We start from the raw sequence: 56,570 nt of genomic DNA, 5'->3' as shown, positions 1-56,570 counted from the left end.
CTTAAAACGCTATTTTGCCCGAAGCCGGGAGCGCGTCAGCCGCCGCGCAGCGCGCGCAGCCAGCCCAGCCCGGCGGACGTCCCCGCGCGCGGCCGGTACTCGCAGCCGATCCAGCCCTCGTAGCCCAGCGCATCGAGCAGCTCGAACAGGTAGGGATAGTGGACCTCGCCCAGGTCGGGCTCGTGCCGGTGCGGCACGCCGGCGACCTGGACGTGACCGATCCGGGCGAAGTGGCGGCGGATCCTGGTCGCCAGGTCGCCTTCGACGACCTGGCAGTGATACAGGTCCATCTGCACCTTCAGGTTGGGCGCACCGATGCGCTCGACGATCGCATGCGCCTCGGCCTGGAGGTTCAGCAGGTAGCCGGGGAAGTCGCGCGGATTGATCGGCTCGATCAGCGCCTCCAGGCCATGGTCGCCGAGCCGCTGCGCGGCCCAGGCCAGGTTGTCGACGTAGGCCTCGAGGTGCGCGACCCGCTCTGCGCCCCGCCCGACGATTCCCGCCATCAGGTGGATGCGCGGGCAGTCGAGTGCCGTCGCGTACTCGATCGCCAGGTCCACCCCCCGCCGGAACTCCTCGCGCCGGCCGGGCAGCGCGGCCACGCCCCGCTCGCCCGCGGCCCAGTCGCCGGCCGGCGCGTTGATCAGCACCAGCCTCAGGCCGTGCCGGTCGAGCTCGTCGCGGATCTCGGCGGCGCCATGGACGTAGGGGAACTGGCACTCCACCGCCTCGAATCCATCGGCGGCGCAGGCGCCGAACCGCTCCAGGAAGGGGTGCTCGTTGTACATCATCGTCAGGTTGGCGGCGAAGCGGGGCATGGCTCGGACCGGTCGTTCGGGGGCTGGGAGTGCGCGAGGCGGCGCGGCGCGGGGCTCGCCAGGCGGATGATGCACGATCGTTCCCGCTCCCGGGGCCGGTGTAGCATCGACCCTACCCTCGGGAAGCCGACCGGAAAGGCACGCGACATGAACCGGCACACCGGAATCGACGACCTCGTGCGCGGCGTCCCCCGGCGCGCCTTCCTTCGGCTCGCCTGCGCCGCCGGGCTCGCGCTTGCCGCAGCGGGCCCGCTCGCCGCGCAGACTCCCGCCGCGCAGACTCCCACTGCGCAGACGCCCGCCGCGCAGGCGCCGGGCGGGGCGCTGCCGATCTTCGATGCGCACATTCACTACAGCCACGACGCCTGGGACGTGGTCCCGACTGCCGCGGTGATCGCGCTGATGCGCCAGGCCGGGCTGCGCCGGGCGCTGGTCTCCAGTTCCGACGACGAAGGCACGCAGCGGCTGCTGGCGGCCGCCCCGGACCTGGTCATCCCCAGCCTGCGTCCCTACCGGCGCCGCGGCGAGCTCCAGACCTGGATGCACGACCCGGACGTCGCCCGGCACGTCGAGGACCGCCTCGCCAGGCATCGCTACGCCGCGATCGGCGAGTTCCACCTCTACGGGGCCGACGCCGACCTGCCGGTGCCCAGGCGCCTCGTGCAGCTGGCCCGCGATAACAGGCTCGTGCTGCATGCGCACTCCGACGCCGATGCCGTGGAACGTATCTTCCGGCAGGATCCCGGCGCCCGGGTGCTGTGGGCGCATGCCGGCTTCGACCGGCCAGAGAACGTGCGCGCGCTGCTCCAGAGGCACCGCACGCTCTGGGCCGACCTCGCCTTCCGCAGCGAGCATGGCGCGGGCGGCAGGGTCGATCCGGCCTGGCGCGAGCTCTTCGCAGCCTTCCCCGACCGGTTCATGGTGGGCACCGACACCTTCACTCCGGAGCGGCTTCACTACATCCCGGAGCACGCCGCCTGGAGCCGCGCCTGGCTGGCCGACCTGCCCGCGGCGCTGGCCGAACGCATCGCGTGGCGCAACGCCGAGGCGCTGCTGTTGCCGGCATGGGAAGCGAACCGGGCCCGCGGCGACACGCCGACGGCCGATCCCTGCGCGCAGTTGCCCGCCGGCAGCGAGCGGATCGATTCCGACGGCGCGGCGATCGTCTGGCACACCGAGCCTGCGCAGGTGACGGTGGGCAGTCCTTTCGCGATCGTCGCCGCCGTGTGTCCGCTGGGCCAGGCCAAGGGCGCCGAGGTGCGCTCGCTGGCGATCGACGCGACGATGCCGGAGCACCGGCACGGCATGAACTACGTCCCGCAGGTCCGCCGGATGCCGGACGGCCGCTGGCGCGCCGAGGGGCTGCTGTTCCATATGCCCGGCCGCTGGGCGATCGTGTTCGAGGCACAGGTCGACGGCCACCGCGAACTCCTGTCCCGGCTGCTGATGGTGCGCTGATGCGCACTTCGGCGACCCGCGGGGCGCGCAGCCTCGCCTGCGCGCTCGCCCTCTCCTGCGGACTGGCCATGGGCGGTGCGCTCGCCGCGGGTGACCCGGCCGCCACCCTCACCGCCGAGCAGCTCCAGCGGGTGCTCTCGCTGGGCCCCTGGCCGCCGGCCGCGGCCTGCGATCCGACCAGCTGGCTTTCCTGCGACCCGCAGGCGATCGAACTGGGCCGGCGGCTGTTCTTCGACAAGGGGCTTTCGCGCGACGGGCGCCTGGCCTGCGCCAGCTGCCACGACCCCGCCCGCGGCTTCACTGACGGGCGCCCCCGGGCCCAGGGCCTCGCGGCCCACGACCGGAACACCCAGGGCCTGCTCGACGTGGCCGACCGGCGCTGGTTCGGCTGGGACGGCGGCGCCGACAGCCTGTGGGCGGCGGCGATCCGGCCGCTGCTGTCGCCGACGGAAATGGGCGCCGACGCCGCTCTGGTCGCCCGGCGCCTGCGCGCGGACCCGGCGCTCCGTGCGGACCTGGCGCTCGGTGCGAGCCCGGTGCTCGGTGCGGGCCCGGCGCTCGGTGCGGGCCCGGGCCTCGCTGCGGAACGGGGCCTCGCGCCCGGCAGCACGACGGAAGACGAGCGCCTGCTGGTGCGGGCGGGCAAGGCGCTCGCCGCCTGGATGGAGACGCTGCGCTCGCCGCGCACCCCCTTCGACGACTTCCGGGACGCGCTGGCGCGCGGCGACGCCCCGGCGGCGGCCCGCTACCCCGCCGCCGCGCTGCGCGGGCTGAAGATCTTCGTCGGCAAGGGCAACTGCTGGATGTGCCACCTCGGCCCGGGCTTCACCAACGACGAGTTCCATGACGTGGGCATGCCCTTCCTGGCCGCGCCGGGCCGGGTGGACCCCGGCAGGCACGCCGGGCTGCGCCGGCTGCGCAGCGACCCCTACAACCTGCTGGGCCGCTGGGTCGACCGCCGCTCCGGAGACGGCGGCGGCGGCGATCCGGCGCTGAAGACCCGTACCGTCCGCCAGGAGCACCGCAACTGGGGCGAATGGCGCACGCCCACGCTGCGCGGCCTGTCGGCAACCGCGCCCTACATGCACGACGGCCGCCTCGCCAGCCTGCGCGACGTGCTCCGGCACTACTCGGAGCTCGACGAGGATCGCCTGCATGTCGACGGCGAGGCGATCCTGCGCCCGCTGCGCCTGAGCGAGGCCGAGACCGACGACCTGCTGGCCTTCCTGCACAGCCTCGAGGCCGGGCCCGCGCGCCAGGCCGCGACAGGCGACAGGGCCTTTCCCGCCACGTCCGGGCCCGAACGCAGCGGGAAAAGCCCCGAGCGGCCGCGCACCCGACGCTGGTAGCATGGGCCGCCGATGAACGCCTCCCTCCCTCCCCCCCTTCGCCCCTGCGTCCGCCGCGGGGTGCGCGCCGCATGAGCGCGGGTCCTTCCGCTGCGCGGAACGCCGCGCACGGACGGACCGACGGCTGGCGCGCCTGGGTCGGCCCCGTTGCCGTCGTGCTCGCCTTCCTCGCCGGGCTCGCCACCGACGCGCTGAGCGCCGAGCGCCAGGTCAATCTGCTCGCCGCGCCGATGCTCGGGCTGATCGCCTGGAACCTCGCGGTTTACCTGGCGCTGCTGGCCCGCCGCATCGCCGCGGCATCCGGACGGAGCGCCGCGGCCCCCGGGCCGATCGAACGGGCGATGCTGCGCGCGGGCCGCCTCGCCGGTCCCTCGCCGCTGCCCTTGTCGGCGCCAGCGCCGGCGGACCTCGCGCGCGCCTCGGCGGCGCTGCATGCCGCCTCCGCGGCGCTGGCCGCGGGAATGCTCGCGGGCCTCTACCTGCGCGGCCTCGCCTTCGAGTACCGGGCCGGCTGGGAGAGCACTTTCCTGGATGCTTCGGGTGTGCACCTGCTGCTCGGCCTGGTGCTCGGTCCCGCAAGCGCGCTGTCCGGCATCGCACTGCCCGACGCGCAGGCGCTCGGGTCGCTGCGCTTCGGAGCAGGCCCGGGCGAAAGCGCTGCGCGCTGGATCCACCTCTACGCGATCACCGTGGCGCTGCTGGTGATCCTGCCCCGGATCCTGCTTGCGTTGCGCAGCGCGAGACTGGCCCGCCGGCTCGAAGCCATGGCGCCGCAAGCGCGCGCAGTCCACGCGCCCGGCGGCGGCCCGGGCCGCACCCCCGGCGATGACGCCCCCCTGCCCAGGGTGCCGGCGGATGCCGACGGTTCGATCCGCGTCCAGGCGATGCCCTACAGCTTCGCGCCGCCCGAGGCCAGCCGGCGTGGCCTCGAAACGCTGCTCGCGCGCGAGCTCGGACCCGCGGTCACACTGGAGCTGTCGCCCTCGACCTCGCCGGAGCTGGCCGAGACCGAAGGCCTTGGCCGCCTGCTGGATCCGCGCGCCCGCCTGCTGATCGCGCTGTTCCAGATGAGCGCCACACCCGAGCCGCAAACGCACGCCGCCTTCGCCGCCGAACTGAAGCGCCGGCTCGCCCCCGGCGCCGAGCTGCGGGTACTGGTCGACGAGACCGCCTTCCTCGAGCGCTTCGGCAACTCCCCGCAGCGGGCCGCGGAGCGCCGCGCCGCCTGGCGCGCGGTCTTCGAGGATCTCGGCGTCGCGCCCCGCTTCGCCGCGCTCGGCCAACGGCAGGAGACCGCACGATGAGCCAGGATCCCGCGCAGGCGCCGTCGCGCGGCGCACCGGACGCCACCCAGGTCTCGCTGAGCCTGGTCTCGCACACCAACGCAGGCAAGACCACGCTCGCGCGCACCCTGCTCGGCCGCGAGATCGGCGAGGTGCGCGACGCCGCCCACGTGACCGACCTCGCCGAGGGGCACGTGCTGATCGACAGCGCCGAAGGCGACCGGCTCTCGCTCTGGGACACCCCCGGCTTCGGCGACAGCCACCGCCTGGCGCGCCGGCTGGAGCAGTCCGCCAATCCGGTGATCTGGATGCTCGCGCAGGTCTGGGACCGCTTCCGCGACCGCCCCCTGTGGTCCAGCCAGCAGGCGATCCGCAACGTGCGCGACCGCGCCGACGTGGTGCTCTACCTGGTCAACGCGGCCGAGGATCCGGCCGATGCGGCCTACGTCGACCCCGAGCTGCGCATCCTCGACTGGATGGGCAAGCCGGTCATCGCGCTGCTCAACCAGACCGGCGCGCCCCGCCCGCCCGCCGAGGAAGCCGCCGAGATCGCACGCTGGGAGGCCCGGCTGCGTGGCACGCGCACGGTGCGCAAGGTGCTTGCGCTGGACGCCTTCGCGCGCTGCTGGGTGCAGGAAATCGCGCTGCTCGAGGCGGTCGAGGATGTACTGCCGGCGGACAAGCGCCCTGGATTCTCGCGCCTGCTCGGCGCCTGGCAGGCGCGGCGCGAGCGGACTTTCGCGGCGTCGATCCACGAGCTGGCCAGGCGCATTGCGCGGGCGGCGGCCGACGCGCAGGACCTCCCGCCCGGACGGCTGCGCGACACGCTGCGCGAACTCGGCAGTTCGCTGCGCCCTGGCCGCGCGCCCGACGACGGCGAACGGGTCGACACCGCGCGCCGCGCGGCGATGCGGGCGCTCGCCGAGCGGCTGGACGCCGACATCCGCGCCAGCACCGACCGCCTGATCGAATTGCACGGCTTGCAGGGCCGCGCGGCTCAGGTCGTCCTCGAGCGCCTGGCGGAGCACTACGCGGTCGAGACACCGGTGGACGAAGGGCGGGCAGCGATCCTCGGCGGCCTGGTCGCGGGATCGCTGGCCGGGCTGAAGGCGGACATCGCCACCGGCGGCCTCACGCTGGGCGGCGGCCTGCTCGCTGGCGGCCTGCTCGGCGCGCTCGGCGCGGCCGGCCTGGCGCGCGGCTACAACCTGGTGCGCGGCAAGGACGTGGCCTCGGTGACCTGGTCCGACGAGGTGCTGGACGGACTTGCATCGTCAGCGCTGCTGGGCTACCTGGCCGTGGCGCACTACGGCCGCGGACGCGGCGACTGGAGCGCATCCGAGCACCCGCCGCACTGGGAGGCCGTGGTCAGGGAGGCGCTCGAACCGCAGCGTGGCGCCCTGAAGGCGCTCTGGGCGGGCCGGGCACAGCGCCCGTCCAGCACGGAATTCGAGCCCGCGCTGGAGCGCCTGCTGGCCACCGCTGCCCGGCAGGCGCTGGCCCGTCTCTACCCGGGCTTTCGTCCCTGAGCCCTCGGCGCGGCAGGAATCGCCCCCGCCCGCCCGGTCCGCGCGGTCCGCGCGCTCTGCCCGGGCGGCGTGCGCTAAGGTTGACCCCAGGCACATCGCACACGGGGAGTCCGCCATGCCGATCGAGCGCACCGTCACCGCACGAGGGAAGGACGTAGGAGGCCTGGAAGTACACAGGCTGTTGCCGCACAAGGACCTGCGCGCCGTCGGGCCCTTCGTGTTCCTCGACCACATGGGGCCGGCGGTGTTCGCGCCCGGCACGGGCCTGGACGTGCGACCGCACCCGCACATCGGCCTGGCAACGGTCACCTGGCTGTTCGAGGGCGCGCTGCTGCACCGGGACAGCCTGGGCAGCCGGCAGGTGATCCGGCCCGGCGACCTCAACTGGATGACCGCCGGCTGCGGCATCGTGCATTCCGAGCGCACGCCTGCGCCGGAACGCGAGGCCGGCCACCGCCTGCACGGAATCCAGTCCTGGGTGGCGCTGCCGATCGCCCACGAAGAAACTGCCCCGTCCTTCGAGCACTGGCCTGCCGACAGCCTGCCGCGCCTGCGCAGCGGCGACGCGACGGTGACGGTGATCGCGGGCGAGGCCTTCGGCCGGCGCTCGCCGGCGGGGGTGTTCGGGCCCACGCTGTACTGCGCGCTGGAACTGCCCGCGGGTGGACGGCTCACCCTGCCCCCGGAACACGAGGAGCGGGCGCTCTACGCGGTCACGGGCGGGCTCGAGGTGGACGGCGTGCCACTGCCGGAGCGCACGCTCGGGCTGCTGTCGCCGGGCCGCGAATGCATCGTGGATGCCCCGGACGGGGCCCTCGCGATGCTGCTCGGCGGGGCGCCGCTGGACGCGCCGCGCGCGCTGTCATGGAACTTCGTGTCCAGCCGGCGGGAGCGCATCGGCCAGGCCGAGCGGGACTGGAGCGCGCAGCGGCTCGGCAGGATCCCGGGCGAAACCGACTGGATCCCGCTGCCCTGAGAGCCTGCGGGCGCGGCAGGGGCGGCCCGGCCGGAGCCGGGCCGCCCCGCGGGCTCAACCGATGAGCTCGCGCGAGATGATCTCGCGCTGGATCTCGGAAGCGCCGCCGAAGATGGTGAAGGCGCGCGTGTTCAGGTACTTGGCGGTGACCGGGCGGGCCAGATCGTCCAGCACCGGGTCGGCGCCCTCCGCGTAGAGCGGGCGCGTCGTTTCCCAGGCGAGCGCATCCGGACCGAGCACCCGCACGCCCAGCCGCGTCAGCGCCTGTTCGATCTCGCTCCAGCGCAGCTTCATCAGCGACGACACCGCGCCGGGGTTCTGCCCGGTCTGCAGCGAGGACATCACGCGCAGTTCGGTCATTTCGAGGGCGTCGATGTCGATCTCCACCGTCGAGAAGGCCAGCGCGAGATCCGGGTCGTCCAGCACGCTGCCCTCGCCGCCGGGCGTCTCCTGGGCGAGCCGCTGCAGCCACTCGAAGGTGGAGCGCAGGTCGCCCGAAGTGATCGAGCCGCCGCGCTCGAACTCGAGCAGGTACTTGGCGATGGTCCAGCCCTCGCCCTCCTCGCCGACGCGCTGCGAGACCGGCACGCGCACGTCGTCGAAGAACACCTGGTTGACCTCGTGGTCGCCGCCGATCGTGCGGATCGGGCGGATCGTGATTCCCGGCGTCTTCATGTCGACCAGCAGGAAGCTGATTCCCTTGTGCTTCGGCGTATCCTCGCCGCCGGTGCGCACCAGCGCGAACATCATGTTCGCGTGATGAGCGTGGGTGGTCCAGATCTTGGTGCCGTTGACGACGTAATGGTCGCCGTCGCGCACCGCGCGCGTCGCCAGCGAAGCCAGGTCCGAGCCCGAGCCCGGCTCGGAGTAGCCCTGGCACCAGTAATCGTCGCCGGCCAGGATGCGCGGCAGGTAGTACGACTTCTGCTCGGGCGAACCGAACTTCATGATCACCGGGCCGGCCATCTTCAGGCCCATCGGCGACAGGGAGGGAGCGCCCGCGCGGGCCAGCTCGGTGGCGAAGATCCAGCGCTGCACGAGGCTCCAGCCGGTGCCGCCAAACGCGCTGGGCCAGGCGGGCGCGGACCAGCCCTTGTCGTTCAGGATGCGGTTCCACACCCGGCCGATCTCGGGCTCGGAGAAGACCGAAGTGGTGAGGTGGGTGGCGCGGCTCATCTCCGGCGACAGCTTCTCGCCCAGGAAGGCGCGCACTTCGTCGCGGAAGGCCAGTTCATCGGGGCCGAAGGAAAGCTTCATCTCAGTTCTCCGATCCGGCGGCCAGCGGCCGGCGCATCTGTGCATGGCGGCGCAGATGCCACTCCGCGGGTCCGAACATGGCGTCGAGCGCCATCTGGCGGCGCATGTACACGCCGATGGTGAGTTCGTCGGTGACGCCCATGCCGCCGTGCAGCTGGACCGCCTCCTCGGCGACGCGGCGCGCGCCGAGCCCGACCTTGGCGCGCGCCGCAGCGGCAGCGCGGGAGCGCGACTGCGCGTCGCCGGTGCGCTCCGCGTCCTGCAGCGCCAGCACCGCGCCAAGCGTGATCGAGCGCGCCTCCTCGGCATGGATCGACATGTCGGCCATCCGATGGCGCAGCACCTGGTTGGCCGACAGCGGACGGCCGAACTGGTTGCGCTGTTTCGTGTAGTCGACGGTGGCCTTCACCAGCGTATCCATCGCGCCGACCGACTCCGCGCAGGCGGCGACCAGCGCATGGTCGAGCACCCGCTGGAAGGACTCGAGGCTGGCGCCCGGCAGCCGGGCCGAGTCGTCAACGCGCACCCCGCGCAGCGCAAGCGAGCAGGCGCCCGCACCGTCGACCGAGGGGAAGTCGCGGGTGGCGACGCCCGCAGCGCCGCGCTCGACCAGGAAGAAGGCGATTTCGCCTTCACTGGTGCGCGCCGACACGATCCAGGCCTGCGCCGCCGGCCCCGAGGGCACCATGCTCTTGTCGCCCTCGAGCAGCCAGCCGCCGCCGTCGCGGGTTGCGCTGGTCGCGGTGCGCGAGACGTCATGGCCGGTGCCGCGCTCGATCGTCGCCGGCACCACCACCGCCTCGCCGGAGGCCAGCGCGCCGAGCCAGCGCTCGCGCTGCGCGTCGCTGCCGGCATCGGCCAGCAGCCCGCCGGCCATCACTGCGGCGGGCAGGAAGGGCTCGACCACCGGGCCGGCGCCGAGCGCCTCGGCCAGCACGCAGGTCTCGGCCACGCCCTGGCCCAGGCCACCGTCGCGCTCGGGAAGCGTCATCGCCAGCCAGCCCATGTCGGCCATCTCGCGCCAGCGCTCGCCCGCGGGAGGCTGCGCCTCGCCGGCATGGGCGGGGCGGCCGCGCTCGGCCACCCAGCGCACCGCGCTCTCGCGCAGCATCTGCTGCTCGCTCGTCAACTGAAGATTCATCCGGGTATCACCTCGTCAGAGGATGGGGCCGGCGCGCGTCGCCGCGACCGGCCGATGGACTGATGCGGGCGCGCTCAGGCGGCCGACATCACATGGATCGTGCGGGTGGCGACCAGTTCCCTGGTTTTCGCGGAGTAGTCGGCCATGTGCGGCGCCTTCGCATGCGCCGCCAGCGCGGCAGCGTCGCGCCATTTCTCGACGACCACGAAACTGTCTTCGCCGATGCGGGCCTGCCAGCTGCCCATGCCCTCGGCGTCGACGACGGGGACGTACTCGATGCAGCCGTCCTCGGCGCGCACCGCCGGGATGTTGGCTCGGAACGCCTCGAGCACCTCTCCCCGGCGGCCCGGCTTGGCCGTGATGACCGCGATGACATGGATCATGGGACGCTCCTGCGCGTTGGCAGCGGCCCCGCGGCCGCACGAGGAAGCGAGGATACCGGATGCGCGGTGCCGCGGCGCCGGCGCAGGCGCCCCGCCCGGCTGGACCGCAGCCCCGGGTCGGGCCGGCCGTTCCGGATTTCCGCGGGCGCCCGGGGAGCCCGCGTCACGGCGGTTACACTCGAAACCATCGCGCGCGGCGGGCTGGTCCCGCCGCGCCAGGGCAAGGCGCCGGGAGAGCGCCACGCCTCGGAAAGAACCACGGAGACACGCAATGACGAAGCATCGGACGGGCGCCGGCCCGGCGACGCACGCCGGCCGGCTGCAGGGTTCGGTGGCGCTGGTCACGGGCGCGAGCCGCGGCATCGGCCGCGCGATCGCCGAGGCCTTCGCGGCCGAGGGCGCCAAGCTCTGCCTGGTCGCCACCGACGCCGCGCGGCTGCGCGAGGTGGCGCAAGGACTGGCGGGCACGCCCGAGCCTGCGCTCTGCCTGCAGGCCGACGTCACCGACCGCAGCGCCTGCTTCGACGTCGTGGCCGAAGCGCAGGCGCACTTCGGCCACCTGGACGTGCTGGTCAACAACGCGGGCGTCTACCTGGGCAAGTCCTTCCTCGAGCACTCGCCGGAGGAGTTCCAGCGGCTGCTCGACGTCAACCTCTTCGGCGTCATCCACCTGACCCAGGCCGCCCTGCCCGGCATGCTCGCGCGCGGCTACGGCCGCGTCGTCAACATCGCCTCCACCGCGGGGCGCTGGGGCTCGCGCGGACAGAGCGGCTACAACGTCAGCAAGCACGCAGTGGTGGGCCTGACGCGCTGCATTGCGCTCGAGACCGCATCGAAGGGCGTCACCGTCAACGCGATCTGCCCGGGCATCGTCGGCACCGACATGGCCGACAGCCTCAAGCGGGGCCAGGCGGCGGTGATGGGCGTCGACCCCGACGCCGCGCTGGCGGCGACGATCGCCGCGCGCGTGCCGATCGGGCGGGTGCTGGAGCCGCGCGAGATCGCCGACCTTGCGGTGCACCTCGCGTCGCGCGCCGCGGGCGGAATGACCGGCCAGTCGATCCTGGTCGACGGCGGCATGCTGATGGTCTGAGGAATGAGCCGCAAGACGAGCCCAGAATTGACAACGAAGGAGATCCGGATGCTGCATCCCCATGCCCGCGCACTGCTGGAGCTGATCGAGAGCATCGGCGCGCCGCCCACCCACGAGCTCACGCCGCAGGAAGCGCGCAAGATCTACCGCGAGCGCCGCTTCGCGACGCAGCCCGCTTCGCCCGAGGTGGCCGAGACCCGCGAGCTGCAGGCCGAGGGCCCGCACGGCACGATCCCCATGCGGCTGATCCGGCCCAGGGGCGCGGCGAAGGACGCGGTACTCCCGGTCCTGGTCTACTTCCATGGCGGCGGCTGGGTCATCGGCGACCTCGACACCCACGACACGCTGTGCCGCGAGCTCGCCAACCTGTCGGGCTGCGCAGTGATGTCGACCGACTATCGGATGGGACCGGAGCATCGCTTCCCGGCGGCGGTGGACGACTGCGTCGCCGCCGCCTACTGGGTGCGCAGGAACGCCGGCGCGCTGGGCATCGACGCCGACCGGCTCGCCGTCGGCGGCGACAGCGCGGGCGGCAACCTCGCCGCGGTGGTCGCGATCGCCGCGCGCGACGCTGGCGACCTGCCGATCGCCTTCCAGTTGCTGATCTACCCCGCCACCGACGCGCACTGCGGCACCGATTCCTACCACCGCAACGGCGCCGGCTACCTGCTCACGAAAGAGACGATGGCCTATTTCTACAGCCACTACATCGCCGACGCTGCGCACAAGGATGACTGGCGCGCCTCGCCGCTGCGCCGCGAGGACCTGGCGGGGCTGCCGCCGGCGCTCGTGATCACCGCGGGCTACGACCCGCTGCGCGACGAGGGACTGCACTACGCGCAGCGCCTGAGCGAAGCCGGCAACCGCGCCACGCACGTCAGCTTCGAGCGCCAGATCCACGGGTTTGTCACGATGGGCAAGGTGATCGACGAGGCCAACGCCGCAGTGCTGCTGTGCGCAAGCACGCTGCGCAGGGAGCTCAGCCCCTGAGCCTCTGGCGGGCGGGTCAGCGCGGGGCGACGGCACCCCGCCTTCCCTGCCCGGCGGCTGAGAGCGAGTTTTCCCTAGGTTTCATTGAACTGGGAGCCCCGAGATGCGTGCAATGGTCAGCGCCCCCCAGCCCGAGGCGGTCGAAGCCGGCCTCGACATCCTCGCCTCCGGCGGCAACGTGGTCGATGCGGCGATCGGCGCCGCGCTGGTGCAGACCGCGGTCGATCCGCAGATGTGCGGCATCGCAGGCTTCGGCTCGATGCACCTGCACCTGCCCGACCGGGGCGTGCACGAGCTGATCGACTTCCACGGCCGCGCGCCGCTGGCCACGCGGCCGGACATGTGGTCCGACCGGATCGTCGGTGAGTGCGACGACGGCTTCGGCTTCATGCTGCGCGGCCAGGTCAGCGAGCTCGGCTACCAGTCGATGACCACGCCGCTCACGATCAAGGCCTTCGACCAGGCGCTGTCGCGCTTCGGCAGCCGCCCACTCTCGCAACTCATCGAGCCGGCGATCGCCTACTGCGAGGAAGGCTTCCCGGTGCGCCCGCACGTGCATCGCTTCTGGACCGAACCGGCGATGAGCGGCCGCATCGAGCGGGTGCGGGTGCTGAAGGACTTCCCCGCCACCGCGAAGATCTACACCAGGCCCGACGGGTCGATCCACAAGATCGGCGAGATCCTGCGCAACCCCGACATGGGGCGCACCTACCGGCGGATCGCGGAACACGGCGTCGACGACTTCTACGAGGGCAAGATCGGCCACCGGATCGCGGCGGACATGGCGGCGCACGGCGGACTGATCATCCTCGAGGACCTGGCGCGCTGCGCCACCGAGACCGCGCAGCCGCTGTGGACCACCTATCGGGGCCACCGGGTGGCGACCAACCCGCTGCCCGGCGGCGGCCTGCTGATCGTGATGATGCTCAACATCCTCGAGCACTTCGACCTGGCCGCGATGGGCCACGACTCGCCGGAGTACATCGCCGCGGTGTCGGAGGCGATGAAGATCGCCACCGTCGCGAAGGACACCCGGATGGGCGACCCGCGCTTCGTCGACGTGCCCGTGGCAGAGTTCACCTCGAAGGAATGGGCCGCGAGGATGGCGGACCGTATCCGGCGCGGCGAGAAGACCTCGGTGCCGCGGATCAATCCGGGCGGCAAGGAGAGCCGTGAAACCACCCACATCTGCGTGGCCGACGCCAGCGGCGCCTGCGTGACGATGACTCATTCGCTGGGGTCGAGCTCCGGCGTGGTCACCGAGGGTCTCGGCTTCATGTACAACAACTGCATGATGGTCTTCGACCCGCGTCCGGGCCGGCCGGGCTCGCTGGCGCCGGGCAAGGCACGCTTCTCGGCGATGTCCCCGACCATCGTGTTCCGCGGCGACGCGCCTTTCTTCCTGGTCGGCGCGCCGGGCGGCACCACCATCACGATGGGCAACCTGCAGGCGATCCTGAACGCGGTCGACTTCGGGATGGACGCCCAGCAGGCAGTGAGCGCGCCGCGCTTCTGCGCGACCTCCGACACCATCGAGCTCACCAACCGCATCCTGCGCTCCACGCAGCGGGCGCTGGAGGCACGCGGCTACCCGGTGGTGCGCCACGCGTTCAGCCACATGGCGCCGCTGGTGCACGCGATCCGGATCGTCGACGGCCGCCTCGACGGCGGTGCGGACCCGGCCGGAGACGGGATGGCGGCCGGCTTCTGAACCGGCGGCCGGGCATTCCGCCCGGTGCGAGGCTGCGGGCGCATGGCCTGCGCCCGCAGCATCTGCGGCGGGTTCCCCGAAGCGGCGGCGCCTTCGCCCGCCTGCGGGGACCCGCCGCGGCCAGGCTCAGGCGAGCTTGGCCATGCTGCCGGTCTCTTCTGCCAGCAGGTAGTAGAAGGTGACCCGCTCCTTCGACCGGTCGCCCTTCATCCGCTCGACGACCTTCCTGATGCCGGCGTCCGCCGCGGCAGCGTCCAGGCCCAGCTTCTTCGCGGCGAAACCGTCGCGCACCCGTGCGAGCTCGTCCGGATCCGAGGAAGACACCAGGGAGGAGTCGCGGTTGCGCAGCGCGATGCCGCAGTACTTGACGATGGATTCGACCGCTTTCGCGTCGACGCTGGCGGTGTACTTCGCGATGTCTGCCGAGTAGTCGCTCATGGTTCCTCCGTTGGCGGGTCAATTCCCTCCGCGAGTTTAGCCCCGCGGACCCTCGAGCTTCCAGCCCTCGGCGGCGGCCAGGCGGTGCGGAAGTTCCTGCGCGAGGAAATCGAACACGGTTCGCACCGCCCGGTTGCCGCGGATCTCCCGATGGACCGCGAGCCAGCAGGGCATCGGCGGGATGCGCAGCTTCGCCAGCACCGGCACCACCCCGGGCCAGTCGGCCACGCAGTAGCGCGCGACGAAGCCGATTCCCGCGCCCTCGGCGAGCAGGCGGCCGTAAGCGACGTGGTCGTCGGTGCGCAGCGCAAACTGCTCGCGCGCCACCGGCAGGCCCAGCGAGGCGAAGGCGCGCAGGATCAGCTCGTCGGTGTCATAGCCGATCAGCCGGTGGCCGAGCAGGTCGGCAGGCTCGCGCGGAACGCCGGCCCGCGCAAGGTAGCTCTGGTGGGCGAAGGCCCCGACAGCGACGTCGCCGATGCGACGCGCGACCAGCGAGCCCTGCACCGGACGGGCCATGCGCACCGCGATGTCCGCCTCGCGGCGCAGCAGGTTGTCAACGCGATTGGACGCCACCAGCTCGAGCGCGATCGCCGGCTCCGCGGCCTGGAGCGCGGCCAGCACAGGGGGCAGCAGATGCACTGCGGCGACCTGGCTGGTGGTGATCCGCACCGTCCCGGCGGCCTCCTGCCGGCGCCCGGCGATGCTGCTCTCGATCGCGCGGGCGCCCTCCTCCATCCGGCGCGCCGCCGCTGCGATCGCGAGCGCCGCCGCGGTCGGCACCACGCCGCGGCCGGTGCGCTCGAACAGCGGCGTGCCCAGTTGCGCCTCGAGATCGGCGAGGTGTCGGCTGAGCGTCGGCTGCCGGGCACCGGTGCGGCGCGCCGCCGCGGTGACGCTGCCGGCGTCCAGCACCGCCAGGAAGCTGCGCACCAGCTGCCAGTCGAAGCCCGGCGGGATCACTGCCGCCGCCCGCGTGCCGCAGCCCGTGCTCCGCGCCCTTGGCGCCGCTGCAGTTCCTGCGCATGACCCGTCATTTCCACGTGCCAGACCCTACTCCGTGCTTCATACGAAAGTGTATGGCTGGAATCCGAATCCAGGCAATTCCCAGATTGGACGAAAACGCTCAGAGTCCGGTCATCGAGAATCAACCACGATGGAGAGACTCCGATGAACGACCGCCCAATCTCCAGCCCCAGCTCGAGCAGCAACTGCGCCTCCGCCCCCACCGTCCTGATTCTCGGTGCCAACGGCCGGCTCGGCACGGCCGCGGTGCAGGCCTTCGCCAACGCGGGCTGGCGGGTGCTGGCCCAGGCCCGACGGCTGCCATCCATGCTGCCCACCGGCGCGCGCGCGCTGGTTGCCGACATCCGCGAGACTGGATCGATCGCGGCACAGGCCGCCGGAGCCCGCGCGGTGCTGTACGCGGTGAATCCGGTCTACACGCGCTGGCAGCAGGACGCGCTGCCCTTCGCGCGGGCCGGGATGGACATCGCCCAGGCACTGGACGCCACCTTCCTGATGCCCGGCAACGTCTACAACTTCGGCGAGAGCATGCCAGCGCTGCTTGCGGAGTCCACGCCGCAGCGCCCGTCCACCCGCAAGGGGCGGATCCGGGCTGCAATGGAGGCGGAGCTCGAGTTGCGCGCAGCTCGGGGGCTGCGCGGCGTGCTGCTGCGGGCGGGCGACTTCTTCGGCGCCGCCGAGGGTACCTGGCTGGACCTCGCGATCGCCAAGTCGATCGGAGCGGGACGCCTGGTCTACCCGGGTCCGCTCGGGCAGCCCCATGCCTGGGCCTATCTTCCCGACCTGGCGCGCGCCTTCGTCGCGCTGGCGGAGCGCGACGACCTGCCCCGCTTCACGCGGCTGCACTTCCCCGGCCACACGCTGACCGGGTCACAGCTGCTGGAAGGGATCGGGCGTGCGGCGCGCGCGGCGGGACTGGCGCCCGCAGGAGAATTCAGGGTGAAGGGAATGCCCTGGGGCCTGATCCGCCTGATCGGCCTGGCGCTGCCGATGTGGCGGGAAATTGCCGAAATGTCCTACCTGTGGCGGGTGCCGCACGCGCTGGACGGCACCGCGCTGCGCGAGGCCGTGGGCGAACTTCCCGGCACCCCGCTCGACGAAGCCCTGTCGCAGGCGCTGCTGGCGCTTCCCGAGCCGAGGGCGCGAGTCCAGCGCAGCGCCCCGCCGGCCGCGGCGCAGGTGCGCGGCCGGCGGGGCGCTGCGGCGGATCTCAGTTGACGCGCTGCGCCAGCTCGCCCGTCCGGTAACGCTCGACCATCACCGCCAGCGGCACGCCCTTGATCCTGCTGCCCTGCCCCGCGCAGCCGAACTGCTGGTAGCGCTGCAGGCAGATGGCCTTGGCGGCCTCGCGGGCGGGCTTCAGGTATTCGCGCGGGTCGAACTTGGAGGGGTTCTCGGCGAAGAAGCGGCGGATGGCAGCCGTCATCGCCAGGCGGATGTCGGTGTCGATGTTGATCTTGCGCACACCGTACTTGATCGCTTCCTGGATTTCCTCGACCGGCACGCCGTAGGTCTCCTTCATGTCGCCGCCGTACTTGCGGATCTCCTCGAGGAGGTCCTGCGGCACCGAGGACGAGCCGTGCATCACCAGGTGGGTGTTCGGGATGCGGGCGTTGATCTCCTTGATGCGGGAGATGGCGAGGATGTCGCCGGTGGGCTTGCGCGAGAACTTGTAGGCGCCGTGGCTGGTGCCGATGGCGATCGCCAGTGCGTCCACCTGGGTCTGCTTGACGAAGTCGGCGGCCTGCTCCGGATCGGTCAGCAGCTGGTCGCGGGTCATGGTGGCGTCCGTGCCGTGACCGTCCTCCTTGTCGCCCTTCATCGTCTCGAGCGAACCCAGGCAGCCCAGCTCGCCCTCGACGGTGACGCCCACCGCGTGGGCCATGTCGACCACCGTGCGGGTGACGTCGACGTTGTACTCGTAGCTGGCGATGGTCTTGCCGTCTTCCTCGAGCGACCCGTCCATCATCACCGACGAGAAGCCGAGGTCGATCGCGCCGCGGCACACCGCGGGCGACTGCCCATGGTCCTGGTGCATCACCACGGGCACCTTGGGATAGGCCTCGACTGCCGCCTGGATCAGGTGCTTGAGGAAGTCCTCGCCAGCATACTTCCGGGCGCCGGCGGACGCCTGCATGATCACCGGCGCGTCGAGCTCGGCGGCGGCCGACATGATCGCCTGCACCTGCTCGAGGTTGTTCACGTTGAAGGCCGGGATCCCGTAGCGGTTCTCGGCGGCGTGGTCCAGCAACTGGCGCATGGAAACGAGGGGCATCGTTCGACTCCTGGATGGTGGAAACTTGGCCCATCCGGCCGGTCGCTCACCGGCACCGGCCCCCCCGATGGCGACCTCCCGGCCGCAGGCAGGCGCATGGGATCGGTGGCTGGCGCGCAGATGGCGTCTCGATCGGATCGGCGAAGCTCCCGGAAGCGAATTATGCGCCAGTCGGCTGCCCGGGCGCAGTGACATATCGCGCCTGGCGCCCGACTGCGCTTACGATGCCCGACCCCGGGTCGCGGCTCGCCCGGCGCCACGAGGCGGGGCCATGCCGGCCCGCTGCGCGGCTACCAGGCGGTGTCGGACCGGCCGGAAGCCCCGCGCGCGCGCTCCGGGTCTGCGTCGTCGTCGCAGAAGGCGTCATGCAGCGCGCCGATCACGGCCGCAGCGGCCGGGCTGCAGAGGGCGTAGCGCGACTCCTGCCCGCGGCGCCGCGCGGCAACCAGGCCCTGAGCCTGCAGCATCCGGAGGTGGCGTCCCAGATACGGCTGGGCGATGCCGGTGAGATCGCCGAGCGCGGCAACGCTGAGCTCGCCGGGAACCAGCTCGCAGAGGATGCGAAGCCGGTGCTCATGCGACAGGACCTTCAGCAGCGCCACCGCGCGCGCAGTGGGCTCGTCGGCCAGCGAGAAGGGCGTCTGCTCCGCGAGAGCGCGGCTCTGGTCTTTGATGGCCATGGTCGGGCGAGGATAGGCGACAGGCTGGGACGCGTCAAAGGCCTGGCGCCCGGCCGGGGGCCGTGGCGTTTCGAAGACCGGCAGATCGCAGGCTGCCGCCCTGCGGCGGAGCAGCTGCGGCGCGCGCCGTTGCGCTCCGGCACCGCTGCGGTGCCGGAAGGCGCGGCCGCCCTCAGCCGTGCTCGCCGACGCGCAGGATCTTCATCGTGTTGGTCCCGCCGGCCATGCCGATCGGCTCGCCGGTCGTGATGATTACCAGGTCGCCGCGCGCGACGACGCCGGCATCGACCAGCTTCTGCTCCGCCTCCAGCAGCAACGCCTCGCGATCGAGCGAACGGTAGGCGAACAGGATCGGGTGCACCTCCCGGTACAGGCTCATCCGCCGTCGCGTGCCCTCCTCCGGCGTCAGCGCGTAGATCGGCACGCCCGAGTCGATCCTGGACATCCACAACGCGGTGGATCCGGACTGCGTCAGCGCGACGATCGCCTTGATCTTCATGTGATGCGCGATGAACAGCGCGCTCATCGCAAGCGACTGGTCGATGCGCGTGAAGGTGCGGTTCAGGAACTCGCTGGCCATCGGCACCGACTGCGACTGGTCCGCCTCCAGGCAGACGCGCGCCATTGCCTCGACGGTCTCGACCGGGTAGCGGCCGGCCGCGGTCTCCCCGGACAGCATCACGGCATCGGTGCCATCGAGCACCGCGTTGGCCACGTCCGACACCTCGGCCCGCGTGGGCACCGGCGAACCGATCATCGACTCCATCATCTGGGTGGCGGTGATGGTCAGCCGGTTCAGCTCCCGCGCCATGCGGATCATCCGCTTCTGCAGCGCGGGCACCGCAGCGTCGCCGACCTCGACCGCGAGGTCGCCGCGCGCGACCATGATCCCATCGGAGGCCTTGAGGATCTCGTCGAGGTTGCCGATCGCCTCGTAGCGCTCGATCTTGGCGATCACCAGCATGCGCCCGCCCGCCGCGCGCATCAGCTCGCGGGCCATGTACATGTCGCTCGCATTGCGCGGGAAGGAGACCGCGAGGAAGTCCGCCTCCAGCGCCACCGCGTGCCGGATGTCCTCGAGGTCCTTGGCAGTGAGCGCCGGCGCCGACAGCCCGCCCCCCTGCCGGTTGATGCCCTTGCGGTCCGAGAGCACCCCGCCGGCCAGCACCGTGGCTTCGATCGTCCGCGCGCCCACGCGCACGACGCGCATGGTGATGCGTCCGTCGTCGAGCAGCAGCGTGTCGCCGGGCTTCACGTCGTGCACCAGCTCGGCGTAGTCGAGCCCGACGCGGCCCTGGTCGCCCACCGCGAGGCTCGTGTCGAAGACGAAGGGATCGCCCGCGGCAAGCTCGATCCTGCCGTGCTCGAAGCGGCCGATGCGGATCTTCGGGCCCTGCAGGTCGGCCAGAACGCCGATGTCGCGCCCCAGCCGCGCTGCGATCTCGCGCACCTGGCGCGCCGCCTGTGCGTGCTGCTCGGCGCTGCCGTGCGAGAAATTGAGCCGCACGACGTTGACGCCGGCGACGATCATCCGCTCGAGTACCGCGGGGTCCGCGCTCGCGGGCCCGAGAGTGGCGACGATCTTGGTGGCGCGGGGTGAGAACATCGGGGCGGGCTCCAGGGTCTTGATCAGCCCCTAGCGTAGCGCAGCCGAAGCCGCGCCAACCCCTGCCCCGCTACCGGGCGCCCCCGCCCGGCACCGCCCGGCAACGCCCGGCAACGCCCGGCGCGCGGCCCACCACACCACCCGCCACGCCGCCCGCCAGGCCCGGCACCTGCGTCAGCCGGCCGCGCGCGCCTCGAGCGCCGCCACCGCGGGCAGCACATGGCCTTCGAGGAACTCGAGGAAGGCGCCGCCGCCGGTGGAGATGTATTCGACCTGGTCGGTGATGCCGAACTTGGCGATCGCCGCGAGGGTGTCGCCGCCGCCGGCAATGGAGAAACCGGGCGAATGCGCGATCGCCGCCGCCAGCGCGCGCGTGCCGCCCGCGAACTGCTCGTACTCGAACACCCCGACGGGGCCATTCCAGACGATGGTGCCGGCCTCGGCGATCACCGCGGAGAACATGGCCGCGGTCTTGGGGCCGATGTCGAGGATCATGTCGTCGGGGCCCACGTCCTCTGCCGCCACCTTGTTGCCGCGCGCATGCGCGGAAAGCTCGTTGGCCACGACGACGTCGACCGGCAGCGGCACCGAGGCGCCCCGCGCCGCCATCGCATCCATGATCGCGCGGGCCTCGGCGAGCAGGTCGGGTTCGGCGAGCGAGCGGCCGATCGGCCGGCCGCTGGCAGCCAGGAAGGTGTTGGCGATGCCGCCGCCGACGATCAGCTGGTCGACCTTGTCCGACAGGCTCTTCAGGATGGTGAGCTTGGTGGAGACCTTGGAGCCCGCCACGATGGCCACCAGCGGCCGCCGCGGATTGCCCAGCGCGCGGCCCAGCGCGTCGAGCTCGGCCGCCAGCAGCGGGCCCGCGCAGGCCACCGGAGCGTATTTCGCGATGCCGTGCGTGGTGGCCTCTGCGCGGTGGGCCGTGCCGAAGGCGTCGTTCACGTAGACGTCGCAGAGCGCGGCCATCTTCTTCGAAAGCGCCTCGTCGTTCTTCTTCTCGCCCTTGTTGCAGCGGCAGTTCTCGAGCAGCACCACCTCGCCCGGGCCGACGGAGAAGCCGCCGTCGACCCAGTCGCGCACCAGCGGCACCTTGCGGCCGAGCAGCTCGGCCAGCCGCGCCGCGATCGGCGCCAGCGAGTCCTCGGGGCGCAGCTCGCCCTCGGTGGGCCGGCCCAGGTGCGAAGTGACCATCACGGCCGCACCGGCCTTCAGGCAGTGTTCGATCGCCGGGATCGACGCGCGGATGCGCGTGTCGTCGGTGATCGCGAGCTTGTCGTCCTGCGGGACGTTGAGGTCCGCGCGGATGAAGACGCGCTTTCCTGCGATTTCGAGGTCGGTGAGCCGCTTGAACTGCATGCCGCCTCCGCTTACTTCGCTACCATCAGGGCCGTGGTGGTGTCCAGCATGCGGTTGCTGAAGCCCCACTCGTTGTCGTACCAGCTCGACACCTTGACCAGCCGGCCCGAAACCTTGGTCAGCGTGGAGTCGTAGTTGGACGAAGCCGGGTTGTGGTTGAAGTCCACCGACACCAGCGGCGCATCGCTGTACTCGAGCACGCCCTTGAGCGCGCCTTCCGAGGCTTCCTTCATGATGGCGTTGATCTCCTCGACCGAGGTGTCGCGCGCAGCGATGAAGGACAGGTCGACGATCGAGACGTTGATCGTGGGCACGCGCATCGCGTAGCCGTCCAGGCGGCCGTTGAGCTCGGGCAGCACCAGGCCGACCGCGGCGGCTGCGCCGGTCTTGGTGGGAATCATCGACATCGTGGCCGAGCGCGCGCGGCGCAGGTCCTCGTGGTAGACGTCGGTGAGCACCTGGTCGTTGGTGTAGGCGTGGATGGTGGTCATCAGGCCGTTGACCACGCCGATGCGGTCGTGCAGCGGCTTGACCAGCGGCGCCAGGCAGTTGGTGGTGCACGAGGCGTTGGAGATCACGGTGTCGGAGGCCTTCAGCACCGAGTGATTGACGCCGTAGACCACGGTGGCGTCGACGTCCTTGCCGCCGGGTGCCGAGATGATGACCTTCTTCGCGCCACCCTTCAGGTGCGCCGAGGCCTTCTCCTTGCTGGTGAAGAAGCCGGTGCACTCGAGCACCACGTCCACGCCCAGCTCGCCCCACGGCAGCTCGGCCGGGTTGCGGTTGGCCAGCACCCGGATGCGGTCGCCGTTGACGACGATGCTGTCGCCGTCGACCTTGACCGTGCCGGGGAACTTGCCGTGCGCGGTGTCGTACTGCGTGAGATGGGCGTTGGTGCTGGCGTCGCCGAGGTCGTTGATCGCCACGATCTCGATCGGATGCTTCTTGCCGCCTTCGTAGTGGGCACGCAGGATGTTGCGGCCGATGCGGCCGTAACCGTTGATGGCTACACGGATGGTCATGGCGATGGTCCCTGGGTCGAATGAAGGATCGGTCGATGCCGCGGGGACCGTCCCCGCAGCGGTGGTCTGGTTCAGTCCCTGCCGGCGATCACCGAGCGAACGGTGTCGGCGAGCTTCGCCGCGGTGAGGCCGAAGTGCTCGAACAGCACGCCGGCCGGCGCGGACTCGCCGTAGCTGTCGATGCCGAGCACCGCGTCGCAGCGGTACTTCCACCAGCCGCCGGTGACGCCCGCCTCGATCGCGACCCGCGGCACGCCGGCGGGCAGCACCGAGGCCTTCCAGGCCGCGTCCTGGCGGTCGAAGACGCTGGTCGAGGGCATCGACACGATGCGAACCTCGATTCCGTCCTGCAGCAGCCGCTCGCGCGCCTCGAGCGCGATGCCGACCTCGGAACCGGTGGCGATGATCACGGCCTGCGCCTGCCCGGCGTCGCGCAGCACGTAGCCGCCGCGGCGGATCGCTTCGACCTGCCCTTCGGAACGGGTCAGGAAGGGCACGGCCTGCCGGGTGAACAGCAGCGAGGACGGACCGTCGGCACGCTCGATCGCCGAGGCCCAGGCGAGCGCGGATTCGACCGGGTCGGCCGGACGCCAGACGTCCATCTGCGGGATCAGCCGCAGGGTGGCGGCATGCTCCACCGACTGGTGGGTGGGGCCGTCCTCGCCCAGGCCGATGGAGTCGTGCGTGAACACGAACACCACGCGCTGCTTCATCAGCGCCGCCATGCGCAGCGCGTTGCGGGAGTAGTCGGAGAAGGTCAGGAAGGTGCCGCCGTACGGAATGTAGCCGCCATGCAGCGCGATGCCGTTCATCACCGCGCTCATGCCGAACTCGCGCACGCCGTAGTTGATATGGCGGCCCGCAACGAAGCCCTCGTCGGACACGCGCAGCGCGCCCGCATCCTTGAAATCGGTGAGGTTGCTGCCAGTGAGGTCGGCCGAGCCGCCGAGCAGCTCCGGCAGCGCCGGGCCCAGATGGTTCAGCGCGTTCTGCGAGGCCTTCCGGGTGGCGATCTTCTCCGCCTTGGCGACCGTGTCGTCGACCATGCGGTCGACGATGTCGAGCCAGTCGGCGGGCAACTCGCCCCGCATGCGCCGCGCGAACTCCGCCGCCTCCGCGGGGAACCGTGCCCGGTAGGCGTCGAAAATCCCGTCCCAGGCGCCGCGCACTCGCGCACCCTGCTCGCGCGCATCCCATGCCTGGCGGACGTCGTCGGGGATCTGCCAGGGCTCGCCCATGCCGTCAGCGGCGAGCATCGCATCGCGAGTGGCGCGAATCTCATCGGCGCCGAAGGGCTCACCGTGCGCCTTGGCCGTGCCCGCCCGGTTCGGCGAGCCCTTGCCGATCACGGTGCGGCACTGGATCAGGGTGGGGGCGAAGCGGCCGTCGCGGCCGTTGGCGGACCAGTCGCGCGCCAGCGCGATGGCGGCATCGAGCGCCTCGACGTCATGGCCGTCGACGTCGGCGATCACATGCCAGCCGTAGGCTTGGAAACGGCGCACGCTGTCGTCGGCGAACCAGTGCCTGACCTCGCCGTCGATGGAGATGCCGTTGTCGTCGTAGAGCACAACCAGCTTCGACAGGCGCAGGGTGCCTGCCAGCGAGCAGACCTCGTGCGAGATGCCTTCCATCAGGCAGCCGTCGCCGACGAAGACCCAGGTCAGGTGGTCGACCAGCGGGAATCCCTCGCGGTTGAACTCCGCCGCGAGCTGCCGCTCGGCCAGCGCCATGCCCACCGCATTGGCCAGCCCCTGGCCGAGCGGACCGGTGGTGGTCTCGACACCGGGGGTGACGCCGACTTCCGGGTGGCCCGGAGTCTTCGAGTGCAGCTGGCGGAAGTTCCTGAGCTCCTGCAGCGGGAGGTCGTAGCCGGTGAGGTGCAGCAGCGCGTAGAGCAGCATCGACCCGTGGCCGTTGGACAGCACGAAGCGGTCACGGTCGAACCAGCCCGGCTGGGCGGGGTCGTGCTTGAGATGCCGCGACCAGAGCGCCAGGGCGATCTCCGCCATGCCCATGGGCATGCCGGGATGCCCCGAATTGGCCTGCTGGACGGCGTCCATGGCAAGCACGCGGATGGCGTCGGCCATGCGAGCGGTAGTCAGGTCGGGCCGGACGTCATGCGCCCCGCTGGAACGTTCGTTGGATGTCATCGCTCGGTGCCGGGGAAAACCTTGGATTTTACCAAAGCGCACGGGAAACGGCACGGTTCGAATCGCTTTTCGCTATAATCGAGGGCTTTTCCGCGTCTTGTGCTGCACCGTTCGCAAGGACGATGCACTGATACCGCGGGAAGCTGCCGGGCTGACGCCGGTGGTTCAAATGGCGCGGGGCCGATCTCGAAAAGCCCCCCCGCCTGTGGTTCATGTGCCGGCGCCGCGCTGGCACGCCCGGCCTGCGGGACCTTTCCGCTGATCTGGTCGTGGACTGACACTGGGTTGGGACCGAATGCAAGGACTGCATCTCACTGCGGACATCTTCGGCTGCAGTTGCGAACGTGAACTGCTCATCGACGCGGAACGCCTCGCCGCGCTCTGCCGCAAGGCGGTCGCCGAATCGGGCCTGACCCTGGTCGCCGAGAAGTTCTTCACGTTTCCATACTGGGAGGGCGAGCCCGGCGGCGTCACCGGCGCAGTGCTGCTGGCCGAGTCGCACGTTGCGCTGCACACCTGGCCGGAGCGCGCCGGCGTCACGCTCGACGTCTACGTGTGCAACTTCACGACGGACAACTCGGGCAAGGCCGAGCGCCTGATGGACGACCTGATCATCGCGTTCAGGCCTGCCGAGCAGATCACCAACCGCATCCTGCGCGCGTCGGCCGATCCGGTCACGAAAGCGGACGAACTGCTGCTCGAGTGGCTCAACGAGCAGAGCGCCTACGGCTACCGCGCCAGCCGGCGTCTCGAGACCACTCGTTCCGAGTTCCAGACCATCGAGGTCTTCGACACCCCGCAGTGGGGCCGGCTGTTCCGCCTGGACGGCGCGTACATGACCTCGGAGAAGGACGAGTTCTTCTACCACGAGCCCATCGTCCACTGCGCCGCGCTGGCCCACGAGTCGCCGCGGTCGGCGCTGGTGATCGGCGGCGGGGACGGCGGCTCGAGCGAGGAACTCCTCAAGCACCCGGGCATCGGCCGCGTCGTGATGGCCGAGCTCGACCCCGAGGTGGTGCGCGTGTCGAAGCAGTATCTCGGCTCGGTGCACCGCGGCGCATTCGACGACCCGCGCCTCGAGGTGCACATCGGCGACGGCTTCCGCTTCGTGCAGGAAATGGGCGAGCGCTTCGACCTGATCGTGCTCGATCTCACCGACCCGGACACACCCGCGCAGAAGCTGTACGCGCGCGAGTTCTTCGAGATGGTCAGACGCTCGCTGAATCCCGGCGGTGCAGTGTCGCTGCACATCGGCTCGCCGGTGTTCGACAAGGAACGGGTGCGCAGCACGCTGGCCGACCTGGCCGCGGTGTTCCGCGTCGTCCGGCCGCTGGGCCTGTACATCCCGCTCTACGGCGCCTACTGGGGCCTGGCCGTGGCCTCGGACAGCCTCGACCCGCTGGCGGTCGACGAGGCCACGATCGAGGCGCGCATCGCCTTGCGCGGAATCGGCGACCTCGATCTGTACAACGGCGAGATGCACCGCGCGCTGTTCGCGCTGCCCAACTTCTATCGCAGGCTGCTGCCCTGAGCGGCAACGGGCGGCGCCGATGACCCCCAGGCTTCACCTGCCCGGCCCGCTCGCGGCGGGCGCCACCGCGACGCTCGAGCGCGAGCAGTCGCATTACGCCAGCCGCGTGCTGCGCCTGCGGCCGGGCGACGCCCTGGAGGTCTTCGATGGCGCTGGCGCCCGGCACGCCGCGACGATCCGCGAAGCCGACCCGCGCCGCTGCGTGCTGCTGCTCGGCGCGCGCCTGCCCTCGCCTGCCGAGAGCCCCTTCCGGGTCGTGCTTGCCCAGTGCCTGTCGGCGGGCGAGAAGATGGACTGGACGATCGAGAAGGCGGTGGAGCTCGGCGTGTCGGCGATCGTGCCGCTGCAGTCCCGGCGCTCGCTGGTGCGGCTCGACGAGGACCGCGCGCGCCGGCGCGCCGAGCACTGGCAGCGGCTGGTCGTCGCGGCCTGCATGCAGTGCGGCCGCGACCGGCTGCCCGAGCTCGCGCCCGTGCGGACCCTCGAGGACTGGCTGGCGGCACCGGTGGCCGGAGCGCCGAGGCTGGTGCTTGCGCCCGGCGCCGCCATCACCATCGGCGAGCTCGCCGTCCCCGCGGGCGGCGTCGGACCGGCGGTCGTGCTGGTCGGCCCCGAGTCTGGCCTCGCAGACGAAGAACTGGCGCAGGCGCGGCAGGCCGGCTTCGTCGCGGTGTCGATGGGCCCGCGGATCCTGCGGACCGAGACCGCAGGCCTGGCGGCGCTTGCCGTTCTGCAGGCGCGCTTCGGTGACCTCGGCGCCACCGGCGCGCCCTGGCAGGGCCGCGCCTCCTAGTCGGACCTTGCGCCCTGGGCGCGCGGCGGCGCCTGCTTGCGGACCGAGTAGAACACCCTGAACGCGGTGCCCTTGTCGAAGAAGAAGTCCGCCGCGTCGCGGAACACATCGAGCAGCGCATCGCGATCGAAACCCCCATCGGACTCGGCCGGAAGCTCCTCCAGGATCACCACGAAGCCCGGCTGGTCCGCCTCCGGCAGAGGCGCCAGGTCGGTCACGCAGTCGTAGAGCGCATCGAGGTTCCGGCCGAAGTGGGCGGGGAGCGCAAAGGCGCTGGCGAGCGCATCCATCACCCCGCCCTTGTCCGTCGCCTGGCTGCAGTCGGCGTGGAGCAGCCGCTGGTCCGCCCGCAGCGCAGCCCTGCGCAGTTCGGCCAGGTCATAGGCGCCGAGCGGAAGCACGGCTTGAGGCGGGATGTTGCTGAAGGCGCTCATCGGGCTCACTCGCGAATGCGGCGGAAACTCCGGTAGTGATCCCGCGTGTAGTAGTACTCCCCCGACCAGCGCGGATCGCCGCCGGCGACGATCCGGCGAGCGCCTCGGTCGCGCGCGCCCGGCGTGGACACCGTGTACTCCCTGTAGTAGCCCCGCGGCTGCGCCGGCAGAAACCGCTCCCGGTTGAAGAAGACGGTGCCGTCCTTCGCGTATGGGAACGGCCCCCCGGCGCGGATCAGCGCGAGGGTTTCACGCGCCTCGCGCGGCAGTTGCGACATTGCCACTTCGCGGATGTGGCGCGCGGGCGCCTCACGTGCGTGCGCAGCGGAGATCAGCGCAGCGAACGCCAGCAGCAGGACGGGAAGAAGGCGCGAAAGCATGCGCGCCATCCTACGGCACTGCACCGGGGCGTGGAAGCCCTCGGGGGAAGGAGCGGAAGCTGGCCGTGCGCCGCGGCGAAGCCCGCCCCGGGCCCGCCGCTGCCGGGCGCCCTCGAACCGCCGCTTCGCCGGTCTCGCTCTAGCGCGCAGCGCCAGCGACTGCGCCCGATGCAGCCGCAACCGCCTCGATCGCCTTGTCGAGGGCGGAGCCGCTGTCGGCAAAGCGCGCACGCCCGCCGTCGAACATCGCCGCGAGCTGCGCGCGGTCGAGGGAGGTGGCACCCTCGGGAAAGCGGCTGAGAACGAAGATCTTCTGCGCCGGGCTGATCCAGGCGAGCCGGTAGGAACGGAACTGGCCGTCGCCATTGGCGTCGACCTCGATCGAGTCGCCCCTGCGAAGCTCGGCGAGACGAATGGAGCGCGCCTCCACGGTGGGCGGGTCGATGCGCACCGCTTCCGAGGGCGGCGCCACCGGAACGAACTGGATGCGCCCATCAGGGCGCATGCGCAGGTTGGTCGGCCGGCGCGCTGCGGCGACCGACTGCTTGGCCGCCTCGATGGCCCGGGTGTGCGCCTGGAGCAGATCGTTGAAGAAGGCCTCGCGGCGCTCGTCGGGCATCGACACGAGACGCACGCCCCGCATCAGCCCGTTGATCAGCCGCGGCAGCAGCGCGGCGAGCCGCGGCACCTCGTCGGCCTGCTTGGGCTGCACGCTCCAGATCAGGCTTTCGCCGATCGCCATGGCCTCGGCGTGATCGATCGGCGCCACGCCGCCGCCCACCTGCGCCTCGGCGAGCACCAGCGACCACCAGTCGGCGAGAAAGTCGCGGATGAAGCGGGGCGACTCGGCGTCCATGCGATCCGAGAGCCGGGCCATCGCCAGACCGCGCGCATGGACGACGGACTCGGCGCGCTCCGCCTCGCGGGTCACCTTGGCGAGCCGCTCGGCCCGGCGCGCCGTCTCGTCCGCGGCCAGCGATTCGACGCGCTCGCGCGCCTCCTCGAACACGCCGAAATCCCGGTCGAACTGCAGCAGCACGGACTCGACGACCTCTTCGACGCCCCTCACCAGCGGCGAGCCCGCGCCGAGATCAGCGTCGGCATCCGCGGCGAGTTCCGAGATCCGGTCGATCAGGCGGCGCATCGGATGCGTGCGCCGTGCAAAGAAACTGCGGTCGATCAGCGCCGCCTTGACCGCCACCACCTGCAGGCGCAACAACTGCTGCTTTATGACGTCCGCGAGGCGCTTGTCCGCATAGATGTAGTCGAACACCATCGAGACGATCTCGACGGTGAGCTGGTCGAGCGGCGACCCGTTCTCGCGGGCGCGCTCGGCGATGTCGGAGACCAGCTCCGCGCCAGCCCCGCCGCCGACGGTCGAGGCCTGCAGGCCGCTGAGCGCATCCAGCAGCGGCGGCTGGACATCGGGAATCGGCAGGTCGGCAACCGCGAAGGTCTCCGGGTCCGCCAGTATGCGGGTGGCGCTGGCGCGCGCTGCCGGCGCACCCTGCGCCAGCAGGGAAAGCACCGAGCCAAGCTCGCGCGCCCGCGGATGCGGATGCGGCGCATGGCCGGCGCCCGCTGCTCCCGCGCGCTGGCCTGCGGACTGGCCGGCTCCGCCCCGCTGGCCAGCGGACTGAGCGCCTCCGGCTCGCTGACCTGCGGACTGCGGCGCATCGCCAGCCTCTGGGCTCGTGCCGCGCGGCTGCTGGCCGTCCCGCACGACGACCTGCGGACGCAGCCTGGGCAGCACGTGGCCCGCCTTCAGTCGCTCGTTGACCGTGTTGTAGACCGTGTTCAGGTTCGCGGTGACGTGCGGCTCGAAGGCGTCGAGCAGGGCCGTCTGGACGTCGGCCCGCGGCGCCAGCTCCGCCAGCGCGTTCTTGAGCGCCTCGAAGACCGCCTCGGGCGACGCGGGGTGACGCTCCTCCTCGAACCAGTCGCGCTCGAGCAGTGCGGCAAGCCGCGCGCGCACGCCGAGCACCTCGTCCGGATCGAGCCGGCCGCGGGCCCGGCTCACCAGCCGGTCGACCGCGAGCTTCGCCTGCAGCACCGAATCGTCGACCAGGGCGAGTTCGCCCGGCGCCGGGCCGTCGTGGGCGGCCGCCGGGCGGTCGTCGTGCATCCTGCGCTCGAAGACTTCGCTGAAGGAGCGGCGGAACCGCAGCTCGATCTCGGTGCGATGCTGCCGGACCACGGACACGGCATCCATCAGCGCATGCTGCTCGTCCTGGTCGCGCGAGCGCAGCGCCAGCGCGGACAGCTCCTCGCTCATTTTCGCGAGGGCCTCGCCGACCACCCGCGACAGCCGGGACACCACGAGCTCGCGGCAGTCCTGCAGCAGCTCCATGCGCTTGCGCATGTCGTCCGGCGCAGCGCGCGGCGCGTCGGCATCTGGAGTGGTGGTTGGCGCGGTGCTCACTTGGTCGGACCGTGTCGCGGGAAACGCAGGACGCTTTTCCTCGACGTCAGGCTAAGCGGCGGAGTTTGCGAGGTCAATGTCGCCCCTTTCCCCGCCGACCGGCCGGCGCCGGCGCGCCGACGAACGGCCGCCGGTCGCCCGCGCCGCTACTGCCCGGCCAGGATGTCGACCACCGTCCAGGCCGTCATGTTCACGATCCGGCGGACCGTCGCCGACGGGGTCAGGATATGAACGGGTCGCGCCGCGCCCAGCAGCACCGGGCCGATCGCGACGTTGTTTCCCGCCGCCGCCTTCAGCAGGTTGTAGGAGATGTTCGCCGCCTCGAGGTTGGGCAGCACCAGCAGGTTGGCCTCGCCGTCCAGGGTGGAGCGCGGCATGATCTCGCGACGGTATTTGGGCTCGAGCGCCGCGTCGCCATGCATCTCGCCGTCGATGTTCAGGTCCGGCGCCCGCTCGCGGATCAGCGCCAGCGCGCGTCGCATGGTCTCCGCCGAGCCGCCCTCGTGGGTGCCGAAGTTGGAATGCGAAAGCAGCGCCACCTTCGGCAGGATGCCGAAGCGGCGCAGCTCGTCCGCCGCCATCAGCGTGATCTCGGCGAGCTGCTCCGCGGTGGGCGACACGTTGACGTGCGTGTCGACCAGCGTCAGCTGGCGGTTGGGCAGGATCAGCGTGTTCATCGCCGCATACACGGTGGCGCCCGGCCGCCGCCCGATCACCTGGTCGATGTAGCGCAGGTGCAGCGCGTGGGTGCCGAAGGTGCCGCAGATCAGGCCCTCGGCCTCGCCCTTTCGCACGAGCATCGAACCGATCAGGGTCAGGCGCCGGCGCATCTCGATCTTCGCATAGTGCTCGGTGATGCCCCTGCGCTCGGTGAGCCGGTGGTACTCCTGCCAGTACTCACGGTAGCGCGGATCCCACTCGGGATTGATCAGCTCGAAATCGACCCCTGGCCGGATCCTGAGGCCGAGGGTCTCGAGCCGCTTCTCGATCACTGCGGGGCGCCCGACCAGCACCGGCCTGGCGAGCTTGGCGTCGATCACCGCCTGCACCGCGCGCAGCACGCGGTCCTCTTCGCCCTCCGAATAGACGATCCGCTGGCGGTCAGCGGCGCGCGCCGCCGCGAAGATCGGCTTCATGAAGCCGCCGGAGTGATAGACGAACTGCTCGAGCTGGGCGCGGTAGGCGTCGAAATCCGCGATCGGTCGGGTGGCCACGCCCGAGTCCATCGCGGCCCTGGCCACCGCCGGCGCGATCTGGACGATCAGGCGCGGGTCGAAGGGCTTGGGGATCAGGTATTCGGGGCCGAAGCTCAGGCCCTGCGCGCCATAGGCGAGCGCGACGATCTCGGACTGCTCGGCGCGCGCGAGGTCGGCCACCGCGCGCACCGCGGCCACTTCCATCTCCCGAGTGATCGTGGTGGCGCCGACATCCAGCGCGCCGCGGAAGATGTAGGGGAAGCACAGGACATTGTTGACCTGGTTCGGGTAGTCGGTGCGTCCGGTGGCGATGATCGCGTCGTCGCGGACCGCCTTCACCTCCTCGGGCAGGATCTCCGGGGTCGGGTTTGCAAGGGCGAACACCAGCGGACGCGCTGCCATCCTGGCGACCATGTCGGGCTTGAGCACCCCGCCCGCCGACAGCCCGAGGAAGATGTCCGCGCCGTCGATGATCTCGCCGAGGGTCCGCTTGCCGGTGTCCTGCGCGAAGCGGGCCTTGTCGGGATCCATCAGCTCGGCACGGCCGCGGTACACCACCCCGGCGAGGTCCGAGACCCAGATGTTCTCGACCGACAGGCCCAGGTCGACCAGCAGGTCCAGGCAGGCCAGCGCAGCCGCACCGGCCCCGCTGCACACCAGCTTCACGCTGCCGATGTCCTTGCCGACGATGGCCAGCGCGTTGAGGATCGCGGCGCCGACGACGATCGCCGTGCCGTGCTGGTCGTCATGGAAGACCGGAATCGACATCCGCTGGCGAAGCTTGCGCTCGACCAGGAAACAGTCGGGGGCCTTGATGTCCTCGAGGTTGATGCCGCCGAAGGTCGGCTCCAGCGCAGCGATGATCTCGACCAGCCGGTCCGGGTCCCGCTCGTTGAGCTCGATGTCGAAGACGTCGATGCCGGCGAACTTCTTGAACAGGACCGCCTTCCCCTCCATCACCGGCTTCGATGCCAGCGGACCGATGTCGCCCAGGCCCAGCACCGCGGTGCCGTTGGTGACCACCCCCACCAGGTTCGCCCGGCTGGTGAACCGGGACACCGTGGCAGGATCCCGGACGATCTCCTCGCAGACTGCCGCCACGCCGGGCGAATAGGCCAGCGCGAGGTCGCTCTGGTTGATCAGCTGCTTGGTCGGGGTGACGGCAATCTTGCCGGGGCTGCCCTGCTCGTGATACTCGAGGGCGGCCTTGCGAAGCTGGGAATCCATGCCTTGTGTCTTCCGTCTGCGGGCTGGCAGTGCCTGCCCTGGGGAGGATCGGAATCCGGATCGATCGGGGCCGGGATTATCCGCCCGCGCCCCCGGGCCGCAAAATCGGAACGCCGCCCGCCGGCAGGGCCGCCTCGAGGACCCGGGCGACGTGGAGCGCGCCGCGCTGCGCGCCGTCGGCGATCTGGCGGCGACAGCCGAAGCCGTCGGAGACGATGACGGTGGACGCGTCAGCGTCGCGCACCGCGGGCAGCAGGCCTAGCTCGCCCATTCGCAGCGAGGCCCCGTGCCCGTCGGCGCGATAGCCGAACCCGTCGCCCATCCCGCAGCAGCCCGCCGGCGCCGATGCGACCTCGAGCCCGGGCACCCAGGACAGCACCTGCACGAGGTCGGGGACCGCGTCGAACGCCTGCTGGTGACAATGACCGTGCAGCAGCGCGCGCTGCCACGGCGATGTCAGGAACGCGGGCATCGGCCGTCGCGCAGCGCGCTCGCGAACCAGGAATTCCTCGAACAGCAGGGCACGCCCGGCCAGCGCCTGCGCGGCGTCCCCGAGGCCCAGCCAGCGGAATTCGTCGCGCATGGTCAGCAGGCAGGCGGGCTCGAGACCGACCACGTCGGCGCCCTCCTCGATCAGCGGCGCCAGGGCGGCAACGGTGCGCGCCGCTTCCGCCCGCGCGCGGTCCAGCAGCCCCGCCGACAGGTAGCTGCGGCCGCAGCACAGCGGCCGGCCGGGCTGCGGATCGTTCGGCGCGGGCCGGGCCACCTCCACCCGCAGGCCGGCAGCCTCGAGAACCCGCACGGCGGCATGCGGGACTTCCGGCTCGAAATGATTGCTGAAGCAGTCGGCGAACAGCACGACCCGCCCGTCGCCGTCCGCTGCCGGCGCGCCACGCCCCTGCCCGAGCTGCGCGCGCTGCGACCAGGCGCGCAGGAAGGTATCCCGGCGCCAGCGCGGCAGCGGCCGTCGCGCCAGTCCCAGCAGGCGCCCGGTGAGCGCCGCCATTCCGGGCACGCGGTCGCGCAGGTTGGGCAGCCAGGGCAGGCGCGACGCCATCGGCGCCCAGGCCGGCAGGCTCGCGAACAGGCGCTCCCCGCGCGACAGCGTCTGGGGCCGGCGGCTCAGCGCCTCGATCTTCAGCCGGGCCACATCGACTGCGGACGGGCATTCGCTGCGGCAGGCCTTGCACGAGACGCACAGCGCCATTGCCTGCGCCACCTCGCTGGCGCCGACGCCCTCCGGCCCGAACCGGCCCTCGAGGGCCAGCCGGAGGGTGTTGACGCGGCCGCGCGGGCTGTCGCGCTCGTCCAGCGTGATCCGGTAGCTGGGGCACATTGCCCCGGAGTCCAGCGCGCGGCAGCGCCCGTTGCCGTCGCAGCGCGCGACCGCCGCCTCGACACCGTCCGCGGGCGCTCGCGCCGGGCCGGGCGCGACGCGCATCCGCACCCCGTCGTCCATGCGGAGGGGATGGACGATCTTGCCGGGATTCATCAGGCCGTCGGGGTCGAAGATCGCCTTGACCTCCTCGAAGGCCCGCGCCAGCCGAGGCCCGAAGTCCCGCTCGATCCACTCGCTCCCGGCCAGCCCGTCTCCCTGCCCGCCCGAGAATGCCCCGCCGAAGTGGCGCACCAGCGCCGCCGCCTCCTCGGCGATCGGCCGCATCTTCGCGGCCTCGCCTGCACGCAGGGCCAGCAACGGCCTCAGGCTCAGCGCGCCGACCGAGGCGCGTCCGTGCCACACGCCGGCGACCCTGTGGCGCCGCATCGTCTCCTCGATCGCCTCGACGTACTCGGCAAGGCGCGGCAGCGGCACCGCGCACTCGTCGATGAAGCTGACCGGCCTGCGCGCGCCGACGCCCACGAGCGCGCCCACGAGCGCGCCCTCGATCGCGGCCCGGTGCAGCGCCCAGACGAGGCGCTGCCGGCCGGGATCCGCCACTTCCAGGAAGGCCGCCTGAGCGCCCGGCCCGGCCACGCCTTCCTCGAGCGCGCGCAGCCGCCGCAGCAGCGGGCCGCGCTCGTCGCCGGCGAACTCCACCAGCAGCAGCGCCGCAGGGCGGCCGGCCAGCAGTGTGTCGACCAGCGGCCGAAGGGTGCGGACGCCGCGCAGCGGCACCAGCATCGAAGCATCGAGCAGTTCCACCGCGCTCGGCCCCAGTGAGGCGATCTCGGGCACCGCAGCGATCGCGGCCGGCAGCGAAGGAAAGCTCAGCACTGCCAGCAGCCGGTGCCCCGGCAGCGGCGCCAGTTTCAGGTGCAGCCTGCGGAAGTGGGCCAGGGTGCCCTCGGAGCCCACGAGCAGGTGGGCGAGATTGACCGAACCGTCTCCGGTGTAGGGCCGCACGGAGACCGGATGGAACACATCCAGGTTGTAGCCGCCGACCCGCCGCAGCACGCGCGGCCAGACACGCTCGATTTCCTCGCGCTCGCGCGCAGCGAGCTGGAAGAGCCGCGAGACCATCGCACTGGCGCGCGCCGAGCCCAGCGCACGCGTGGCCCCGACGCCGAAGGGTCCGAAATGCTCCGGGGTGCCGTCGGCGAGGATCGCGTCGATGCCCACGACGTTGTGCACCATGTTGCCGTATACGACCGAGCGCACGCCGCTGGCGTTGTTGCCGGCCATGCCGCCGAGCGTCGCCTGGGCCGAGCTGCACACGTCGACCGGGAACCAGAGGCCGGCCGGGGCGAGCTGCGCGTTCAGCCGGTCGAGCACGATGCCGGGCTGCACCTCGACCGTACGCGCGGCGGGATCGAAGGCGAGGATCCGGTTCAGATGGCGGCTGGTGTCGATGACCAGTCCGGAGCCGAGCGCCTGGCCGCACTGGCTGCTGCCCGCGCCGCGCGGCACCACCGGCACGCCGAGCTCGCGTGCCAGCTCGAGCGCCGCCAGGAGGTCGGCCTCGTCGACGGGGACGACGACGCCGACCGGCTCGACCCGGTAGATGGACGCATCGGTGGCATAGCGGCCGCGCGAGGCCGCATCGAAGAGCACCTCGCCCCGGATCACCCGCCGCAGGCGTTGCGCAAGGCGGCTGCGCTCGCCCGACTGCGCACGGGGGGAGATCGGAGGCTCGGCTGGCTTCATGCGGGCATTATCGCCTCCGGCCAGCCGATAGAATTACGGCTTGCCGCATCGAGCGGCGCGCCCACGCCCCAGCCCCTCCCGGAACCGAAATGCCCCTGCCGCCCCTCGCCTACCGCACCGATCGCATCCGCCCGTTCCAGGTGATGGAGCTGATCAAGCGGGCCCATGCGCTTGCGGCAACCGGCAAGCCGGTGCTGCACCTGAGCATCGGCGAGCCGGATTTCACCGCGCCCGCACTGGTGCTCGACGCGCTCGAGCGGGCAACTCGCGCCGGACACACCCACTACACCGGCGCCAACGGCACCGAAGCGCTGCGACGCGCGATCGCCGGCGACTATGCGCGGCGCTACGGGGTCGAAGTGTCACCGTCGCGGATCCTGGTGACGGCCGGCGCGTCGGGCGCGCTGTCGCTCGGCTGCTGCGCGCTGGTGAACCCCGGCGACCGGGTGCTGATGACCGACCCCGGCTACCCCTGCAACCGTCACTTCGTCGCGGCCTACGATGGCATTCCGGAACTGGTGCCGGTCGGACCCGAGACCCGGTTCCAGATGACTGCGGAGCTGGTGCGCAAGCACTGGCGCGACGGCGTCAAGGGCGCCCTGCTCGCCTCACCCGCAAACCCCACCGGCACCTCGCTGCCATTCGACGAACTGAGCGGCATCGTCGACGAGATCCGCGGGCGCGGCGGCTTCACGATCGTCGACGAGATCTATCTCGGGCTGACCTACGACGACGCGCCGCGCACGGCGCTGGCGCTCGGCGAGGACGTGATCGTCGTGAACAGCTTCTCCAAGTACTTCCACATGACCGGCTGGCGCCTGGGCTGGATGGTGGTGCCGGAGGCGCTCGCGCCGGTCTTCGAGAAGCTGTCGCAGAACCTCTACATCTGCCCCTCGGCCCTCGCTCAGCATGCTGCGCTGGCCTGCTTCACGCCCGAGGCGACCGAGATCTTCGAGGCTCGGCGCGAGGAGTTCCGCCGGCGGCGCGACTACATCGTGCCGGCGCTGCGCGAGCTCGGCCTGGAGGTTCCGGTCGAGCCGGACGGCGCCTTCTATGTGTACGTGGATTGCAGCCGCTTCAGCGACGACAGCTCGGCCTTCGCAGACGAGCTGCTGCGCAACGCATGGGTATCGCTGGTGCCGGGCGACGATTTTGGCGAAAACCAGCCCAAGCGGTACCTGCGCCTGTCGTACGCCACCTCGATGGAAAACCTCGAGGAGGCCGTGGACAGGCTTCGTCGCTATCTCGGCGACCGCGAACGGGCCTGAGACCGACCCGCCCGCGCAAATCAGATGTCGCGCACGGCCCCGCCGTCGAGCGCACCCACCGGATCCGGCGCCAGCGCCGGGCGCTCGTCGCCCGACGGCTTCGTGCTGACGTCCACCCAGGGACGGAACGTGACGTCTGCGGTGCGCGACGCCGCGCTGTCGGCTTCGGCCTGCCCGCCCTGCGGCGCGCCGGCATCGCCGGCCCGCGCAGCGGTCCCGGCAGTGGAGGCCTGGATCATCCGCGCCGGCTCGGCGCGGGCCATCAGCTGCGGACCTCTGGACGGCTGCGCGCGTCCGGTCGCAGCCGCGGCGATGCGCTCGCGCTCGAACAGCACCTTGGCCCCGTAGCCACCGTCATGCGGCAGCAGTGCCGCGCCCACGTAATACTTCAGCCCGCTCTCGACGCTGCCGGTGCGCTTGACGTATTCCTTCAGGATCTGCGTGCCCACCCGCATGTTGGCCAGCGGATCGAAGGCTGCGGACACCCCGCCGAACGGAGCGAACTTTTCCTTGTGCACCCGCGTGAGGACCTGCATCAGGCCCTGCGCGCCCATGTTGCTCTGGGCCTTGGGATTGAAGGACGATTCAACCGAGATCACCGCGAGCACCAGGAGCGGATCGAGCTTGGCTTCACGTGCGATCTGATAGGCATGGGCGACGACCATCTGCGTATGGTCCATCGCCACCCGGTACCGGCGCGCGATGAAGAGCGCGATCTTCTCCTGCTCGGCCGTCAGCGAGGAGGCGTTGCGCTTGTGCGATGCGGTCTTCGACGCGAGGACCGGCGCCGCGCCTGACAATGCGTCGCCGGCGGGCTCAACCGCGCCGATGGCGACCGTCTCGACGGCACCGTCGAGCTCGGGGGCATAATGCACGGCGCTGCTCCCGACGACGAACGCGAGCGTGACGACCAGCGGCACGCTTGCCCTCGCCAGCCGCGCGGCCGGAATGGCGCGCGCGAGCTTTCCCAACTTGAATCTGTTTCGATGCTGCTTAAGCATGGCGACTCCCTGAGGCGCGAGACCGGGCCGGCACGCTGGACGACGGACGCCGTGCAGCGATCTCGATGCCTTGACCCGGTCGGACCCGCCAAGCGGCTGGGCCCAGTAAGACGCTCGTTTGCGAGCCCTTGCTCGCCGAGTCTGATCTGGAAGGGGCTCTGAGCTGCGAACCCCGTGAATTTCGGCGGATTCTAGGTACCGACGAACGGTCGGTCAACGGGGATGAGCGACGGATTCGGCAGTATATTGCACTGATCTTGGCGCCAGACGATGAAATACACCGATCTGAGAGACTTTATGCACCAACTCGGTGCGCTTGGTGAGCTCAAAAGCATCTCGACCCCGCTGTCCCCGCGGCTGGAGATGACCGAGGTCGCAGACCGGGTGCTGCGGACCGGCGGACCGGCGCTGCTTTTCGAGCGCCCGACGGACGCAGGCCGGGAGTACCGGATGCCAGTGCTCGCCAACCTCTTCGGAACGCCCAGGCGCGTCGCGCTCGGCATGGGCCAGGAATCGACCGAGGCGCTGCGTGAGGTAGGCCGGCTGCTCGCCTACCTGAAGGAGCCGGATCCCCCGAAGGGATTCCGCGACGCATGGGAGAAGTGGCCGGTGCTCAAGCAGGTGCTGAACATGGCGCCAAAGGAGCTGTCCTCGGGGCCCTGCCAGGAGATCGTTCGGGAGGGCAGCGCGGTCGATCTCGGGGAGCTGCCGGTGCAGACCTGCTGGCCCGGCGACGCCGCGCCGCTGATCACCTGGGGGCTGATCATCACCCGCGGCCCGACGCGGCCGCGGCAGAACCTGGGCATTTACCGGCAGCAGGTGATCGCGCCGGACAAGACCATCATGCGCTGGCTCGCGCACCGGGGCGGCGCGCTGGATTTCCGGGAGCACGCGCAGGCCTCGCCGGACAAGCCCTTCCCGATCGCGGTCGCGCTGGGCGCAGACCCCGCCACCATCCTCGGCGCAGTCACGCCGGTGCCCGACAGTCTGTCCGAGTACCAGTTCGCCGGGCTGCTGCGCGGCGCGCGGACCGAACTGGTGAAATGCATCGGCAGCGACCTGCGGGTGCCGGCGCGCGCCGAGATCGTTCTCGAAGGCAGCATCCGGCCCGATCCCGACGGCAGCGCCACCCGCGCCAACGCCGCCGCCCTGGGCTGGACGGGCGAACTGCCGCCGGCGGCGCGCACCGGCTTCGAGATGGCGCTGGAAGGGCCCTACGGCGACCACACCGGCTACTACAACGAGCAGGACTGGTTCCCGGTGTTTTCGATCGACCGCATCACGATGCGGCGCGACCCGATCTACCACTCCACCTATACCGGCAAGCCGCCGGACGAGCCCGCGGTGCTGGGCGTGGCGCTCAACGAGGTGTTCGTCCCGATCCTGCAGAAGCAGTTCCCCGAGATCGTCGACTTCCACCTTCCGCCCGAGGGCTGCTCCTACCGGATGGCGGTGGTGTCGATCCGCAAGCAGTACCCGGGGCACGCCAAGCGGGTGATGTTCGGCATCTGGAGCTTCCTGCGGCAGTTCATGTACACGAAATTCATCGTCGTGGTCGACGACGACGTGGATCCCCGCGACTGGAAGGAAGTGATCTGGGCCATCACCACCCGCATGGACCCGGCGCGCGACACCACCCTGGTCGAGAACACCCCGATCGACTACCTGGATTTCGCCTCACCGGTGTCGGGGCTGGGATCGAAGATGGGGCTGGACGCCACCAACAAGTGGCCCGGCGAGACCAGCCGCGAATGGGGCCGCGCGATCTCGATGGACCCGCAGGTCAAGACCCGGATCGACTCGCTGTGGCGCGAACTGGGGCTCTGACCCGCGCCTGCACCGCCAGCGCGATCATCCAGCCGAGCCCCACCAGGAGCGGCGGCGAGACGTCAGGCGATCGCCCGGGGATCCAGAGCTGCGCGACCTCCAGGAGCGCAATCCAGGCGACCGTCGCGGCCACGGCGAGGCTGGCACCGCGGGGGGTCTGACGCCCTGGCTGTCGCGCCCGCTGGCGGTGGCGCAGCGCCGACTGCCACGCGCGCGCAAGCGCGAAGGCAAGGGCGACCGCGAAGAAATACAGACCGAGTTGCAGCGCGCCCAGGGGGTTTCCGGCCCCGAAGATCGGCAGCCAGGAGAAGCCCGTGGCAAGCTCTCCCATGCCCTGCCGCAACTCGTAGAGCGTGACCCAGGCGAGGGTGGCGGCGCAGAGAGCGAGCGGCAGACAGCGCGACATCGCGGGCAGGCGGAGCAGGATCCAGCCTACCGCAGCGATCGCCAGCCCGACGAGCTGTTCCAGCGACAGCGACGGGACGACCAGCAGCAGTTGGAGCAGCAGGACGGTGAACACCCCGATCGCGGTGATCCGCAGCACCGGCGCCCAGGACTGCAGGCCGGCACGGATCGCCAGCCCGAATACCAGCCACGCCGCCACATGGCTCGCGAGGCGCCAGGGATCCAGCGTCGGCATCCCCGCAAGAGCGGGCTTGAGGAACGCGAGGTTCGCGCGGAGCCGGTCGACGTCCAGGGTCAGCGCCCAGGGCAGGCTGCGCTCGCCGATCCAGAAGAACAGCGTCAGCAAGGCCAGCGCCAGCAGCGGCTGGGGCGCGGTCGATCCGGCAGGCAGGCCGGGCACCCCGCCCGCCTCGACCGCACGGTGCGCCCGCAGCACCACCCCCGGGAAGATCGCGCCGATCGCAGCCCCGGACGCGTTGGCAAGGAGGTCCGACCAGGCGGAAGTCCTGGCCGGTAGGCAGACCTGGATTGTCTCTATCGCGAGCGATAGGAGCGCCCCGGTCGCCGCGGCCAGGAGGATGCGCCGCCGCACCTGCCCGCCGGGAGCCCCGCCGGCGGCGATCAGCGCGCCGAGCGGGACGTAGGCGACGACGTTGACCACGAGATCGGCCCGGGACAGGGCCCCGCTCTCCATCAGCCAGGAAGCGCCGCACGCCGGCGCGCCTCCCCTGGAAAGCGAGAGCCAGGCGAGGCCGATCATGTAGACGACCACCGCGGCGACCAGCCCGGCGCGCGCCGGCCGCTCAGCCGTTGGCATGCACCCACCTCAGGAAGCGGTCCTGCGCGGCCGGCGCCGCAGTCGCGCGCGGCCCGTTCACGATGAACACCACCGCGTGCCGCCGGCCGGAGACGGCATCCACATAACCTGCGATCGACCGGACGTCGGCGAGGCTGCCGGTCTTGATCCATGCGCGGCCGGCGACCGGATCGTCGACGAGTCTTCGCTTCATCGTCCCGTCGACCCCGACGACCGGCAGCGAATTCCGCAGCAGGTCAGCGTAGGGGCCGGCAGCCGCGTGCTGGAGCGCGCGCGCCAGGCCGGCCGCGCCGACGCGCTCGCGGCGCGACAGTCCCGATCCGTTCTCGACGAACAGGCCAGGAAGGTCCAGCCCCTGTGCCGCCAGCCAGCGCGCCAGCACCGCGCGGGCCCCGGCCACCGTCGCTGGGCGCACTCCGCTTGCCACGGCGAGTTCCAGGAAGAGCTGGCGCGCCATCACGTTGTTGCTGAACTTGTTCACGTCGCGGACCACGTCGGCCAGCGTCCTGGGGGACACCCACTCCAGCCAGGGCGCCCCACGCGCCGCGCCCGCCTCGACGCGCACCCTGCCGTCCCAGGTGCCGCCAGCAGCCTGCCAGGCGGCGCGGAACAGCGCGCCGATGAACTGCTCGTGGGTCAGCACCGAGACGAAGATCCCCTGCTCGCCGCAGGCTGGCGAATAGGGGCCGGACACCCGGATCCGGGGGCCGCGCAGGTCGGTGTCGTCGTCGCGCACGGTCAGGCCCGCCGCGCCGTGGCGGCAGGCGCCGCGCGCGATCCTCAGGTGGTTCTCCACCGGCACCCCGGACAGCGGCGGATCGAGCGCGATCTGCGCCCCACCGGCCCCCGGCTGCACCACCACCCGCGTCGCCTTGAAATTCATCAGCATCGCGTGCGGCAGAACGTTGTAGGGTTGGGAGAGATCCAGGTCGAAACGCTCGACGCTGTCGCGGCCGACGTCGTAGCGCCAGTCGTCGATGACCAGCGATCCGCGGATTTCGCGCAGGCCGGCACGGCGCATCGCTTCGATGAAGGCGCTGAGGTCCTCGATGACAAGCTTCGGGTCGCCGCCGCCGCGCAGCACTAGGTCGCCGTGCAGGATCCCGTCGCGCAGTTCGCCGCGCAGGTGCGCGCCGGTGCGCCAGCGGTGCTCCGGCCCCAGCACGGAGAGTGCCGCCAGCGTGGTCAGGACCTTCATCGTCGAAGCCGGGTTGAACGCCTGCCCCGAGTCGTGGGCCAGCAGCGGCGGCCCCCCGTCGACCGGCACCGCGTAGATCCCCACGTCGCTGGGCGCGATCCCGGTGCCCTGCAGCCAGCCGTCGAGAAGCGCGGCGGCCGGCGGCGCGGCGGCCGCGCCCTGGGCCGCAGCGGGACCCGGCACGAAGGAATAGAGGACGAGGCAGACAGCAAGGGCGATGATCTGACGCATCGCCGGGATTCTAGTCCGCCGGCCCTGCCCGGCGCGGCCTGCGCGCCACCACCAGGCGGGACGCTATCTTGCGTCGCGCGGGCCCGCGTGACGCGCGGCGTTATCCTTGCGTCGGGCCATGCAGGCGTGGCCCGTTGATCCGGGAGGGACTCGAGGTGCGGCTGAATGACAAGGTGGCGATCGTCACCGGAGGGGCGAACGGGATCGGCGAGGCCTGCGCAAGGCGCTTCGTCGACGAAGGCGCGCGGGTGCTGATCGTCGACCTCGACGCCGAGGCGGGCGCGCGGCTGGCAGGGGAGCTGGGGGCGCGCGCCCTCTTCCTGGCCGGCGACGTGACCGACAAGTCAGTCGCGAACGAAGCGGTCCGGGTGGCGGTCGAGCGTTTCGGCCGGCTGGACATCCTGCTCGCGAACGCCGGCATCGTGCATGCCGCGTCCTTCCTCGAGCTCGAGGAGACCGACTTCGACCGGGTGCTGGCAGTGAACCTGAAGTCCTACTTCCTGTTCGGCCAGGCCGCCGCGCGCCGCATGGTCGCGCAGGGCGACGGCGGCGCGATAGTGCTGATGTCCAGCGTGAACGCGGTGCTGGCCATCCCCGACCAGGTGCCCTATGTCGTCTCCAAGGGCGGCGTCAACCAGCTAACGAAAGTGATGGCGATGGCGCTCGCCGAGCACGGCATCCGCGTCAACGCGATCGGCCCCGGCACCATCGCCACCGAGCTGGCGCGCAAGGCGGTGCTGGGCTCGGATGCGGCCCGCCGCAAGCTGCTGTCGAGAACGCCGATGAAGCGGCTCGGAGAGCCCGACGAGATCGCCAAGGTCGCGGTCTTCCTGGCCGGCGACGACGCCTCCTACATGACCGGCCAGACCGTCTACCCGGACGGCGGCCGGCTTGCGCTGAACTACACAGTGCCGGTCGACGACTGAAGCGCCCCGGCCCGCAACCGCCGGCAGGATGGCCCGCCGGCCAAGTCATTGACCTTTCTCAATGCCGCGCGAGGCATGCGCGCCGACACTCGCGGCGTCACGAACACGGAACCACCCAATGCAGGCCTTCGGCGAAATCGAGCTCGACCCCACCCTGATCGAGCGATTCGGCGGCCGCGGCCCCCGGTACACCTCGTACCCGACGGCCGACCGCTTCACCCCGGGCTTCGACCCGGCCCAGTACACGCAGGCGCTGCTCGAGCGCGCCGGCCGCCGGCAGGATCCGCTCGGCCTCTACCTGCACATTCCGTTCTGCCGGACCATCTGCTACTACTGCGGCTGCAACAAGATCGGCACCAAGCAGCAGGGCAAGTCCGGCGAGTACATCCAGGCGCTCAAGCGCGAGATGGAGCTGGTGACGCTGCTGACCGGGCGCGGCCAGCGGATCAGCCACCTCCACTTCGGCGGCGGCACGCCCACCTTCATGCTCGACGAGGAGTTCGTTGAGATCTTCGATGCCATTTCCCGGCATTTCGAGTTCTCCGAGGACGGCGAGTACTCGATCGAGATCGATCCGCGCACGGTCACGCCCGCGCGCCTGTGGACGCTGCGCGGCCTGGGCCTGAACCGCGTGAGCCTCGGCATCCAGGACTTCGACCCCGCGGTGCAGCGGGCGGTCAACCGGATCCAGTCCTACGAGGACACGCGCGAGCTGATCGAGACCTCGCGCAACGCCGGCTTCAGGTCAATCAACGTCGACCTCATCTACGGCCTCCCCAAGCAGACCGTCGAGGGCTTCCGGCGCACCCTCGAGCTCACCATCGACGCCAACCCCGACCGGGTAGCGCTCTACCACTACGCGCACCTGCCGCAGCTCTTCAAGCCGCAGCGGCGCATCAACGAGGAAGAGCTGCCCTCGGCCGAGATCCGCGCCAGGCTCTTCGACATGGCAGTGTCGATGTTCCGTGAGGCCGGCTATGCCTACCTGGGCCTGGATCACTTCGCGCGCGCCGACGACGAACTGGCGGTTGCGCAACGCGAAGGCAGGCTGCACCGCAACTTCCAGGGCTACTGCTCGCACGACTCCGGCGACCTGATCGCGCTGGGCGTGTCATCGATCTCGGCCGTGGGCTCGGTGCAGGCGCAGAACGAGAAATCGCTGGACGCCTACTACCGCCGGATCGCAGAGGGCGAGCTGCCGATCATCCGCGGCATCGCGCTCGGCAACGACGACTTCCTTCGTCGCGACGTGATCCAGTCGCTGATGTGCAACTTCCGGGTCTGGTGGCCGGAGATCGAGGCCCGCCACCGGATCTCCGCGCCGGGCTACTTCGCTGACGCGCTCGCGGAACTGGCGCCGATGCACGATGCAGGCGCCATCCGGATCCTCGATGACGGCATCGAGGTGCTGCCGCGCGGCCGCCTGCTGGTGCGCGCGGTGGCGATGGCCTTCGACCGCTACCTGAAGCACGCGCCCGCGGCGGGCACCTACTCCAAGATCGCCTGAAGCCGGCGGGCAGGCCGCAACTGCCCGCCGCCGCGTTTCCACACCGCCTGCCCGGCCCGCCGCCCGGCCGCTCCGCCCACGGGCGGCGGCCGGCCGGCGCGATCAGCGATGCACGAGCACCGGGATCTTGCAGTGGGTGAGCACTTTCTGGGTTTCGCTGCCCAGCAGCAGGCCGGCCACGCCCCTGCGGCCGTGCGAGGCCATGAAGATCAGGTCGCAGCCCTCTTCGCGGGCCACCCGGATGATCGCCTCCCAGGGGCTCGCATCCAGCTGGGCGACCGTCTTGCAGGGCACCGACACCGCAGCCGCGAGCGCGCTCGCGTCTGCGAGCACCTTGTCCGCGACCTGCAGCGCACCCGACTCGTACTCCTCCTGCGAGTAGATGTCCGCCACGGGCACTTCGGCCACCACTGGCGGCCGGTACACCGGCTGGACGTTGAGCGCGATGATCGCGGCGCCGTTCTCCTCGGCCAGCCGGATCGCCGACTTCAGCGCCTCGGTGGAGAGCTCGGAGCCGTCGATGGGCACCAGGATGCGTCTGAACATGGGGTCTCCTCTGTCGTGTTCCGGGCCGGTGGCACCGGCCGCCTGCCAGTCTGCATGTCATGGTCCGCGATATGCCGCGGATCATGCATTGATTTTCGTCCATTCCGCAGCCGCCGGGGCCGCGGGGCTCACCAGGCGAGTTCGAGGATCTCGACGATGTCCGCCGCCGACCCGACCCGGCGCGGGTTGGTCGCGATCGGTCCGGTGCCGTCGTAACGGCCGGCGATCTCGGCGAGACGCTCGCGCTCGATGCCCACGTCGCGCAGGCGCCAGGGCAGGCCGAGGCCGCGGACGAACTCCCGCATTGCCGGCCCCGCGCGCTCGCCCGGCCGGCCCAGCGCCTGCGCGACCGCCAGCTGGCGCTCGGCGTTCACCGCCTCGTTCCATTCGAGCACCGATGCAAGCATCACGCAGGAGGTCTCGCCATGGGGAACCCCGTAGGCGCCGCCCAGGATGTAGCCGATGCCGTGGCTCGCGCCGAACGGCACCCCGGCGCTCTGCGGCAGCAGCGACAGCCACATCGCCACCTGGCAGTCGGAGCGGGCCTGCAGGTCCTGCGGGGACGCCTTGACCCGCGGCAGCGCGTCCGCGAGCATCTTCATCGCATGCAGCGACAGCGCGTCGCCGAAGGGCAGCGACCGGATCGCGCACCAGCGCTCGACGGCATGATCCATCGAGCGCATGCCGGTCGACAGCAGCAGGCGCTCGGGGGTGTCCAGTGTGGCCGCCGGGTCGAGGATCACTGCGCGGGGCACCGCCAGCGGGTGGGTGTACATCTGCTTGAGCCTGCGCGCCACGTCGGTGACGCCGGCCACGTTGCTGAATTCGGCGGCCGAGAAGGTGGTGGGCACCGCGATCATCCGCAGCGACTGCGGATCGGCGTCCCAGGCGCCGGGATCCGCGCCGCCGCGATGCGCACCGCCGACGATGGCATCGAGCCCCTCGACCGAGTCGACGCCATACCAGACTGCCTGGAGCATGACCTTGGTCGCGTCGATCACCGAGCCGCCGCCGATGGCGACCACCAGGTCCGCCTGCGCGTCGCGGATGCGGCGGGCGCCCTCGATGACCGCCTCGCGCGGGCTGTGCGCCGCGATGGCGTCGAACTTGCCGGCGAAGGCGTCGCCCAGGGCCTCGATGCATGCTGCAACGAGGCGTCCCTGCGTCAGCGAACGGGTGGTGGTCACGAACACGCGGCGCGCGCCGCAGCGCTGCGCCTCTTCGAGCACCAGCGGCGCCGCCGGTCGTCCGTAGTGGACGCGCTGCTGCGCCAGCCAGGGGTGGGTGCCTGACTGCATCCGGATGGTCTCCTCGTTCCGTTGTTTTCCGGCCCGCAGGGAAGGCCCTGCCAGTGCCACAGGAATTCCGGCCATTGTTGCACGAGCGCGCCGGCGGCGGCCGGCGGATCGGGGCAGAATGGGATGTACGAACGAGAACGAACGAGAACGGAGCTCCAGATGAATCCTCAGGAAGAAAAAGTCGAGAAAATCGAGAAGGTCGAGAAGGTCGAGAAGAGCGACGCCGAGTGGCTTGCGCGGCTGGGCCACGCGGCCTACCGCGTGCTGCGGCACGAGGACACCGAGCGCCCCTATTCCAGCCCTCTCAACGGCGAGCACCGCCCCGGAACCTACGTCTGCGCCGGCTGCGGGCAGGCGCTGTTCCGCTCGGACGCCAAGTTCGACGCGGGCTGCGGCTGGCCGAGCTTCTCCAAGGCGCTGCCCGGCACTTTCGAAACCAAGGTCGACCACCTGCTGCTCGTGCCGCGGGTCGAGTACCACTGCACGCGCTGCGGTGGCCATCACGGCCACGTGTTCCAGGACGGCCCGGAGCCGACCGGGCTGCGTTACTGCAACAACGGCCTGGCGCTGGCCTTCGTCCCCGACTGAGCCAGGCGATCGGACCGGGCCGCGGGCCGCCTTGCGATAAGATTCCGGCCCTCGACCAAGGAGTCCAGGATGCGTCAGATCTTCAACTTCAGCGCGGGCCCGGCCGTGCTTCCCGAGGAAGTCCTCCAGCAGGCGGCCGCCGAGATGCTCGACTGGAGGGGCTCCGGCCAGTCCGTGATGGAGATGAGCCACCGCGGCAAGGAGTACATGGGCATCCACGCGCAGGCCGAGGCCGACCTGCGCGAGCTGATGGGCATTCCGTCGAACTACAAGGTGCTGTTCCTGCAGGGCGGCGCCACGATGCAGTTCGCCGCCATCCCGATGAACCTGCTGCGCGGCAAGGCGTCGGCCGACTACGTCCACACTGGCGAGTGGTCCAAGAAGGCGATCAAGGAAGCCAAGCTCTTCGGCAAGGTCAACATCGCGGCCAGCGCCGAAGACCGCAATTTCACCTACGTGCCCGCCCGGTCCACCTGGAAGCTCGACCCCCAGGCTGCGTACGTGCACGTCTGCATGAACGAGACCATTGGCGGCGTCGAATTCAACTGGGAGCCGGAGACCGGCGAGGTTCCGCTGGTGGCCGACGTGTCGTCGACCTTCCTGTCCCGCCCGGTCGACGTCTCGAAGTACGGGCTGATCTACGGCGGCGCGCAGAAGAACATCGGGCCGGCCGGCCTGACCATCGTGATCGTCCGCGAGGACCTGATCGGCCATGCCCCGTCCGGCACGCCGACGATGCTCGATTTCAAGCAGCAGGCCGACAACGATTCGATGCTGAACACGCCGCCGACCTACTCGATCTACATCGCCGGCCTCGTGTTCCAGTGGCTCAAGCGACAGGGCGGCATCGCCGCCATCGAGAAGCGCAACATCGAGAAATCCTCGCTGCTCTACGACTATCTCGATGCCACCGGCTTCTACGCCAACCCGGTCGACAAGGCCGACCGCTCGCGAATGAACGTCCCCTTCACGCTGAAGGACGCGGCGCTCGACGACGACTTCCTGGCCGGCGCCAAGGCCCGCAATCTGCTGCAGCTCAAGGGCCACCGCTCGGTCGGCGGCATGCGCGCGTCGATCTACAACGCGATGCCCATCGAGGGCGTGCGCGCGCTGGTCGACTACATGCGCGACTTCGAAAAGCAGCGCGGCTGACCCTGTCCCCTGCGCCGCCCCGCGGCCGGTCCGGGGGGCGGTCCCCTTCCCTTCGCCCCCCAAAGCCTCGAGCATCGGAGCGCACATGGCCCGTCCTTTCCGCGTCCTCGTCCTCAACCAGATCTCCGCCAGCGGCCTGAAGCGGCTGCCCGCCGAGATCTACGAAACCGGCAAGGACATCGCCGAGCCCGATGCGGTGCTGGTGCGCTCGGCGGACATGCACGGCATGGACATCCCGTCCAGCGTGATGGCGATCGGCCGCGCCGGCGCGGGCACCAACAACATCCCGGTGGCCGCAATGAGCGAGCGCGGCGTGCCGGTGTTCAACGCCCCGGGCGCGAACGCCAACGCGGTCAAGGAGCTGGTGATCGCGGGCATGCTGCTGGCGGCGCGCAACCTGCCTGCCGCGCTGCGCTTCGTCGATGCCCTCGACCCGCAGGCGCCGGACATGGACAAGCAGGTGGAGGACGGCAAGAAGTCCTTCGCGGGCTTCGAGCTCGCCGGCCACACGCTGGGCGTGATCGGCCTGGGCAAGATCGGCTGCCTGGTGGCCGACGCGGCGATCCGGATGGGCATGCACGTGGTCGGCTACGACCCGGAGATCACCGTGGACGCCGCCTGGAGCCTGCCCGCCCAGGTCAAGCGCGCGAACTCCGTTCCCGAGCTGCTGCGGGCTTCGCACTTCGTCTCGCTTCACGTGCCGCTCGTGCCGGCCACCCGGCACCTCATCGACGCCGCCGCGTTCGAGCATGCGCGCCACGGCGCGGTGCTGCTGAACTTCTCGCGCGAGGGCGTGGTCGACGAGGCCGCGACGCTGGCAGCGCTCGACTCCGGCCGGCTGCGCCAGTATGTCTGCGACTTCCCCGGCCCGGCGATCAACGGCCATCGCCACGTCATCGCCCTGCCCCACCTGGGCGCGTCCACCCGGGAGGCCGAGGAGAACTGCGCGGTGATGGTCGCCGACCAGCTGCGCGACTACCTCGAGAGCGGCAACGTGCGCAACTCGGTCAACTTCCCCGACGCGGTCTCGCCGCGCGAGTCGGGCTACCGCATCGCGATCGCCAACGCGAACGTGCCCAACATGCTGGGCCAGATCTCCACCGCGATGGCCGCCGCCGGGCTGAACATCCACAACATGCTGAACAAGTCGCGCGGCGAGATGGCGTACACGCTGGTGGACGTCGACAGCGCGGTGCCGGACGAGGTGGTGCGCTCGATCAAGCGCATCGACGGCGTGCTCAGCGTGCGCTACCTGCCGGCGCGGGACTGAGCGCAGGCGCGCGGCGCGCGCGGGCGCCGCTGACACGCCGGCCGCGCCTGCCCGCGCCGGAACGCCCCGCTCAGCGGCCCAGCACCAGCGAGCAATGCGCCGACAGGATGCCGCCGTCGCCGTGCACGAAGGCAAGGCGGGCATCCGGCACCTGGCGGGCCTGCGCCTCGCCACGCAGCTGGCGCACCCCCTCGACGACGTGGAACATGCCGCCCGCGGCGCCCGAGTGTCCGTAGGAGAGCAGCCCTCCGTGCGTGTTGCACGGCAGCCTGCCCCGCAGGCCCAGCTCCCCCGCGGCGGCCGCAGCTCCCGCCTCGCCCCGGCCGAAGAAGCCGATCGACTCCAGCTCCACCAGCAGCGTGATCGTGAACGAGTCGTAGATCTCGGCGACGTCGATGTCCGCCGGCCGCACGCCGGCGCGTTCGAAGGCGATCCGCGAGGACTGCTTGCAGCCGAAGTCGGTGAGCGAGGGCGCTGCGACGATGTGCTCGTGGGTGTGGCCCTGTCCGGCGCCGAGGATCCCGATGCCGCTCGCGCGGGTCTCGCCGATCGCATCCGGCGCGCTGACCACCACCGCGGCGGCGCCGTCGGAGATCAGGCAACAGTCGAGCATGCGCAGCGGCGTGCTGATCGGGCGCGAGCGCATCACGTCCTCCACCGTGATCGGATCGCGCTTGTGCGCGTTCGGGTGCAGCCCGGCGTGGCGCCGGTGCTCGACCGCGATCGCGGCGAGCTGCTCGCCGGTCACGCCGTATTCGTGCATGTAGCGCCGCGCCACCAGCGCGTAGGAGGCCGGCACGCTGATCCCGTAGGGGCGCTCGAACTGCGGATGCCCCACCTCGGACAGCGCAGCCACCGCGCCGTCGCGCGACATGCCGGTGAGCCGGTTGTCGCCGGTCACGCACAGCACGTGGCGGCACTGGCCGCTGGCGACCAGCGCCGCCGCCTGCATCACCATGATGCAGGCCGTCGCCCCGCCGGCCTGGATCGAATAGCAGACGTCCGGGTGGATGCCCGCGTACTCGCAGAACACCGACGCCGGCATCAGGTGCGGCTCGGTGAAGGAGTAGGCGCAGAGCACGCCGTCGACCTGCGCCGCCGCGAGTCCCGCGTCGGCGAGCGCGCCGGCGGCGGCTTCGTACTGCAGCCCCATGCAGGTCGAGCCGCGCAACTCGCCGACCCGTGTGTCGAAGACCCCGGTGATGCCCGCGCCCATGCTCATCGTGCTGTCCTTTCCTTGACTCTCTTCGCGCATATGGCGCGCGCGTCCCGGAGGTGCGCGGCCGCCCGACCGGCGCTCATGGCTTGAACCCGAGCGAACGTGCGATCAGGTTGCGCTGGATCTCGCTGGTGCCCTCGCCGATCACGTAGACGAAGGCGTCGCGGTGGATGCGCCCCACCGGGTACTCGCGCATGATGCCGGCGCCGCCCAGGATCCGGATCGCGTTCTCGCTGACCCGCAGCGCGGTCTCGCTGGCAACCAGCTTCACCTTGGAGGCGAGCGCCGTGTCCAGCTCGCCCTGGTCCACCTTCCAGGCGCCGTGGTAGACCAGCCACCTGGCCGCCTCGATGTCGGCGGCCATGTCGGCGAGCTTGTGCGCGATCGCCTGGTAGTCGCCGATGCGCTTGCCCGCCACCAGCCGCTCCGCCGCGTAGCCGCGGGCAGCGTCGAAGGCGCCGCGCGCCATGCCGAGCGCATTGGCCGCCACGCCGACCCGGTTCTCGCTGAGCGACTCGAGGATCAGCGGATAGGTTCCGGTGCGCCCGCCGAGCAGGCAGTCGTCGGGGACGAAGGCGTTCTCGATATGGATCAGCCCGGTCTCCGAGCAGCGGATCCCCTCCTTCCTCAGCTTCGTGATCACGAAGCCGGGATTCGGCAGTTCGACGATGAACAGGCTGATCGCCTCGGGCGTCAGCTCCGGGCTGGTACGCGCAGCCACCAGCAGGTAGTCGGCGATCGGGGCGTTGGTTATGTACATCTTGCTGCCGTCGAGCCGCCAGCCGCCGTCCACCTTCGTTGCGCGGGTGCGCATCGCGCGGATGTTCGAGCCGCCGTCCGGCTCGCTCAGCCCGAAGCCCGCGATCAGCGTGCCGGCGAGTGCCGGGCGCAGGAAGCGCGCCTTCTGGTCCTCGGTGCCCGTCTTCCAGATCGGCCAGGTGCCCAGGTGCGCATGCGCCGACCAGCTCGACGCGATGCCCTGGCAGACCGCGCTCATCTCCTCGCGCAGGATGCAGTCGGCAACCTTGTCCATGCCGCTGCCGCCGTCGGCCTCGGGGTAGCGCGCGCCCAGCAGCCCGAGCGCGCCCCACATCGGGAACAGCTCGCGCGGGAACACCTCGTCCTCCTCGGCCCGCGCCACCCGCGGCGCAATCTGCTCCGCGCAGAAGCGCCGGATCGTGTCCCTGACCGCCTCGTGCTCCGCTGAAAAGCGGAAATCCAGTGCCATCGCCTCACCTCCCTCGTTCGCCGGCGCCGCGGCCGGCCAGGGCGCGGCCGACCGTGGCCGCGCGTTCCGCAAGGTCCTCGCCGAGCGCGGCCACCTGCGCGGCGCCAAGCTGCGCCGCGAAGCCCACCGCGCTCAGCGCCATGATCGGCGCGCCCGCCGCGTCGAGCACGACCGACGAAACCGTCGTCGCGCCGCGCACGAAGTGGCCCGCGTCCACCGCATAGCCGCCGTCGCGCGCCTGCCGCACCGATCGCAGCCAGGCCTCGAACGACGGCGCCTGCTCCCAGCGCAGCCCTCGAAACACCTCGCGCAGCGCCTGCCGGGAGAGCCCCGAATGGGCCGCCATGCAGCGTCCGAACGCGGCCACGTACAGGGGCAGCCGCTGGCCGACCTGCATGTGGACCCTCATCGTCGCGTCACTTTCTGATCGGTCGACCAGCACCATCCGGTCGGCCGCTGCGCGCTGCCACAGTGTCGCCGTGACGCCGTGGCGCGCCGACACCGCCTCCAGGTGCGGGCGCATGAAGCGCGCGTACGAGGCCTGCTCCAGCGCGCCCTTGGCCAGTTCGACGACGCCCAGCGCAAGCGCGTAGGTCTTGGTCCCCGGATCGAAGCTCACCATCCCCTCATGGACCAAGGTGCGCAGCAGGTTGAAGCAGGTGCTGGGGTTCAGCCCCAGGTCGCGGGCGATGCGGCTGACGCCCGCGCGCGCGTCGGGGTCGCCCAGGTGGCGCAGGATGGCCAGCCCCGCCGACAGCGCCCCGACCAGCTTCGGGCGCGCGCAGGGGCTTGCGGACTGGCAGGCCTGATCTTTTTCCATGACGAATGCTATTCTCCAGGAAGAACGACCCGGAGGGAACCCGATGGCAGACCCGGACAAGCCGCTCAAGCCGCAGATTGCCGTCGCCCACGCCGACACCGCCCCGTTCTGGGACGGCGCCGCGCGCGGCGAGCTGCTCTACCAGCACTGCGGCGCCTGCGGACGCACCCAGTTCCCACCGCGCCGGCACTGCGCGCACTGCCAGGCGGGCGAGCCGCAGTGGCGGCAGTCGGCGGGCAGGGGCGCGGTGCACACCTTCACCGTGGTGCATCGCGCGCCCACCGCTGCCTTCAAGGACGACGTCCCGTACACGATTGCGCTGGTCGACCTCGACGAAGGCTTCCGGATGATGATGAACATGCTCGGGTGCCCGCCCGCAGAGGTGGAGATCGGCGCCCGCGTCCGCGTCGTGTTCCGCCCGCATGGCGAGGCGATGCTGCCGCAGGCGGAGCTCGACCGATGAGCCCGCCGCTGCTCACCTTCGACCGCTTCCAGCCGGGCGCCCCGCTGGGCGGCCACACCGAGGCCGTCGACGAGCGCATGCTCGGGAACTGGCGCACCCTCTACCCCTGGGACGCGCCGGCCGGCGACGCGCTGCCGCCGGGGATCGCCTCCGTGCTGCTGATGCGCGCCTACATGCAGGCGCTCTCGCCGCGCCCGCCGGGCAACGTGCACGCCCGCCAGAGCCTGTCGCTGACGGCCGCGCCCAGGCTCGGAGAATCCGTGACCACCGCGTTCAGCTGTGCCGGCAAGGAGCTGCGCCGCGAGCGGCGCTACGTTGAGGTCGAGGCCCGCGCCACCGGGGACGGAGGGCGCCCGCTGTTCGCCGGGCGGATGACCCTGATCTGGGCTGCCTGAGCATGAGGCGCACGCTGCAACCCGTCCGCCTGAGCGTGGACATGCCGGCCATCCTCGCCTACGCGGAGATCACCGGCGATTTCAACCCGCTGCACGTCGACCCGGTGTTCGCGGCCACCACACCGATGGGCGGCGTGATCGCCCACGGCACCATGTCGCTGAACCTCGTCTGGCAGGCCATCGCCAGCACCTTCGGCGCGGCGGTCGCCGCACGCAGCGCGATCGACGTGCGCTTCGTCAGGCCGGTGCGCGTGGGCGACGTGGTCGAGGCCGGCGGGACGGAATCCGCCGAGCGCCCCGGCGAGTTCGATGTCTGGGTGCGCAACCAGGAGGGCATCGCGGTGATCGAAGGCAGCGCCACCCTGCCCGCCGCGCCTGTTCCGGAAGCGATCGGTAGCGCCCCGGATTGACTGGCGCGCGGGCGCGGAACAGGCTCTGCTGCTCAACCCAGGAAATCCAGGAGACCGTCCCGATGAGCCTGCAGGGCCTGATGATGGACATGCCGCTGACGATTTCGTCGGTGATCCGACATGCCGCCAAGTACCACGCCGCCACCGAGATCGTCTCGCGCACGATCGAGGGCGACCTGTTCCGCTACGACTACGGGCGCGCCTACGCCCGCATTCAGCGGCTGGCCAACGCGGTCACCGGCACGCTCGGCGCGCACCCGGGCGAGCGCGTTGGCAGCCTGGCCTGGAACACCCACCGGCACTTCGAGATGTTCTACGGGGTGAGCGGCACCGGCGCGGTGCTGCACACGATCAACCCTCGGCTGTTCCCGGACCAGCTGGTCTACATCATCAACCACGCCGAGGACCGCTTCCTGTTCGTCGATGCGCTGACCTTGCCGCTGGCCGAGGCGATCGCGCCCCAACTGACCACGGTGGAGGCCTTCGTGATGATGAGCGACCGGGCACAGATGCCGGCGAGCACCACGCTGCCGAATCTGCTCTGCTACGAGGACCTGCTCGCGGCGGCGGCGCCCGAATACGCTTGGCCGCTGCTCGACGAGAACTGCGCGTCCACCATCTGCTACACCTCGGGCACCACCGGCAATCCCAAGGGCGTCGTTTACTCCCACCGCTCGGCGATGCTGGTCACGATGCTGTACCTCGGCTTCGTCACCATGAACTCGGACAACGGCGCGCGCCAGACGCTGATGCCGATGGCGCCGATGTTCCATGGCAACGCCTGGCAGTTCCCCTACCTGGCGCCGATGACCGGCAGCAGGCTGGTGCTTCCCGGACGCAACTACGAACCGGACAAGCTCTACGAGCTGCTCGACGGCGAGCGCGTCACCCTCACCTGCGGCGTGCCCACCTTCTGGCTGATCATCGCCGACTGGCTCAAGCGTTCCGGCAAGCGCTTCAGCACGCTGCGCGCATCGCTGTCCAGCGGATCAGCGGTGCCGCGCTCGCTGATGGAAACCATGGAGCGCGACTACGGCGTGCAGATCATGCAGGCCTGGGGAATGACCGAGAGCCTGGGCGGCAGCGGCGCGATGATGCCGCCTGGCACCGCGGAGCTGCCCTTCGAGCAGCGCATCGACGCCCGGATGAAGTCGGGCAACGCGATGTGGGGTGTCGAGTACCGGCTGGTGGACGACGAAGGCCGCGAGCTGCCGCAGGACGGCAAGGCCCACGGCCACCTGCGCATCCGGGCGCCCTGGGCGGCGAGCGCCTACTTCAAGAACGAGGGCGGCGCGGCGGTCGACGAGCAGGGCTGGATGAAGACCGGCGACATCGCCAGCATCGCCCCCAACGGCCAGATCCTGCTCACCGATCGCTCCAAGGACGTCATCAAGTCCGGCGGCGAATGGATCAGCTCGATCGAGATCGAGAACATGGCCGTCGGCCACCCGGCTGTGATGCAGGCGGCGGTGATCGGCGTGGCGCACCCGAAGTGGCAGGAGCGGCCGCTGCTGGTCGTCGTGCCGCGCGAAGGCCATCAGGTGACGCCCGAGGAGATGCTCGCCTACCTGAAGGGCAGGGTCGCCGACTGGTGGATGCCGGACGACGTCGTCGTCATCGACGCGATGCCGATGACCGGAACCGGCAAGGTGCACAAGCTGACCCTGCGCGAGCGCTTCAGGGATTACGTGCTGCCGGCGCTGCGCTGAGCTTCGACCCCCGGCGGGCCGCCCTGTCCCCTCGGGGGCACGGTGCGCCATCCGCCTCTGTGCACCGATCGGCCCGGCCGGCCGTTGATTGACGGATGCCCATCCTCCCAATGCGCCAGCCCCGCCGCTTCCTCGCGCTCGCGGCGCTGTGCCTGGCGAGCGCGCTGGCCGGCTGCGCCCTCGAGACGCCGGTGCCGGAGACGCCTCGGCCGCGGCCGTCGGAAGTCCGCGCCGGCATCGCAGCGCTGATTCCCGCCACGGTGCCCGACCGCGCCGGCTGGGCGACGGACGTCTACGCCGCCCTCGCCGCGTTGGAACTCCAGCCAAGCCCGCGCAACGTGTGCGCGGTGCTGGCGGTGACGGAGCAGGAGTCCTCCTACCGCGCGGACCCGCAGGTGCCGGGCCTGGCGAAAATCGCCTGGACCGAGATCGAGCGCCGGGCCGAGCGCGTCGGCGTGCCGATGTTCGCGGTGCGCCTCGCGCTGAAGCTGCCCTCGGGCGACGGGCGCAGCTACGCGGAGCGGATCGACGGCGCCCGCACCGAGCGCGAACTTAGCGAGACCTTCCAGGACATGATCGACCGGGTTCCGCTCGGCGGCCGGCTGTTCGCGGGGCTCAACCCGGTGCGCACTGGAGGGCCGATGCAGGTCGCCATCGACTTTGCCGAAGCGCATGCGGGC

General features: G+C 71.2%; 48 protein-coding genes (1 of these 48 cut by a window edge). 23 read left to right on the top strand and 25 right to left on the bottom strand.

Annotated elements, in window-relative coordinates; all coding sequences use genetic code 11:
• Positions 1-35: 35 nt before the first annotated feature.
• Positions 36-818 (bottom strand): 2-oxo-tetronate isomerase, encoded by a 783-nt coding sequence (gene otnI, locus HNQ70_RS10925; RefSeq protein WP_183967350.1) that lies wholly within the window; start codon positions 816-818, stop codon positions 36-38.
• 147 nt (positions 819-965) lie between these two features.
• Here otnI and HNQ70_RS10920 point away from each other — a divergent pair, with 147 nt between their 5' ends.
• From HNQ70_RS10920 to HNQ70_RS10900, 5 genes are all read left to right on the top strand, one after another.
• On the top strand, positions 966-2,276 hold the full coding sequence (locus tag HNQ70_RS10920; protein WP_183967348.1) for an amidohydrolase family protein: 1,311 nt from the start codon (positions 966-968) through the stop codon (positions 2,274-2,276).
• Positions 2,276-3,625, top strand: a complete 1,350-nt coding sequence (locus tag HNQ70_RS10915; RefSeq protein WP_183967346.1) for a cytochrome-c peroxidase — start codon at positions 2,276-2,278, stop codon at positions 3,623-3,625. Before HNQ70_RS10920 ends, HNQ70_RS10915 begins: the two co-directional genes overlap by 1 nt.
• A gap of 71 nt (positions 3,626-3,696) precedes the next feature.
• Complete coding sequence (locus HNQ70_RS10910; protein ID WP_183967344.1) at positions 3,697-4,929, top strand: DUF2868 domain-containing protein; 1,233 nt, start codon at positions 3,697-3,699, stop codon at positions 4,927-4,929.
• Positions 4,926-6,437, top strand: coding sequence for a GTPase domain-containing protein (locus tag HNQ70_RS10905; protein ID WP_183967342.1), 1,512 nt, complete (start codon positions 4,926-4,928; stop codon positions 6,435-6,437). The genes HNQ70_RS10910 and HNQ70_RS10905 overlap by 4 nt, the downstream gene beginning before the upstream one ends.
• A gap of 115 nt (positions 6,438-6,552) precedes the next feature.
• On the top strand, positions 6,553-7,413 hold the full coding sequence (locus tag HNQ70_RS10900; RefSeq protein ID WP_183967340.1) for a pirin family protein: 861 nt from the start codon (positions 6,553-6,555) through the stop codon (positions 7,411-7,413).
• A 54-nt stretch (positions 7,414-7,467) separates the two neighbouring features.
• Here HNQ70_RS10900 and HNQ70_RS10895 read toward each other — a convergent pair whose 3' ends face one another.
• The 3 genes from HNQ70_RS10895 to HNQ70_RS10885 all read right to left on the bottom strand — a co-directional run bounded on the left by HNQ70_RS10895 (position 7,468) and on the right by HNQ70_RS10885 (position 10,194).
• Positions 7,468-8,670, bottom strand: coding sequence for an acyl-CoA dehydrogenase family protein (locus HNQ70_RS10895; RefSeq protein ID WP_183967338.1), 1,203 nt, complete (start codon positions 8,668-8,670; stop codon positions 7,468-7,470).
• A 1-nt stretch (position 8,671) separates the two neighbouring features.
• On the bottom strand, positions 8,672-9,811 hold the full coding sequence (locus HNQ70_RS10890) for an acyl-CoA dehydrogenase family protein (RefSeq protein ID WP_183967336.1): 1,140 nt from the start codon (positions 9,809-9,811) through the stop codon (positions 8,672-8,674).
• Positions 9,812-9,885: 74 nt separating this feature from the next.
• Positions 9,886-10,194: a putative quinol monooxygenase gene (locus HNQ70_RS10885; RefSeq protein ID WP_183967334.1), complete on the bottom strand. Its 309-nt coding sequence runs from the start codon at positions 10,192-10,194 to the stop codon at positions 9,886-9,888.
• Between the two features lie 271 nt (positions 10,195-10,465).
• Here HNQ70_RS10885 and HNQ70_RS10880 point away from each other — a divergent pair, with 271 nt between their 5' ends.
• The 3 genes from HNQ70_RS10880 to HNQ70_RS10870 all read left to right on the top strand — a co-directional run bounded on the left by HNQ70_RS10880 (position 10,466) and on the right by HNQ70_RS10870 (position 13,988).
• Positions 10,466-11,287, top strand: a complete 822-nt coding sequence (locus HNQ70_RS10880) for an SDR family NAD(P)-dependent oxidoreductase (protein ID WP_183967332.1) — start codon at positions 10,466-10,468, stop codon at positions 11,285-11,287.
• A gap of 48 nt (positions 11,288-11,335) precedes the next feature.
• On the top strand, positions 11,336-12,277 hold the full coding sequence (locus tag HNQ70_RS10875) for an alpha/beta hydrolase (RefSeq protein ID WP_183967330.1): 942 nt from the start codon (positions 11,336-11,338) through the stop codon (positions 12,275-12,277).
• 103 nt (positions 12,278-12,380) lie between these two features.
• Positions 12,381-13,988, top strand: coding sequence for a gamma-glutamyltransferase family protein (locus HNQ70_RS10870; RefSeq protein WP_343060736.1), 1,608 nt, complete (start codon positions 12,381-12,383; stop codon positions 13,986-13,988).
• A 126-nt stretch (positions 13,989-14,114) separates the two neighbouring features.
• Here the strand turns inward: HNQ70_RS10870 and HNQ70_RS10865 are convergent, their stop codons facing one another.
• Complete coding sequence (locus tag HNQ70_RS10865; RefSeq protein ID WP_183967326.1) at positions 14,115-14,426, bottom strand: DUF2853 family protein; 312 nt, start codon at positions 14,424-14,426, stop codon at positions 14,115-14,117.
• Between the two features lie 36 nt (positions 14,427-14,462).
• The gene (locus HNQ70_RS10860; RefSeq protein ID WP_343060735.1) at positions 14,463-15,389 is read right to left on the bottom strand and encodes a LysR family transcriptional regulator; all 927 of its coding nucleotides are present in this window, start codon (positions 15,387-15,389) and stop codon (positions 14,463-14,465) included.
• 207 nt (positions 15,390-15,596) lie between these two features.
• Between HNQ70_RS10860 and HNQ70_RS10855 the strand changes: the two genes are divergently transcribed.
• On the top strand, positions 15,597-16,670 hold the full coding sequence (locus HNQ70_RS10855; RefSeq protein WP_183967324.1) for an NAD-dependent epimerase/dehydratase family protein: 1,074 nt from the start codon (positions 15,597-15,599) through the stop codon (positions 16,668-16,670).
• On the opposite strand, the gene fba is transcribed toward HNQ70_RS10855, so the two are convergent.
• From fba to tkt, 6 genes are all read right to left on the bottom strand, one after another.
• A complete protein-coding gene (gene fba, locus HNQ70_RS10850; RefSeq protein WP_183967322.1) occupies positions 16,663-17,727 on the bottom strand; it encodes a class II fructose-bisphosphate aldolase in 1,065 nt (354 codons plus the stop codon). The genes HNQ70_RS10855 and fba overlap by 8 nt on opposite strands.
• 290 nt (positions 17,728-18,017) lie before the next feature.
• Positions 18,018-18,407, bottom strand: coding sequence for an ArsR/SmtB family transcription factor (locus HNQ70_RS10845; protein ID WP_183967320.1), 390 nt, complete (start codon positions 18,405-18,407; stop codon positions 18,018-18,020).
• A 172-nt stretch (positions 18,408-18,579) separates the two neighbouring features.
• Positions 18,580-20,013, bottom strand: coding sequence for a pyruvate kinase (gene pyk, locus HNQ70_RS10840; RefSeq protein ID WP_183967318.1), 1,434 nt, complete (start codon positions 20,011-20,013; stop codon positions 18,580-18,582).
• A gap of 174 nt (positions 20,014-20,187) precedes the next feature.
• Positions 20,188-21,372: a phosphoglycerate kinase gene (locus HNQ70_RS10835; protein WP_183967316.1), complete on the bottom strand. Its 1,185-nt coding sequence runs from the start codon at positions 21,370-21,372 to the stop codon at positions 20,188-20,190.
• An 11-nt stretch (positions 21,373-21,383) separates the two neighbouring features.
• Positions 21,384-22,394 carry a type I glyceraldehyde-3-phosphate dehydrogenase gene (gene gap, locus HNQ70_RS10830; RefSeq protein ID WP_183967314.1) on the bottom strand — a complete coding sequence of 337 codons (1,011 nt, stop codon included), beginning with the start codon at positions 22,392-22,394 and terminating at the stop codon, positions 21,384-21,386.
• A gap of 71 nt (positions 22,395-22,465) precedes the next feature.
• Complete coding sequence (gene tkt / locus HNQ70_RS10825) at positions 22,466-24,544, bottom strand: transketolase (protein ID WP_425504354.1); 2,079 nt, start codon at positions 24,542-24,544, stop codon at positions 22,466-22,468.
• Between the two features lie 295 nt (positions 24,545-24,839).
• Here tkt and speE point away from each other — a divergent pair, with 295 nt between their 5' ends.
• Both speE and HNQ70_RS10815 read left to right on the top strand, forming a co-directional pair.
• Positions 24,840-26,075 (top strand): polyamine aminopropyltransferase, encoded by a 1,236-nt coding sequence (speE, locus tag HNQ70_RS10820; RefSeq protein WP_183967308.1) that lies wholly within the window; start codon positions 24,840-24,842, stop codon positions 26,073-26,075.
• Positions 26,076-26,094: 19 nt separating this feature from the next.
• The gene (locus tag HNQ70_RS10815; protein ID WP_183967306.1) at positions 26,095-26,868 is read left to right on the top strand and encodes a 16S rRNA (uracil(1498)-N(3))-methyltransferase; all 774 of its coding nucleotides are present in this window, start codon (positions 26,095-26,097) and stop codon (positions 26,866-26,868) included.
• Here HNQ70_RS10815 and HNQ70_RS10810 read toward each other — a convergent pair.
• From HNQ70_RS10810 to HNQ70_RS10790, 5 genes are all read right to left on the bottom strand, one after another.
• Complete coding sequence (locus HNQ70_RS10810) at positions 26,865-27,302, bottom strand: barstar family protein (protein WP_183967304.1); 438 nt, start codon at positions 27,300-27,302, stop codon at positions 26,865-26,867. The genes HNQ70_RS10815 and HNQ70_RS10810 overlap by 4 nt on opposite strands.
• A gap of 5 nt (positions 27,303-27,307) precedes the next feature.
• Positions 27,308-27,682: a guanyl-specific ribonuclease gene (locus HNQ70_RS10805; protein WP_183967302.1), complete on the bottom strand. Its 375-nt coding sequence runs from the start codon at positions 27,680-27,682 to the stop codon at positions 27,308-27,310.
• Positions 27,683-27,821: 139 nt separating this feature from the next.
• On the bottom strand, positions 27,822-30,104 hold the full coding sequence (locus HNQ70_RS10800) for a DUF1631 family protein (RefSeq protein WP_183967300.1): 2,283 nt from the start codon (positions 30,102-30,104) through the stop codon (positions 27,822-27,824).
• A gap of 146 nt (positions 30,105-30,250) precedes the next feature.
• Positions 30,251-32,527, bottom strand: coding sequence for an NADP-dependent malic enzyme (locus HNQ70_RS10795; protein WP_183967298.1), 2,277 nt, complete (start codon positions 32,525-32,527; stop codon positions 30,251-30,253).
• Positions 32,528-32,603: 76 nt separating this feature from the next.
• The gene (locus HNQ70_RS10790; protein WP_183967296.1) at positions 32,604-35,612 is read right to left on the bottom strand and encodes an FAD-binding and (Fe-S)-binding domain-containing protein; all 3,009 of its coding nucleotides are present in this window, start codon (positions 35,610-35,612) and stop codon (positions 32,604-32,606) included.
• Between the two features lie 89 nt (positions 35,613-35,701).
• Here HNQ70_RS10790 and HNQ70_RS10785 point away from each other — a divergent pair, with 89 nt between their 5' ends.
• Positions 35,702-36,880, top strand: coding sequence for a pyridoxal phosphate-dependent aminotransferase (locus HNQ70_RS10785; protein WP_183967294.1), 1,179 nt, complete (start codon positions 35,702-35,704; stop codon positions 36,878-36,880).
• 20 nt (positions 36,881-36,900) lie between these two features.
• On the opposite strand, the gene HNQ70_RS10780 is transcribed toward HNQ70_RS10785, so the two are convergent.
• Positions 36,901-37,851, bottom strand: coding sequence for a lytic transglycosylase domain-containing protein (locus tag HNQ70_RS10780; RefSeq protein WP_183967292.1), 951 nt, complete (start codon positions 37,849-37,851; stop codon positions 36,901-36,903).
• A 300-nt stretch (positions 37,852-38,151) separates the two neighbouring features.
• Here HNQ70_RS10780 and HNQ70_RS10775 point away from each other — a divergent pair, with 300 nt between their 5' ends.
• The gene (locus tag HNQ70_RS10775; protein WP_183967290.1) at positions 38,152-39,708 is read left to right on the top strand and encodes a UbiD family decarboxylase; all 1,557 of its coding nucleotides are present in this window, start codon (positions 38,152-38,154) and stop codon (positions 39,706-39,708) included.
• Here the strand turns inward: HNQ70_RS10775 and HNQ70_RS10770 are convergent.
• Both HNQ70_RS10770 and dacB read right to left on the bottom strand, forming a co-directional pair.
• Positions 39,665-40,930 (bottom strand): VanZ family protein, encoded by a 1,266-nt coding sequence (locus HNQ70_RS10770; RefSeq protein ID WP_183967288.1) that lies wholly within the window; start codon positions 40,928-40,930, stop codon positions 39,665-39,667. The genes HNQ70_RS10775 and HNQ70_RS10770 overlap by 44 nt on opposite strands.
• On the bottom strand, positions 40,917-42,359 hold the full coding sequence (dacB, locus tag HNQ70_RS10765) for a D-alanyl-D-alanine carboxypeptidase/D-alanyl-D-alanine endopeptidase (protein ID WP_183967286.1): 1,443 nt from the start codon (positions 42,357-42,359) through the stop codon (positions 40,917-40,919). The genes HNQ70_RS10770 and dacB overlap by 14 nt, the downstream gene beginning before the upstream one ends.
• A gap of 155 nt (positions 42,360-42,514) precedes the next feature.
• Here dacB and HNQ70_RS10760 point away from each other — a divergent pair, with 155 nt between their 5' ends.
• Both HNQ70_RS10760 and hemN read left to right on the top strand, forming a co-directional pair.
• Positions 42,515-43,285, top strand: coding sequence for a glucose 1-dehydrogenase (locus HNQ70_RS10760; RefSeq protein WP_183967987.1), 771 nt, complete (start codon positions 42,515-42,517; stop codon positions 43,283-43,285).
• A gap of 118 nt (positions 43,286-43,403) precedes the next feature.
• Positions 43,404-44,792, top strand: a complete 1,389-nt coding sequence (hemN, locus tag HNQ70_RS10755) for an oxygen-independent coproporphyrinogen III oxidase (RefSeq protein WP_183967284.1) — start codon at positions 43,404-43,406, stop codon at positions 44,790-44,792.
• Between the two features lie 102 nt (positions 44,793-44,894).
• Here hemN and HNQ70_RS10750 read toward each other — a convergent pair whose 3' ends face one another.
• Complete coding sequence (locus HNQ70_RS10750) at positions 44,895-45,338, bottom strand: universal stress protein (RefSeq protein ID WP_183967282.1); 444 nt, start codon at positions 45,336-45,338, stop codon at positions 44,895-44,897.
• Positions 45,339-45,466: 128 nt separating this feature from the next.
• A complete protein-coding gene (locus HNQ70_RS10745) occupies positions 45,467-46,636 on the bottom strand; it encodes an iron-containing alcohol dehydrogenase (RefSeq protein ID WP_183967280.1) in 1,170 nt (389 codons plus the stop codon).
• 159 nt (positions 46,637-46,795) lie between these two features.
• Here HNQ70_RS10745 and msrB point away from each other — a divergent pair, with 159 nt between their 5' ends.
• From msrB to HNQ70_RS10730, 3 genes are all read left to right on the top strand, one after another.
• Positions 46,796-47,224 carry a peptide-methionine (R)-S-oxide reductase MsrB gene (gene msrB / locus HNQ70_RS10740; protein ID WP_246434905.1) on the top strand — a complete coding sequence of 143 codons (429 nt, stop codon included), beginning with the start codon at positions 46,796-46,798 and terminating at the stop codon, positions 47,222-47,224.
• 69 nt (positions 47,225-47,293) lie between these two features.
• Positions 47,294-48,376 (top strand): 3-phosphoserine/phosphohydroxythreonine transaminase, encoded by a 1,083-nt coding sequence (gene serC, locus HNQ70_RS10735; protein ID WP_183967276.1) that lies wholly within the window; start codon positions 47,294-47,296, stop codon positions 48,374-48,376.
• A gap of 85 nt (positions 48,377-48,461) precedes the next feature.
• Positions 48,462-49,646, top strand: coding sequence for a phosphoglycerate dehydrogenase (locus tag HNQ70_RS10730; protein ID WP_183967274.1), 1,185 nt, complete (start codon positions 48,462-48,464; stop codon positions 49,644-49,646).
• A gap of 70 nt (positions 49,647-49,716) precedes the next feature.
• Here HNQ70_RS10730 and HNQ70_RS10725 read toward each other — a convergent pair whose 3' ends face one another.
• The 3 genes from HNQ70_RS10725 to HNQ70_RS10715 form a co-directional block, all read right to left on the bottom strand.
• Positions 49,717-50,868 carry a thiolase family protein gene (locus HNQ70_RS10725; RefSeq protein WP_183967272.1) on the bottom strand — a complete coding sequence of 384 codons (1,152 nt, stop codon included), beginning with the start codon at positions 50,866-50,868 and terminating at the stop codon, positions 49,717-49,719.
• Positions 50,869-50,944: 76 nt separating this feature from the next.
• Positions 50,945-52,093 (bottom strand): acyl-CoA dehydrogenase family protein, encoded by a 1,149-nt coding sequence (locus tag HNQ70_RS10720; protein WP_183967270.1) that lies wholly within the window; start codon positions 52,091-52,093, stop codon positions 50,945-50,947.
• A gap of 4 nt (positions 52,094-52,097) precedes the next feature.
• Entirely contained in the window at positions 52,098-52,913 is an 816-nt protein-coding gene (locus tag HNQ70_RS10715; RefSeq protein ID WP_183967268.1) for an IclR family transcriptional regulator, read from the bottom strand.
• A 43-nt stretch (positions 52,914-52,956) separates the two neighbouring features.
• On the opposite strand from HNQ70_RS10715, the gene HNQ70_RS10710 reads away from it, so the two are divergent.
• The 5 genes from HNQ70_RS10710 to HNQ70_RS10690 all read left to right on the top strand — a co-directional run.
• Positions 52,957-53,376 carry a Zn-ribbon domain-containing OB-fold protein gene (locus HNQ70_RS10710; RefSeq protein WP_183967266.1) on the top strand — a complete coding sequence of 140 codons (420 nt, stop codon included), beginning with the start codon at positions 52,957-52,959 and terminating at the stop codon, positions 53,374-53,376.
• The gene (locus HNQ70_RS10705) at positions 53,373-53,771 is read left to right on the top strand and encodes a hypothetical protein (RefSeq protein ID WP_183967264.1); all 399 of its coding nucleotides are present in this window, start codon (positions 53,373-53,375) and stop codon (positions 53,769-53,771) included. Before HNQ70_RS10710 ends, HNQ70_RS10705 begins: the two co-directional genes overlap by 4 nt.
• 2 nt (positions 53,772-53,773) lie before the next feature.
• Positions 53,774-54,181, top strand: coding sequence for a MaoC family dehydratase (locus HNQ70_RS10700; protein ID WP_183967262.1), 408 nt, complete (start codon positions 53,774-53,776; stop codon positions 54,179-54,181).
• Between the two features lie 62 nt (positions 54,182-54,243).
• Positions 54,244-55,890 (top strand): long-chain-fatty-acid--CoA ligase, encoded by a 1,647-nt coding sequence (locus HNQ70_RS10695; protein WP_246434904.1) that lies wholly within the window; start codon positions 54,244-54,246, stop codon positions 55,888-55,890.
• Between the two features lie 95 nt (positions 55,891-55,985).
• A protein-coding gene (locus tag HNQ70_RS10690; RefSeq protein ID WP_281381608.1) for a DUF1615 domain-containing protein crosses the window boundary here: on the top strand, positions 55,986-56,570 show its 5' portion. The gene runs 552 nt beyond the window's last position; the window shows 585 of its 1,137 coding nt (coding positions 1-585); its start codon is at positions 55,986-55,988; its stop codon lies off the right edge, out of view.

Source organism: Quisquiliibacterium transsilvanicum (genome assembly GCF_014202215.1).
In the GTDB taxonomy this organism is placed as follows: domain Bacteria; phylum Pseudomonadota; class Gammaproteobacteria; order Burkholderiales; family Burkholderiaceae_E; genus Quisquiliibacterium; species Quisquiliibacterium transsilvanicum.
Note: the sequence above shows the minus strand (reverse complement) of the source record. Positions and strands in the feature narration are given on the sequence as shown.

Bases quoted from the DNA above. Each gene is read 5' to 3' on its own strand.
- HNQ70_RS10750 (WP_183967282.1), bottom strand. From the start codon at position 45,338: ATGTTCAGACGCATCCTGGTGCCCATCGACGGCTCCGAGCTCTCCACC.
- HNQ70_RS10695 (WP_246434904.1), top strand. From the start codon at position 54,244: ATGAGCCTGCAGGGCCTGATGATGGACATGCCGCTGACGATTTCGTCG.
- dacB (WP_183967286.1), bottom strand. From the start codon at position 42,359: ATGCGTCAGATCATCGCCCTTGCTGTCTGCCTCGTCCTCTATTCCTTC.
- msrB (WP_246434905.1), top strand. From the start codon at position 46,796: ATGAATCCTCAGGAAGAAAAAGTCGAGAAAATCGAGAAGGTCGAGAAG.
- HNQ70_RS10855 (WP_183967324.1), top strand. From the start codon at position 15,597: ATGAACGACCGCCCAATCTCCAGCCCCAGCTCGAGCAGCAACTGCGCC.
- tkt (WP_425504354.1), bottom strand. From the start codon at position 24,544: ATGACATCCAACGAACGTTCCAGCGGGGCGCATGACGTCCGGCCCGAC.
- HNQ70_RS10880 (WP_183967332.1), top strand. From the start codon at position 10,466: ATGACGAAGCATCGGACGGGCGCCGGCCCGGCGACGCACGCCGGCCGG.
- HNQ70_RS10890 (WP_183967336.1), bottom strand. From the start codon at position 9,811: ATGAATCTTCAGTTGACGAGCGAGCAGCAGATGCTGCGCGAGAGCGCG.
- HNQ70_RS10700 (WP_183967262.1), top strand. From the start codon at position 53,774: ATGAGGCGCACGCTGCAACCCGTCCGCCTGAGCGTGGACATGCCGGCC.
- otnI (WP_183967350.1), bottom strand. From the start codon at position 818: ATGCCCCGCTTCGCCGCCAACCTGACGATGATGTACAACGAGCACCCC.
- HNQ70_RS10845 (WP_183967320.1), bottom strand. From the start codon at position 18,407: ATGGCCATCAAAGACCAGAGCCGCGCTCTCGCGGAGCAGACGCCCTTC.
- pyk (WP_183967318.1), bottom strand. From the start codon at position 20,013: ATGTTCTCACCCCGCGCCACCAAGATCGTCGCCACTCTCGGGCCCGCG.
- HNQ70_RS10875 (WP_183967330.1), top strand. From the start codon at position 11,336: ATGCTGCATCCCCATGCCCGCGCACTGCTGGAGCTGATCGAGAGCATC.
- HNQ70_RS10895 (WP_183967338.1), bottom strand. From the start codon at position 8,670: ATGAAGCTTTCCTTCGGCCCCGATGAACTGGCCTTCCGCGACGAAGTG.
- serC (WP_183967276.1), top strand. From the start codon at position 47,294: ATGCGTCAGATCTTCAACTTCAGCGCGGGCCCGGCCGTGCTTCCCGAG.
- HNQ70_RS10910 (WP_183967344.1), top strand. From the start codon at position 3,697: ATGAGCGCGGGTCCTTCCGCTGCGCGGAACGCCGCGCACGGACGGACC.
- HNQ70_RS10795 (WP_183967298.1), bottom strand. From the start codon at position 32,527: ATGGATTCCCAGCTTCGCAAGGCCGCCCTCGAGTATCACGAGCAGGGC.
- HNQ70_RS10885 (WP_183967334.1), bottom strand. From the start codon at position 10,194: ATGATCCATGTCATCGCGGTCATCACGGCCAAGCCGGGCCGCCGGGGA.
- HNQ70_RS10705 (WP_183967264.1), top strand. From the start codon at position 53,373: ATGAGCCCGCCGCTGCTCACCTTCGACCGCTTCCAGCCGGGCGCCCCG.
- HNQ70_RS10920 (WP_183967348.1), top strand. From the start codon at position 966: ATGAACCGGCACACCGGAATCGACGACCTCGTGCGCGGCGTCCCCCGG.
- HNQ70_RS10785 (WP_183967294.1), top strand. From the start codon at position 35,702: ATGCCCCTGCCGCCCCTCGCCTACCGCACCGATCGCATCCGCCCGTTC.
- speE (WP_183967308.1), top strand. From the start codon at position 24,840: ATGCAAGGACTGCATCTCACTGCGGACATCTTCGGCTGCAGTTGCGAA.
- HNQ70_RS10805 (WP_183967302.1), bottom strand. From the start codon at position 27,682: ATGCTTTCGCGCCTTCTTCCCGTCCTGCTGCTGGCGTTCGCTGCGCTG.
- HNQ70_RS10870 (WP_343060736.1), top strand. From the start codon at position 12,381: ATGCGTGCAATGGTCAGCGCCCCCCAGCCCGAGGCGGTCGAAGCCGGC.
- gap (WP_183967314.1), bottom strand. From the start codon at position 22,394: ATGACCATCCGTGTAGCCATCAACGGTTACGGCCGCATCGGCCGCAAC.
- hemN (WP_183967284.1), top strand. From the start codon at position 43,404: ATGCAGGCCTTCGGCGAAATCGAGCTCGACCCCACCCTGATCGAGCGA.
- HNQ70_RS10720 (WP_183967270.1), bottom strand. From the start codon at position 52,093: ATGGCACTGGATTTCCGCTTTTCAGCGGAGCACGAGGCGGTCAGGGAC.
- HNQ70_RS10725 (WP_183967272.1), bottom strand. From the start codon at position 50,868: ATGAGCATGGGCGCGGGCATCACCGGGGTCTTCGACACACGGGTCGGC.
- HNQ70_RS10905 (WP_183967342.1), top strand. From the start codon at position 4,926: ATGAGCCAGGATCCCGCGCAGGCGCCGTCGCGCGGCGCACCGGACGCC.
- HNQ70_RS10710 (WP_183967266.1), top strand. From the start codon at position 52,957: ATGGCAGACCCGGACAAGCCGCTCAAGCCGCAGATTGCCGTCGCCCAC.
- HNQ70_RS10715 (WP_183967268.1), bottom strand. From the start codon at position 52,913: ATGGAAAAAGATCAGGCCTGCCAGTCCGCAAGCCCCTGCGCGCGCCCG.
- HNQ70_RS10815 (WP_183967306.1), top strand. From the start codon at position 26,095: ATGACCCCCAGGCTTCACCTGCCCGGCCCGCTCGCGGCGGGCGCCACC.
- HNQ70_RS10775 (WP_183967290.1), top strand. From the start codon at position 38,152: ATGAAATACACCGATCTGAGAGACTTTATGCACCAACTCGGTGCGCTT.
- HNQ70_RS10865 (WP_183967326.1), bottom strand. From the start codon at position 14,426: ATGAGCGACTACTCGGCAGACATCGCGAAGTACACCGCCAGCGTCGAC.
- HNQ70_RS10810 (WP_183967304.1), bottom strand. From the start codon at position 27,302: ATGAGCGCCTTCAGCAACATCCCGCCTCAAGCCGTGCTTCCGCTCGGC.
- HNQ70_RS10745 (WP_183967280.1), bottom strand. From the start codon at position 46,636: ATGCAGTCAGGCACCCACCCCTGGCTGGCGCAGCAGCGCGTCCACTAC.
- HNQ70_RS10730 (WP_183967274.1), top strand. From the start codon at position 48,462: ATGGCCCGTCCTTTCCGCGTCCTCGTCCTCAACCAGATCTCCGCCAGC.
- HNQ70_RS10900 (WP_183967340.1), top strand. From the start codon at position 6,553: ATGCCGATCGAGCGCACCGTCACCGCACGAGGGAAGGACGTAGGAGGC.
- HNQ70_RS10835 (WP_183967316.1), bottom strand. From the start codon at position 21,372: ATGCAGTTCAAGCGGCTCACCGACCTCGAAATCGCAGGAAAGCGCGTC.
- fba (WP_183967322.1), bottom strand. From the start codon at position 17,727: ATGCCCCTCGTTTCCATGCGCCAGTTGCTGGACCACGCCGCCGAGAAC.
- HNQ70_RS10915 (WP_183967346.1), top strand. From the start codon at position 2,276: ATGCGCACTTCGGCGACCCGCGGGGCGCGCAGCCTCGCCTGCGCGCTC.
- HNQ70_RS10790 (WP_183967296.1), bottom strand. From the start codon at position 35,612: ATGAAGCCAGCCGAGCCTCCGATCTCCCCCCGTGCGCAGTCGGGCGAG.
- HNQ70_RS10770 (WP_183967288.1), bottom strand. From the start codon at position 40,930: ATGCCAACGGCTGAGCGGCCGGCGCGCGCCGGGCTGGTCGCCGCGGTG.